General features: G+C 71.5%; 51 protein-coding genes and 1 pseudogene (1 of these 52 running past the window's edge). 32 read left to right on the top strand and 20 right to left on the bottom strand.

The window, feature by feature from the left end; translation table 11 throughout:
* Positions 1 to 289: 289 nt before the first annotated feature.
* Positions 290 to 3,427 (bottom strand): isoleucine--tRNA ligase, encoded by a 3,138-nt coding sequence (gene ileS / locus AC0699_RS04235; protein ID WP_478655359.1) that lies wholly within the window; start codon positions 3,425 to 3,427, stop codon positions 290 to 292.
* A 544-nt stretch (positions 3,428 to 3,971) separates the two neighbouring features.
* Here ileS and AC0699_RS04240 point away from each other — a divergent pair.
* The 6 genes and pseudogenes from AC0699_RS04240 to AC0699_RS04265 all read left to right on the top strand — a co-directional run bounded on the left by AC0699_RS04240 (position 3,972) and on the right by AC0699_RS04265 (position 10,161).
* A complete protein-coding gene (locus AC0699_RS04240) occupies positions 3,972 to 4,958 on the top strand; it encodes a TraR/DksA family transcriptional regulator (RefSeq protein ID WP_478655361.1) in 987 nt (328 codons plus the stop codon).
* A gap of 214 nt (positions 4,959 to 5,172) precedes the next feature.
* Positions 5,173 to 5,736, top strand: coding sequence for a signal peptidase II (lspA, locus tag AC0699_RS04245; RefSeq protein WP_478655363.1), 564 nt, complete (start codon positions 5,173 to 5,175; stop codon positions 5,734 to 5,736).
* A gap of 43 nt (positions 5,737 to 5,779) precedes the next feature.
* Positions 5,780 to 6,721: an RluA family pseudouridine synthase gene (locus AC0699_RS04250; protein WP_453665646.1), complete on the top strand. Its 942-nt coding sequence runs from the start codon at positions 5,780 to 5,782 to the stop codon at positions 6,719 to 6,721.
* Positions 6,718 to 7,188, top strand: a complete 471-nt coding sequence (locus AC0699_RS04255; RefSeq protein ID WP_478655365.1) for a GNAT family N-acetyltransferase — start codon at positions 6,718 to 6,720, stop codon at positions 7,186 to 7,188. Before AC0699_RS04250 ends, AC0699_RS04255 begins: the two co-directional genes overlap by 4 nt.
* Before the next feature lie 513 nt (positions 7,189 to 7,701).
* A pseudogene (locus tag AC0699_RS04260) lies at positions 7,702 to 9,286 on the top strand (Na+/H+ antiporter).
* A 128-nt stretch (positions 9,287 to 9,414) separates the two neighbouring features.
* A complete protein-coding gene (locus AC0699_RS04265) occupies positions 9,415 to 10,161 on the top strand; it encodes an SDR family NAD(P)-dependent oxidoreductase (RefSeq protein ID WP_478655367.1) in 747 nt (248 codons plus the stop codon).
* Here AC0699_RS04265 and AC0699_RS04270 read toward each other — a convergent pair.
* Positions 10,133 to 11,269, bottom strand: coding sequence for a mechanosensitive ion channel family protein (locus AC0699_RS04270; RefSeq protein ID WP_478655370.1), 1,137 nt, complete (start codon positions 11,267 to 11,269; stop codon positions 10,133 to 10,135). The two genes, AC0699_RS04265 and AC0699_RS04270, sit on opposite strands and share 29 nt — an antisense overlap.
* A 23-nt stretch (positions 11,270 to 11,292) precedes the next feature.
* On the opposite strand from AC0699_RS04270, the gene AC0699_RS04275 reads away from it, so the two are divergent.
* A complete protein-coding gene (locus AC0699_RS04275; RefSeq protein WP_478655372.1) occupies positions 11,293 to 11,862 on the top strand; it encodes a dienelactone hydrolase family protein in 570 nt (189 codons plus the stop codon).
* 185 nt (positions 11,863 to 12,047) lie between these two features.
* Here AC0699_RS04275 and AC0699_RS04280 read toward each other — a convergent pair whose 3' ends face one another.
* The 5 genes from AC0699_RS04280 to AC0699_RS04300 all read right to left on the bottom strand — a co-directional run bounded on the left by AC0699_RS04280 (position 12,048) and on the right by AC0699_RS04300 (position 18,272).
* Positions 12,048 to 12,986, bottom strand: coding sequence for a zinc metalloprotease (locus tag AC0699_RS04280; RefSeq protein WP_478655375.1), 939 nt, complete (start codon positions 12,984 to 12,986; stop codon positions 12,048 to 12,050).
* Between the two features lie 344 nt (positions 12,987 to 13,330).
* Complete coding sequence (locus AC0699_RS04285; RefSeq protein WP_478655377.1) at positions 13,331 to 14,974, bottom strand: alkaline phosphatase D family protein; 1,644 nt, start codon at positions 14,972 to 14,974, stop codon at positions 13,331 to 13,333.
* Between the two features lie 87 nt (positions 14,975 to 15,061).
* Positions 15,062 to 15,874: a DsbA family protein gene (locus AC0699_RS04290; protein WP_478655380.1), complete on the bottom strand. Its 813-nt coding sequence runs from the start codon at positions 15,872 to 15,874 to the stop codon at positions 15,062 to 15,064.
* A gap of 94 nt (positions 15,875 to 15,968) precedes the next feature.
* Entirely contained in the window at positions 15,969 to 16,652 is a 684-nt protein-coding gene (locus AC0699_RS04295; RefSeq protein WP_478655514.1) for a hypothetical protein, read from the bottom strand.
* Positions 16,653 to 16,859: 207 nt separating this feature from the next.
* The gene (locus AC0699_RS04300) at positions 16,860 to 18,272 is read right to left on the bottom strand and encodes a DUF2252 domain-containing protein (RefSeq protein WP_478655382.1); all 1,413 of its coding nucleotides are present in this window, start codon (positions 18,270 to 18,272) and stop codon (positions 16,860 to 16,862) included.
* A 209-nt stretch (positions 18,273 to 18,481) separates the two neighbouring features.
* Here AC0699_RS04300 and dnaE point away from each other — a divergent pair, with 209 nt between their 5' ends.
* A complete protein-coding gene (gene dnaE / locus AC0699_RS04305; protein WP_478655384.1) occupies positions 18,482 to 22,021 on the top strand; it encodes a DNA polymerase III subunit alpha in 3,540 nt (1,179 codons plus the stop codon).
* 125 nt (positions 22,022 to 22,146) lie between these two features.
* On the opposite strand, the gene AC0699_RS04310 is transcribed toward dnaE, so the two are convergent.
* Positions 22,147 to 22,317 carry a hypothetical protein gene (locus tag AC0699_RS04310; protein WP_469768444.1) on the bottom strand — a complete coding sequence of 57 codons (171 nt, stop codon included), beginning with the start codon at positions 22,315 to 22,317 and terminating at the stop codon, positions 22,147 to 22,149.
* Positions 22,318 to 22,565: 248 nt separating this feature from the next.
* Here AC0699_RS04310 and AC0699_RS04315 point away from each other — a divergent pair, with 248 nt between their 5' ends.
* From AC0699_RS04315 to AC0699_RS04330, 4 genes are all read left to right on the top strand, one after another.
* Complete coding sequence (locus AC0699_RS04315; protein WP_478655388.1) at positions 22,566 to 23,834, top strand: NYN domain-containing protein; 1,269 nt, start codon at positions 22,566 to 22,568, stop codon at positions 23,832 to 23,834.
* Between the two features lie 37 nt (positions 23,835 to 23,871).
* Positions 23,872 to 24,846, top strand: coding sequence for an ABC transporter ATP-binding protein (locus AC0699_RS04320; RefSeq protein ID WP_469768531.1), 975 nt, complete (start codon positions 23,872 to 23,874; stop codon positions 24,844 to 24,846).
* Positions 24,847 to 25,066: 220 nt separating this feature from the next.
* Positions 25,067 to 25,894 carry an ABC transporter permease gene (locus AC0699_RS04325; protein WP_478655391.1) on the top strand — a complete coding sequence of 276 codons (828 nt, stop codon included), beginning with the start codon at positions 25,067 to 25,069 and terminating at the stop codon, positions 25,892 to 25,894.
* A gap of 31 nt (positions 25,895 to 25,925) precedes the next feature.
* Positions 25,926 to 26,555 carry a hypothetical protein gene (locus AC0699_RS04330; protein ID WP_478655394.1) on the top strand — a complete coding sequence of 210 codons (630 nt, stop codon included), beginning with the start codon at positions 25,926 to 25,928 and terminating at the stop codon, positions 26,553 to 26,555.
* A 347-nt stretch (positions 26,556 to 26,902) separates the two neighbouring features.
* On the opposite strand, the gene ybaK is transcribed toward AC0699_RS04330, so the two are convergent.
* The 4 genes from ybaK to AC0699_RS04350 all read right to left on the bottom strand — a co-directional run bounded on the left by ybaK (position 26,903) and on the right by AC0699_RS04350 (position 31,588).
* Positions 26,903 to 27,400 carry a Cys-tRNA(Pro) deacylase gene (gene ybaK, locus AC0699_RS04335; protein ID WP_478655397.1) on the bottom strand — a complete coding sequence of 166 codons (498 nt, stop codon included), beginning with the start codon at positions 27,398 to 27,400 and terminating at the stop codon, positions 26,903 to 26,905.
* Between the two features lie 131 nt (positions 27,401 to 27,531).
* On the bottom strand, positions 27,532 to 28,272 hold the full coding sequence (locus AC0699_RS04340) for an LON peptidase substrate-binding domain-containing protein (protein WP_478655400.1): 741 nt from the start codon (positions 28,270 to 28,272) through the stop codon (positions 27,532 to 27,534).
* Positions 28,273 to 28,277: 5 nt separating this feature from the next.
* Positions 28,278 to 29,345 carry a hypothetical protein gene (locus tag AC0699_RS04345; RefSeq protein ID WP_478655403.1) on the bottom strand — a complete coding sequence of 356 codons (1,068 nt, stop codon included), beginning with the start codon at positions 29,343 to 29,345 and terminating at the stop codon, positions 28,278 to 28,280.
* A gap of 635 nt (positions 29,346 to 29,980) precedes the next feature.
* The gene (locus AC0699_RS04350) at positions 29,981 to 31,588 is read right to left on the bottom strand and encodes an oxidoreductase (protein WP_478655405.1); all 1,608 of its coding nucleotides are present in this window, start codon (positions 31,586 to 31,588) and stop codon (positions 29,981 to 29,983) included.
* Between the two features lie 228 nt (positions 31,589 to 31,816).
* Here AC0699_RS04350 and hisD point away from each other — a divergent pair, with 228 nt between their 5' ends.
* The 9 genes from hisD (at position 31,817) to AC0699_RS04395 (ending at position 39,069) form a co-directional block, all read left to right on the top strand.
* The gene (hisD, locus tag AC0699_RS04355) at positions 31,817 to 33,181 is read left to right on the top strand and encodes a histidinol dehydrogenase (RefSeq protein WP_478655517.1); all 1,365 of its coding nucleotides are present in this window, start codon (positions 31,817 to 31,819) and stop codon (positions 33,179 to 33,181) included.
* A 56-nt stretch (positions 33,182 to 33,237) separates the two neighbouring features.
* Positions 33,238 to 34,392, top strand: coding sequence for a histidinol-phosphate transaminase (locus AC0699_RS04360; RefSeq protein ID WP_478655520.1), 1,155 nt, complete (start codon positions 33,238 to 33,240; stop codon positions 34,390 to 34,392).
* A gap of 23 nt (positions 34,393 to 34,415) precedes the next feature.
* A complete protein-coding gene (gene hisB / locus AC0699_RS04365; RefSeq protein WP_478655522.1) occupies positions 34,416 to 34,991 on the top strand; it encodes an imidazoleglycerol-phosphate dehydratase HisB in 576 nt (191 codons plus the stop codon).
* Between the two features lie 2 nt (positions 34,992 to 34,993).
* Positions 34,994 to 35,158 carry a hypothetical protein gene (locus tag AC0699_RS04370; RefSeq protein WP_469768451.1) on the top strand — a complete coding sequence of 55 codons (165 nt, stop codon included), beginning with the start codon at positions 34,994 to 34,996 and terminating at the stop codon, positions 35,156 to 35,158.
* A complete protein-coding gene (gene hisH / locus AC0699_RS04375) occupies positions 35,155 to 35,796 on the top strand; it encodes an imidazole glycerol phosphate synthase subunit HisH (protein ID WP_478655408.1) in 642 nt (213 codons plus the stop codon). The genes AC0699_RS04370 and hisH overlap by 4 nt, the downstream gene beginning before the upstream one ends.
* Positions 35,797 to 35,798: 2 nt before the next feature.
* Positions 35,799 to 36,527, top strand: coding sequence for a bifunctional 1-(5-phosphoribosyl)-5-((5-phosphoribosylamino)methylideneamino)imidazole-4-carboxamide isomerase/phosphoribosylanthranilate isomerase PriA (gene priA / locus AC0699_RS04380; RefSeq protein ID WP_478655411.1), 729 nt, complete (start codon positions 35,799 to 35,801; stop codon positions 36,525 to 36,527).
* Positions 36,524 to 36,952, top strand: a complete 429-nt coding sequence (locus AC0699_RS04385) for a Rid family hydrolase (RefSeq protein WP_478655413.1) — start codon at positions 36,524 to 36,526, stop codon at positions 36,950 to 36,952. The genes priA and AC0699_RS04385 overlap by 4 nt, the downstream gene beginning before the upstream one ends.
* Entirely contained in the window at positions 36,949 to 37,719 is a 771-nt protein-coding gene (hisF, locus tag AC0699_RS04390; protein WP_478655415.1) for an imidazole glycerol phosphate synthase subunit HisF, read from the top strand. Before AC0699_RS04385 ends, hisF begins: the two co-directional genes overlap by 4 nt.
* Before the next feature lie 96 nt (positions 37,720 to 37,815).
* On the top strand, positions 37,816 to 39,069 hold the full coding sequence (locus AC0699_RS04395) for a serine hydrolase domain-containing protein (RefSeq protein WP_478655417.1): 1,254 nt from the start codon (positions 37,816 to 37,818) through the stop codon (positions 39,067 to 39,069).
* A gap of 284 nt (positions 39,070 to 39,353) precedes the next feature.
* Here the strand turns inward: AC0699_RS04395 and AC0699_RS04400 are convergent, their stop codons facing one another.
* Positions 39,354 to 39,995, bottom strand: coding sequence for a TIGR03085 family metal-binding protein (locus AC0699_RS04400; protein ID WP_478655419.1), 642 nt, complete (start codon positions 39,993 to 39,995; stop codon positions 39,354 to 39,356).
* 84 nt (positions 39,996 to 40,079) lie between these two features.
* Here AC0699_RS04400 and hisI point away from each other — a divergent pair, with 84 nt between their 5' ends.
* From hisI to lgt, 11 genes are all read left to right on the top strand, one after another.
* Entirely contained in the window at positions 40,080 to 40,448 is a 369-nt protein-coding gene (hisI, locus tag AC0699_RS04405) for a phosphoribosyl-AMP cyclohydrolase (protein WP_478655422.1), read from the top strand.
* 11 nt (positions 40,449 to 40,459) lie between these two features.
* Positions 40,460 to 41,989, top strand: a complete 1,530-nt coding sequence (locus AC0699_RS04410) for an anthranilate synthase component I (RefSeq protein ID WP_478655425.1) — start codon at positions 40,460 to 40,462, stop codon at positions 41,987 to 41,989.
* The gene (locus AC0699_RS04415) at positions 41,989 to 42,645 is read left to right on the top strand and encodes a TIGR02234 family membrane protein (protein ID WP_478655427.1); all 657 of its coding nucleotides are present in this window, start codon (positions 41,989 to 41,991) and stop codon (positions 42,643 to 42,645) included. The genes AC0699_RS04410 and AC0699_RS04415 overlap by 1 nt, the downstream gene beginning before the upstream one ends.
* A gap of 93 nt (positions 42,646 to 42,738) precedes the next feature.
* Positions 42,739 to 43,005 carry an HGxxPAAW family protein gene (locus AC0699_RS04420; protein WP_478655430.1) on the top strand — a complete coding sequence of 89 codons (267 nt, stop codon included), beginning with the start codon at positions 42,739 to 42,741 and terminating at the stop codon, positions 43,003 to 43,005.
* A gap of 110 nt (positions 43,006 to 43,115) precedes the next feature.
* Positions 43,116 to 43,568, top strand: coding sequence for a DUF2752 domain-containing protein (locus tag AC0699_RS04425; RefSeq protein WP_478655524.1), 453 nt, complete (start codon positions 43,116 to 43,118; stop codon positions 43,566 to 43,568).
* A 127-nt stretch (positions 43,569 to 43,695) separates the two neighbouring features.
* Positions 43,696 to 44,505 carry an indole-3-glycerol phosphate synthase TrpC gene (gene trpC, locus AC0699_RS04430; RefSeq protein ID WP_478655432.1) on the top strand — a complete coding sequence of 270 codons (810 nt, stop codon included), beginning with the start codon at positions 43,696 to 43,698 and terminating at the stop codon, positions 44,503 to 44,505.
* A gap of 7 nt (positions 44,506 to 44,512) precedes the next feature.
* The gene (trpM, locus tag AC0699_RS04435) at positions 44,513 to 44,731 is read left to right on the top strand and encodes a tryptophan biosynthesis modulator TrpM (RefSeq protein ID WP_478655435.1); all 219 of its coding nucleotides are present in this window, start codon (positions 44,513 to 44,515) and stop codon (positions 44,729 to 44,731) included.
* A 236-nt stretch (positions 44,732 to 44,967) separates the two neighbouring features.
* Positions 44,968 to 46,272: a tryptophan synthase subunit beta gene (gene trpB, locus AC0699_RS04440; RefSeq protein ID WP_478655438.1), complete on the top strand. Its 1,305-nt coding sequence runs from the start codon at positions 44,968 to 44,970 to the stop codon at positions 46,270 to 46,272.
* Positions 46,269 to 47,093 carry a tryptophan synthase subunit alpha gene (trpA, locus tag AC0699_RS04445; RefSeq protein WP_478655440.1) on the top strand — a complete coding sequence of 275 codons (825 nt, stop codon included), beginning with the start codon at positions 46,269 to 46,271 and terminating at the stop codon, positions 47,091 to 47,093. The genes trpB and trpA overlap by 4 nt, the downstream gene beginning before the upstream one ends.
* Before the next feature lie 174 nt (positions 47,094 to 47,267).
* Entirely contained in the window at positions 47,268 to 48,098 is an 831-nt protein-coding gene (locus tag AC0699_RS04450; RefSeq protein ID WP_478655443.1) for a DsbA family protein, read from the top strand.
* Between the two features lie 220 nt (positions 48,099 to 48,318).
* A complete protein-coding gene (gene lgt / locus AC0699_RS04455; RefSeq protein WP_478655445.1) occupies positions 48,319 to 49,347 on the top strand; it encodes a prolipoprotein diacylglyceryl transferase in 1,029 nt (342 codons plus the stop codon).
* A 196-nt stretch (positions 49,348 to 49,543) separates the two neighbouring features.
* Here lgt and AC0699_RS04460 read toward each other — a convergent pair whose 3' ends face one another.
* The 7 genes from AC0699_RS04460 to AC0699_RS04490 form a co-directional block, all read right to left on the bottom strand.
* Positions 49,544 to 50,383, bottom strand: coding sequence for an HpcH/HpaI aldolase/citrate lyase family protein (locus AC0699_RS04460; protein WP_478655448.1), 840 nt, complete (start codon positions 50,381 to 50,383; stop codon positions 49,544 to 49,546).
* Entirely contained in the window at positions 50,380 to 51,612 is a 1,233-nt protein-coding gene (locus AC0699_RS04465) for a CaiB/BaiF CoA transferase family protein (RefSeq protein WP_478655450.1), read from the bottom strand. Before AC0699_RS04465 ends, AC0699_RS04460 begins: the two co-directional genes overlap by 4 nt.
* A 134-nt stretch (positions 51,613 to 51,746) precedes the next feature.
* Positions 51,747 to 52,655 carry a ribokinase gene (gene rbsK, locus AC0699_RS04470; protein ID WP_478655453.1) on the bottom strand — a complete coding sequence of 303 codons (909 nt, stop codon included), beginning with the start codon at positions 52,653 to 52,655 and terminating at the stop codon, positions 51,747 to 51,749.
* Complete coding sequence (locus tag AC0699_RS04475) at positions 52,652 to 54,052, bottom strand: ADP-ribosylglycohydrolase family protein (RefSeq protein ID WP_478655456.1); 1,401 nt, start codon at positions 54,050 to 54,052, stop codon at positions 52,652 to 52,654. The genes rbsK and AC0699_RS04475 overlap by 4 nt, the downstream gene beginning before the upstream one ends.
* Complete coding sequence (locus tag AC0699_RS04480; protein ID WP_478655458.1) at positions 54,049 to 55,218, bottom strand: ADP-ribosylglycohydrolase family protein; 1,170 nt, start codon at positions 55,216 to 55,218, stop codon at positions 54,049 to 54,051. The genes AC0699_RS04475 and AC0699_RS04480 overlap by 4 nt, the downstream gene beginning before the upstream one ends.
* Before the next feature lie 167 nt (positions 55,219 to 55,385).
* Positions 55,386 to 56,885, bottom strand: coding sequence for an ADP-ribosylglycohydrolase family protein (locus AC0699_RS04485; protein ID WP_478655527.1), 1,500 nt, complete (start codon positions 56,883 to 56,885; stop codon positions 55,386 to 55,388).
* Between the two features lie 200 nt (positions 56,886 to 57,085).
* Positions 57,086 to 57,671 carry the 3' portion of an ADP-ribosylglycohydrolase family protein gene (locus AC0699_RS04490; protein ID WP_478655460.1) on the bottom strand. 410 nt of this gene lie beyond the right edge of the window, so only the last 586 of its 996 coding nucleotides appear in the window; its start codon lies off the right edge, out of view; it ends in the stop codon at positions 57,086 to 57,088.

Consider the following 57,671-nt stretch of genomic DNA (forward strand, 5'->3'; position numbering starts at 1 on the left):
CCACCCCCACCCCCCCCCCCCCCCCCCCCCCCCCCCCCCCCCCCCCCCCCCCCTGCCCCCCCCCCCCCCCCCCCCCCCCCCCCCCCCCCCCCCCCCCGGCCCTGTTTGTGCGTGCGCCTCCGTATGTGTGCGCCTGCGGCCGGGGTGCGTTCCCCGGGGTGCCCGGTGCCGTCGGGCGCGGCCGGTGCGTCCGTCCCCGAGCACCGGACGGGCCGGGGATGCGGGGTTGCCCGGGTACAGCAGGGCCCCGGCCGACGACGTGGCCGGCCGGGGCCCTGGGTGCGAAGCCCTACGCCTTGCGGAGGCGGAAGGTCAGGGACAGACCTTCGTCCGTGAAGGCAGAGCCGTAGGTGGCGTCGGCCTCACCCGCCGCGAAGTCGGTCGCCAGGACCTCGTCCGCGATCAGCGAGGAGTGGTCCGTCAGCGCCGACGTGACCTCCGCGTCCGTGGAGGACCAGCGGAGCGCGATACGGTCCGCCACGTCCAGGCCGCTGTTCTTGCGAGCCTCCTGGATGAGGCGGATCGCGTCACGGGCGAGGCCCGCGCGGCGGAGCTCCGGAGTGATCTCCAGGTCGAGGGCGACCGTCGCGCCCTGGTCGGAGGCGACCGACCAGCCCTCGCGAGGGGTCTCCGTGATGATGACCTCCTCCGGGGAGAGGGTGACCTCCTCACCGTTCACCGAGATCGTGGCCTCCCCGGACCGCAGCGCCAGCGACAGCGCCGCCGCGTCCGCCGCCGCGACCGCCTTGGCCACGTCCTGGACGCCCTTGCCGAAGCGCTTGCCCAGGGCCCGGAAGTTCGCCTTGGCCGTCGTGTCGACCAGCGAGCCGCCGACATCGGACAGCGAGGCGAGCGAGGAGACATTCAGCTCCTCCGTGATCTGGGCGTGCAGCTCGGGGGAGAGCGACTCGAAGCCGGAAGCCGCCACCAGCGCGCGGGACAGCGGCTGGCGGGTCTTCACACCCGACTCCGCACGCGTCGCACGGCCCAGCTCCACCAGCCGCCGGACCAGCGCCATCTGCTGCGACAGTGTCGGGTCGATCGCCGACAGGTCCGCCTCGGGCCAGCTGGACAGGTGGACGGACTCGGGTGCGTCCGGCGTCACCGGCACCACCAGGTCCTGCCAGACCCGCTCCGTGATGAACGGGGTCAGCGGCGCCAGCAGCCGGGTGACCGTCTCCACGACCTCGTGCAGCGTGCGCAGGGCCGCCTTGTCGCCCTGCCAGAAGCGGCGCCGCGAGCGGCGCACGTACCAGTTCGACAGATCGTCCACGAAGGACGACATCAGCTTTCCGGCGCGCTGGGTGTCGTACGTCTCCATGGCCTGCGTGACCTGGTCCACCAGCGCGTGCAGTTCGCTCAGCAGCCAGCGGTCGAGCAGCGGCCGCTCCGCCGGCGCCGGGTCGGCGGCCGAGGGCGCCCAGCCCGACGTACGCGCGTACAGCGCCTGGAACGCCACCGTGTTCCAGTAGGTCAGGAGCGTCTTGCGCACGACCTCCTGGATCGTGCCGTGGCCGACGCGGCGCGCCGCCCACGGTGAGCCGCCGGCCGCCATGAACCAGCGCACCGCGTCCGCGCCGTGCTGATCCATCAGCGGGATCGGCTGCAGGATGTTGCCCAGGTGCTTGGACATCTTGCGGCCGTCCTCGGCGAGGATGTGGCCCAGGCAGACCACGTTCTCGTACGAGGACTTGTCGAAGACCAGCGTGCCGACCGCCATCAGCGTGTAGAACCAGCCGCGGGTCTGGTCGATCGCCTCGGAGATGAACTGCGCCGGGTAGCGGCTCTCGAACAGTTCCTTGTTCTTGTACGGGTAGCCGTACTGCGCGAACGGCATCGAGCCCGAGTCGTACCAGGCGTCGATCACCTCGGGCACGCGCCTCGCCGTACCCGAGCACTCCGGGCAGGCGAAGGTGACGTCGTCGATGAACGGGCGGTGCGGATCCAGGGCGGACTGGTCCGCACCGGTCAGCTCGCTCAGCTCGGCGCGCGAGCCGACGCACGTCAGGTGGTTCTCCTCGCAGCGCCAGATCGGCAGCGGCGTGCCCCAGTACCGGTTGCGCGAAAGCGCCCAGTCGATGTTGTTGTTCAGCCAGTCGCCGTACCGTCCGTGCTTGACCGACTCCGGGAACCAGTTCGTCCCCTCGTTCTCCTCGAGGAGCCGGTCCTTGATCGCGGTCGTACGGATGTACCAGGACGGCTGCGCGTAGTAGAGCAGCGCCGTGTGGCAGCGCCAGCAGTGCGGGTAGCTGTGCTCGTACGGGATGTGCTTGAAGAGCAGCCCGCGGTCGTCCAGGTCCTTGGTGAGGGCCTCGTCGGCCTTCTTGAAGAAGACACCGCCGACCAGCGGCACGTCCTCCTCGAAGGTGCCGTCGGGACGGACCGGGTTCACGACCGGCAGTCCGTACGCGCGGCAGACCTTGAGGTCGTCCTCACCGAAGGCGGGGGACTGGTGGACCAGGCCCGTACCGTCGTCGGTCGTCACGTACTCGGCGTTGACGACGAAGTGGGCGGGCTGGTCGAAGGGGACGAGCTGGAACGGGCGGTCGTACGTCCAGCGCTCCATCTCGGCGCCCGTGAAGGTCTGCCCGGTCGCCTCCCAGCCTTCGCCGAGGGCCTTCTCCAGCAGCGGCTGGGCGACGACGAGCTTCTCCTCGCCGTTCGTCGCCACGACGTACGTGACCTCGGGGTGCGCCGCCACCGCGGTGTTCGAGACCAGCGTCCAGGGGGTCGTCGTCCAGACGAGAAGCGCGGCCTCGCCCGCGAGGGGGCCGGAGGTCAGCGGGAAGCGGACGAAGACGGACGGATCGACGACCGTCTCGTAGCCCTGCGCCAGCTCGTGGTCGGAGAGGCCGGTGCCGCAGCGGGGGCACCAGGGGGCGACCCGGTGGTCCTGGACCAGCAGGCCCTTCTTGAAGATCTCCTTCAGCGACCACCAGACCGATTCGATGTAGTCGGGGTCCATGGTGCGGTACGCGTCGTCGAGGTCGACCCAGTAGCCCATCCGGGTCGTCAGCTCGGCGAAGGCGTCGGTGTGGCGGGTCACGGACTCACGGCACTTGGCGTTGAATTCCGCGATGCCGTACGCCTCGATGTCCTTCTTGCCGTTGAAGCCGAGCTCCTTCTCGACGGCGAGCTCGACCGGCAGGCCGTGGCAGTCCCAGCCGGCCTTGCGGGCCACGTGGTAGCCCCGCATGGTGCGGAAACGAGGGAAGACGTCCTTGAAGACACGGGCCTCGATGTGGTGGGCACCGGGCATGCCGTTCGCGGTGGGCGGACCCTCGTAGAAGACCCACTCGGGGCGGCCCTCGGACTGATCGAGGCTCTTCGCGAAGACCTTGCTCTCGCGCCAGAAATCGAGCACGGCGTGCTCCAGCGCGGGCAGGTCGACCTGGGCGGGTACCTGGCGGTACTGCGGCGGCGTCATGTACGAGTTCCTCCAACGGACTGTGTCTCCTCCGTCGGAGGGACGAGAGCCATGTGCTGCGCTCCCGCGGTACCACCCTCCTTGGCCCCGGACACGCATGTCCCGGGCCCCCTCATTGGGGTCGCGATGCCGGTTCTACTCGCCTCAGGTGGTCCCTGGGATTTCTTCCGGCGGCTCCGGGGTGATCGTTCACATCGCGCTCGCCCCCGGGCTCGCACCGTCCCCGGGTCGCTCATGGCTGCGTACGACGCTACTCGTCCCCATCCACGCCTTTCGCTCAGCCCAGTGTACGGGCCCGGGCGCGGCGGGGCCGACCGCATTTCCGGGGTGACCCGAACGGCCATACGGAGCCCGGCGGGCTCGGGCGCCGCCCGTGTGGCGGATTACGCGGCTAGGAGCTGGGCACAACGGATGCAGGCTCGCGTTGGGTGAGGCGCGGGGCGGGCCGGACAGGCGGCGTGCCCCGTTGCCGCGCGGCTGGTGTCGATTTATCGTCCCAGCACGATTCGCGAGCAAGATCACAATATGTGAAGGGGCCGCGGCCATGGTGGCGAAGAAGACCGCCGTGAAGAAGACGGCGTCAGCGAGGTCCACCGCCGCTGCGGGGGCGGCGGCCAAGGATGCGAACGGCAAGAAGAGCGCCGTCGCGAAGACCACGAGGAGGGTGACCAAGGCCGACGCATCCGCCACGGACGTGCGCGACGGGAGCGAGGTGAAGACCGCCGCGCCCGCCAGGAAGGCCACGGAGAAGACCACGGGCGGGAGCACGGCCACGGCCACGACCGCAGTCGCGAAGAAGACCACGGCCGCCAAGGCCACGGAGGCGAAGAAGAGCACCACGGCCAGGAAGACCGCTGCCGCGAAGAAGACCGCCGCGAGGAGGACCGCAGCCGGGAAGGAGGCGGCGGGGCGCTCGACGGCGTCCTCCACAGCGGCGGCCGCGAAGGCGCCGGGCAGGAAGGCGGCTGCGAAGGCAGGCGCCAGGAAGGCCGCCACGGCGGCCAAGGAGGCGGCCGAGGCCGCGGAGCAGACGGGAGCCAGGACGGTGGCAGCCAAGAAGAGCGCGGGCGGGACCAGTACGGCCACGAAGGACGCCGCGTCGGCGGTGCCCCCGGCCCGTGGCACCGCCGCACCGGGAGAGCTCGCGGTACGGCCGGGCGAGGACCCGTGGACCCCGGAAGAGGTCGCCGAGGCGCGCGCCGAGCTGGAGAGCGAGATGGCCCGTCTGCAGGCCGAGATCAGCCACTCCGAGGAGTCGCTGACCGGGCTGATGCGGGACTCCGGGGACGGCGCGGGCGACGACCAGGCCGACACCGGCACCAAGAACATCACGCGGGAGCACGAGATGGCGCTCGCCGCCAACGCCCGCGAGATGCTCGAACAGACCGAGCGGGCGCTGCACCGCCTGGACACCGGGACGTACGGCCTCTGCGAGATCTGCGGAGATCCGATCGGAAAGGCGCGGATGCAGGCGTTCCCGCGGGCGACCCTGTGCGTGGAGGACAAGCAGAAGCAGGAGCGGCGCGGCTGAATCCGCACACGGGTCCGTTCACGGGGCCGCACCCTGGTCCGTGCCACTGCGTGCCCCGGGCCGGCGCCCCCGGGCCGGAGCCCCGGTCCGTGGTCCGTACGGAGCCGTTCCGTGGTCCGTGCACGGATCGGACTCGGTGCCGTACTCGCAGCGGAGTCCGCACGTGTGTGCCGTACCCTCGTGATCAGTCAGGCACCTAGTTTGAGGGACTCACGTGGCAGAGGCGGAGCGCATCATCGGTACGCCGGATGTTGACGACGACGAGGCTGCGGCTTCTGCCGAGCAGCCCAAGGGCAGGCGCCGCATCTTCGCGCTGTTCGCGGTGGCCGTCGTGGCCTATCTGCTGGACCTCGGCAGCAAGATGATCGTGGTGGCGAAGCTGGAGCACCATGAGCCGATCAAGGTCGTCGGCGATCTGCTGAAGTTCGACGCGATCCGGAATCCCGGCGCCGCCTTCGGTTTCGGCGAGGCCTTCACCATCATCTTCACGATCATCGCGACGGCCGTGATCGTGGTGATCGCGCGGCTCGCCCGCAAGCTCTACAGCCTGCCGTGGGCCATCGCGCTCGGCCTGCTGCTCGGCGGCGCGCTCGGCAATCTCACCGACCGGATCTTCCGTTCGCCCGGCGTCTTCGAGGGCGCGGTGGTCGACTTCATCGCGCCCGCGCACTTCGCCGTCTTCAACCTGGCCGACTCGGCGATCGTGTGCGGCGGCTTCCTCATCGTGATCCTGTCCTTCAGGGGCCTCGACCCCGACGGGACCGTCCACAAGGACTGACCGCCGGGACCGGACTCACGGCCGGACAAGGCATACTCGACGGGTGAGTACCCTTCCCGACATCCGCACCCTGCCCGTACCCGACGGCCTGGAGGGCGAGCGCGTCGACGCCGCCATCTCCCGCATGTTCGGGTTTTCCCGCACGAAGGCGGCCGAGCTCGCTGCCGCGGGCAAGGTCCAGGTCGACGGCTCGGTGGTAGGAAAGTCCGAGCGGGTCAGTGGGGGCTCCTGGCTCGAGGTCGAGATGCCGCAGGCGCCGGCGCCGGTGCAGATCGTGGCCGAGCCGGTCGAAGGCATGGAGATCGTGCACGACGACGACGACATCGTCGTGATCGTGAAGCCCGTCGGCGTGGCCGCCCACCCGAGCCCCGGCTGGACCGGCACGACCGTGATCGGCGGGCTCGCGGCGGCCGGGTACCGGATCTCGACGTCGGGCGCCGCCGAGCGCCAGGGCATCGTGCACCGGCTGGACGTCGGCACCTCCGGGCTGATGGTGGTCGCCAAGTCGGAGCGGGCGTACACGCTGCTGAAGCAGCAGTTCCGGGACCGTACGGTCGACAAGCGCTACCACGCGCTGGTGCAGGGCCACCCGGACCCGCTGAGCGGCACGATCGACGCGCCCATCGGCCGCCACCCCCAGCACGACTACAAGTGGGCCGTGACCGCCGAGGGCAAGGCGTCCGTCACCCACTACGACCTGATGGAGGCGTTCCGGGCGGCCTCGCTGCTGGACATCAAGCTGGAGACGGGCCGTACGCACCAGATCCGGGTGCACATGGCCGCCCACCGCCACCCGTGCGTGGGCGATCTGACCTACGGCGCCGACCCGACGATGGCCCGGCGGCTCGGTCTGACCCGGCAGTGGCTGCACGCGGTGCGGCTCGGTTTCGAGCACCCGTCGGACGGCCGGTGGGTCGAGTTCGAGAGCCAGTACCCCGACGATCTTCAGGCGGCGCTCGACAGGATCGCGGCGGAGAGCGCGTGAGCGGCTTCGTCGTACGGGAAGCAGTGGACCCGGCGGACCTGGAGGCGTGCTTCGCGGTGCGCAAGGAGGTCTTCGTCGTCGAGCAGCGGGTGCCGCAGGAGATCGAGTACGACGCGTACGACGCGGCGGACGCGGACACGATCCACGTCCTCGCGGTCGGGCCCGACGGTCCGCTGGGAACGGGCCGGCTGCTGCACGGCCCGGCCGCCGCGGGCAAGACCGGCGGCGACGCGTCGGTCGGCTCCCTCGGCCGGCTCGCGGTGACCAAGGCCGCCCGCGGCCTCGGCGTCGGAGTGGCCCTGGTCCGCGCGATCGAGGACGCGGCGCGGGGGCGTGGGCTCGCCGCGGTGGATCTCCATGCGCAGACGCACGCGCTGGGCTTCTACGAGCGGCTCGGGTACGAGGCGTACGGCCCGGAATTCCCGGACGCGGGCATTCCGCACCGGGCGATGCGGCGCGCGCTCTAGCCCGCGCTTTCCGGAGCTCCGCCCCGCAGTCTCGGCCTTTCGGGGCTTGAAGGCCCGTCCGGCGCTTGGGGGCCCGTCCGGCGCTTGAGGACACGGCAGAAGGCCGTACAGGGCTGGGGGCTTGCCCCGGTCCGGGGAAGGGGCGGAGTCCCGATCACCACGCCGCCGGCCGCCCCCGCCCCGTCCACGCCCCCCGCGAGGGAACTTCGCGCGGGCCGCTGCCCGCACGGGCCCCCGCGGCCTGATCACCGTCGTGGCTCCGCACCGCAACTGGACGGCGACGCGGCCCGGCGTGCCGGTCTCGCGCCCCGGCAGACGCATCCGGGACGCGGCCCGGCAGACGCATCCGCCTCAGCGGTAGCGGAAGGCGTCTGACACCACAGACATCCGGTGCCTGGTTCAGAATCCTGCGTTCGACCGCTGAAAACAGAGGGGATTGGGCTGGTCAGGGGCGAATGCGTGGCAGGCTTGCAGGGCTGATCGTCGGTGATTCGACCGTCTGAAGGTGCGCCCGTGGACCAATTGGCCCTGCTGTTCGTGCTGTTGCTGGGGGCCGTGGTCACGGTGCCGCTCGGGGAGCGGCTGGGGCTGCCGGCGCCGGTGCTCATGACGATCGCCGGTGTGGTGCTCGCGCTGTTGCCGTTCGTGCCGGATGTCGGCGTACCGCCCGAATACATCCTTCCGCTGCTGCTGCCGCCCCTGCTGTACGCCGCCGTGCAGCGCACCTCCTGGCGGCAGTTCGCCGCGAACATCCGGCCCATCCTGCTGCTCGCGGTCGCCCTGGTGTTCGTCACCACGGTGGCGGTGGCGGCCGTGGCGAACGCCGTCGTGCCCGGACTGCCGCTCGCGGCGGCGGTCGCCCTCGGCGCGCTCGTCGCCCCGCCCGACCCCGTCGCCGCGACGGCCGTCGCCGGATCGCTCGGACTGCCCCGCAGGCTGGTGTCGATCCTGGAGGGCGAAGGACTCTTCAACGACGTCACCGCGATCGTGCTCTACCACGTGGCGATCGCGGCGGTCGTCAGCGGGACGTTCTCCTGGCCCCGGGCGGCGGGGGAGCTGGTGCTCTCCGCGGTGGTCGCCCTGGTGGTGGGCCTGGTGCTCGGCTGGCTCTCCAACCGGCTCATGGGGATGCTCGGCGACCCGACCCTGCAGATCGGGCTCACCCTGCTTGTGCCGTACGTGAGCTATGTGCTCGCGGAGGAGCTGCTGGGGTCCGGTGTGCTCGCCGTCCTGACCACCGCGCTCTATCTCGCCGAGAACGCCGCCGACGCGGACGACGTGATGGGGCGGCTCGCGGGGAACACCTTCTGGCACATCGTGGACACCCTCGTGACCGGCGTCGCCTTCGGTCTCATCGGTCTCGAACTCCAGCACGTCTTCGGCACGGCCGCAGGGCGGTGGGCCGAGATGACGGCATGGGGCGCGGCGGTCGTCGGCGTCGTCGTGGTCGTACGGTTCCTGTACCTGATGCCCGCCACCTGGCTCGCGAAGCGGCTCCACAAACTCAGGGACTACGACGAGGAGATCCCGGTCGGCTGGCGCGAGACCGTGGTCATGTGCTGGTCGGGCATGCGGGGCGTGGCCTCGGTCGCCCTCGCCCTCGCCATTCCGCTCAGAACCGGCGACGGGGCGCCCTTCCCCGCGCGCGACGAGATCATCTTCATCGCCTTCGCGGTGATCATGACCACCCTGGTCGCCCAGGGGCTCACCCTCCCATGGCTGGTCAAGCGGCTCGGCGTACGGGCCGACGCGGACGCCGCGCAGGCGCTGGAGCGGCAGCTCGCCGTGCGCGCGGCCAAGGCGGCGAAGCACCGGCTGAAGGAGATCGAGGCGGTCGAGGAGCTCGGAGGACACCGCCGAGCGGCTCCACCGCGCGGCGTACGACATCGGGGCGCGGATCAGCCCCGACATCGTCGACGAGGAGCGCCGCGAGTGGTTCGCGCAGCGGGTGGACCGGTTGCGCACGATCCAGCGCATCCAGCGCGAGATGATGTCGGCCGCCCGCCACGAGGTCCTCGCCGCCCGCAGCGAGCCGGGCACCGACCCGGAGGTGGTGGACCGGGTTCTGCACCACCTGGATGTGCGCAGCCTCCGCTGACGCCGCGTCCCGTACGACACCGGCAGGCGAGCGTGTGCCGCGCGGCGCCGGCCGGCGTCGTACGAACGCGGCCGACGGTGCGCCGATGGAAGCCCGGCGAAGCTCGGTGGCGGTCGTAGGATCAAGGTATGGCGCGCACCGTGGTGATCAGTGGCGGAGGTACCGGGATCGGGTTCGCGGCGGCGGAGGCGTTCGCCGCGGACGGGGAGCAGGTGGTGCTGCTCGGACGGCGCGAGGAGGTGCTCGCGCGGGCGGCCGCGCGGATCCCCGGCGCCCGCTACTGCGCGGCCGATCTCAGCGAGCCCCAAGGCGCCAGGCGCGCCGCGGAGTTCGCCGAGCGTGAGTACGGCACGGTCGACGTCCTGGTGCACAGCGCGGGCGGCAACGGAGGGCTGGAGGAGCGGCCCGGGTTCGAGGACCCGCTGGAGGCCGTCGCCCACGACTGGACCGTGAACTTCCGGCTCAACGTCCTCACGGCCGCGCTGCTCACCGAGGCCCTCAAGGACCATCTGGCGACGCCCGGCGGCCGTGTCCTGTTCCTCAGCTCGATCGCCGCCTACCGCGGCTCCGGCTCGGGCGCCTACGCCGCTTCCAAGGCCGCGCTGCACCCGTACGCGTACGAACTCGCGCGCCAACTCGGGCCGCGCGGCATCACCGTGAACCTGGTGGCGCCCGGGTTCGTCGAGGAGACCGGGTTCTTCGGCGGCGAACTCCCCGAGGAGCGCCGCAAGCGACTCATCGCGGAGACCTCCACCGGCCGCGCAGGACACCCCGGCGACGTGGCCCAGACCCTGCGCTGGCTGGCCTCACCGGCCGCCGGTCACATCACCGCCCAGGTCATCCAGGTCAACGGCGGCGCGGAGCGCGGTCACTAGCCGTCCCCAGCCGTCCCCGGTCACGGCCGTTCCGGGACCGGCCCGCCTGCCGTTCCGGGCGCTCGCCGGGCGGCTCCGGCGCCTGCGAGGTCGCGATGCGGGGCAGCGCGTGCGGCCGGTGGTCGCAGAGCCAGGCGATCAACTGCTCCCGCACCGCGCACCGCACCGTCCAGAGGTCGTCCGCGTCCTTCGCGGTGACCACAGCCCGCACCACCATCGTGCTCGCCGTGGTGTCCGTGACCGCGAGCGACCAGTCGCGGCCGTCCCACGCCGGGCACTCGCGCAGGACGTCGTGGAGCCGCTCGCGCATCTCGTGCACGGGCGCGGAGTGGTCCACATGGAAGAAGACCGTGCCGGTCATCTGGGCCCCGCCGCGCGACCAGTTCTCGAACGGCTTGCCGGTGAAGTACGAGACCGGCATCGTGATCCGGCGCTCGTCCCAGGTCCGCACCGCGAGGAAGGTGAGCGTGATCTCCTCGACCGTTCCCCACTCGCCGTCCACGACGACCGTGTCGCCGATCCGCACCATGTCGCCGAACGCGATCTGCAGCCCCGCGAAGAGATTGCCGAGTGTCGACTGGGCAGCGATACCGGCGACGATGCCGAGGACACCGGCCGAAGCGAGCATGGACGCGCCGACCGTCCGCATCGCGGGGAAGGTCAGCAGCATCGCCGCGACCGCCACCACCCCCACCACCGCGGTCACGACCCGCTGGATCAGCGTGACCTGCGTACGGACCCGGCGCACCCGGGCCGGATCGCGGGTCGAGGCGGCATAGCGGCTGTAGGAGGACTGGACGACGGCCGTCGCGATCCGCACCACCAGCCAGGCCGAGGCGCCGATGAGCACCAGCGTCAGCATTCGCCCGATGCCCGCCGCGTGCTCCTCGACGACCCCGATCCCCGTCTGTGGGAACGCCCCTCTGAGCAGCGCCGTACCGAGCGCCGCCTGGAGCGGAACGCGACAGCGGCGGAGCAGGCCCCACAGGGGGGTCTCGGTGTGCCGGGCGTCGGCCCGGCGGAGCATCAGATCGACCAGCCATCCCACCACCAGAGTGAGCACGACCGAGCCGCCGGCAACGATCAACGGGCGCAGCACGTTCTCCATGTCTTCGAACGTAACCTGGCCGCATGGACATCATGCTTTTTCACTCGACGTTCGGTCTGCGCCCCGCGGTACGGGACGCTGCCGAGCGGCTGCGGGCCGCCGGGCACGAGGTGTGGACGCCCGACCTCTTCGACGGCCGGACGTTCGAGACGCTCGAAGAGGCGAGGGCCTACAAGAACGGGATCGGCCTGGACGAGGTGCTGAAGCGGGCGATCGTGGCCGCCGCGCCCCACTCCGAGCGTGGACTCGTCTACGCGGGCTTCTCGCTGGGTGCGGCCGTCGCGCAGAACCTGGCGCTCGGCGACGAGAAGGCGCGCGGGCTGCTCCTGCTGCACGGCACGTCGGACATCGCGCCGGACACGAAGGTCGACGAGCTGCCCGTACAGCTGCATGTCGCCGATCCCGACCCGATGGAGCCGCACGACTGGCTGACCGCGTGGTACCTGCAGATGGGCAAGGCGGGGGCGGACGTCGAGGTCCACCGCTACCCGGGCGCCGGGCACCTCTACACGGATACGGACCTGCCCGACTACGACGAGGACGCCGCCGAGCAGACCTGGCGGGTGGCGCTCGCCTTCCTGGAGACGTTGTAGGCACGGCTGCGGACACAGAGGCTCGGATCCGGCCGCTTCGAGCGCCACTTCGCGGTGGAGCACGGTGTGGCGAGCCCGCCACACCGTGCCCATGCCTCCGCTGCCGGGCGGTTCGATCAGCTCGAACCGCCCGGTCGGTCACGTCCCCCCGGCGCATGCATGGCGCCGGCTGGACGAGACTGGTGTCAGCCCGCCCGGTAGGCGGTCCAGCTGTCCTTCATCCGCTGCACCTGGCCCGCGGTGAACTGGTACATGCAGGCGTCGTAGGTGTAGTCCATGAAGTTGTGGATCGGGTCGACGCCGGTCTTGTTGACGCAGGTGTCGCGACCGGTCGGGCAGGCGTAGGCGGCGCTCTTCTCGGCCGGGGTGTCGGCGACGTAGTCGCCGTTGCCGTTACAGCCGCCCTGGAAGGTGTGGTAGAGCCCCATCCAGTGGCCGACCTCATGGGTGGCGGTGTCGCCCTCGTCGTAGTTGGTGGCCGAGCCGCCGGGCAGTGACGTGTCGAGCAGCACCACACCGTCCATGGAAGGGCTGGAGTTGTAGGACGACGGGAAGGTCGCCCAGCCGAGCAGACCGCCGCCGAGGTTGGCGGTGTAGATGTTCAGCGCGCCGGCGCCGCCCTGGCGGAGGGTGGACTTCATGGTCTTCTCGGCGGTGGAACCGGAGCTCAGGTTGTACCAGGACGCGTTGTCCGTGTAGTCGGTTCCGGCCAGCGAGAACTGGAAGGTCGAATCGGTGTTGCCGGTGCCCTGGCCGCCGAAGGCCGCGTTGAGGACCGCCATCTGGTTGCTGATGTCGGTGGCGCTGAGCTTGCCGGTGGCGCCGTCGTGGACGACGTGGAAGTAGACCGGGATGGTGGTCGACGCGGCGACGGACAGGCCACGGGCGTTCGTCCTCGCCGCCTCGAGTCTCTTCTTCAGGTCCGCGTCCATGGCCTTGGCCTTGGCCTCGGTGACCTCGTTGGGCTCATTGGCGTGGCCGGAACCGGACGGCCGGGACTCGCGGGCGGCGGCGCTCGCACCGTCCTCCGCGCAGTCCTCGGCGGCGGACGAGGCGGCGGGAGTCTTGGCGGCGGCGATCCCAGTGGGGGCGGAGAGCGGAGCGATGGCCAGGGTTCCGGCCATGATTGCCGTACCGATTGCGCGGTTACGCAAACGTGGGGATATACGGACAAAGGCACGCATTGTGTCTCCTTGCGGGGGGTTACGAAGGGGCCTTCTTGGCCACCGCGGGGAGATTACGGGTGCATGCCAGATCTAGTTGAGGATTGATCAAGCCCAATCAATCTTTGAGCAATTAAGGGCATCAGGGAGAAAACCTTCAGCCCTGTCCGGGGTTTGAGATCTGCGTGTAACGAATGGGCATAGAGAAACGGGTGGTGTGTCCGCATTGGTGCCGCGGAACACACCACCCGTCGTGGCGATGTGATGAGGTGTTAACAGATCGCGGAGTGGCTGAAATTCGCCCCTCAGCGCACCGGCTGGTTCACGCGCTCGACCTTCTGCGTTCCACTGAGCGTCCGGTACGAGCGCGCCCAGGTGGCCGCCGCGTCCTGCCGCGTCTTGTCCGAGAGGACGTAGTAGTCCATCTGCGAGCGCTCGGCGGTCACGTCGAGCACGCCGTACCCGTGGCTGTCCATGTCGAGCCACTTCACATGGCGGTTGGCGGCCTTGAGGGCGGTGGACGCCACCAGCGAGAGCGTGCCCGGGGCGACATGCAGGGTGTCGTCGAGGTTGTCGGAGGTCACCGACGTCACCACGAACTCGGTCGCGGCCGACCGCGACAGAGGGTACGTCGCCGCCGTCACCGGTACGTCGTTGGCCCAGGCCATGTGGATGTCGCCGGTGAGGAAGACCGTGTTCTTGATACCGCGGTCGGTCAGATGCTTCAGCAGCTCCTTGCGGTCGTCCGTGTACCCGTCCCACTGGTCCACGTTGATCGCGAGCCCCTCCTTGGGCAGACCGAGCAGCTCGGCGATCGGCCCCAGCAGATGGGCCGGCAGGGAGCCGAAGGCGACCGGCGAGATCATGACCGACGTACCGACCAGCTTCCAGGCCGCGTCCGAGGACGCCAGGCCCGACTTCAGCCAGTCGAGCTGGGCGCGGCCGGTGATCGTGCGCTCCGGGTCGTCGACCTTGCCGCTGCCCACCGACGCCTGCTGCGAACGGAACGAGCGCAGGTCCAGCAGGTGCAGATCGGCCAGCTTGCCGAAGCGCAGCCGGCGGTAGACCGTGCCCTCCGTCGAGGCGCGTACGGGCATCCACTCGAAGTACGCCTGCCGAGCCGCCGCGGCGCGCACCGCGAAGTCGCCCTCGGTGCCCGGCGTGTGGTTCTCGGCGCCGCCGGACCAGCTGTCGTTGGCTATCTCGTGGTCGTCCCAGATCGCGATGACCGGGTGCGCGGCGTGCAGCGCCTGAAGGTCGGCGTCCGTCTTGTAGTTGCCGTGCCGGGTCCGGTAGTCGGCGAGGCTGACGATCTCGTGCCTGGGCTCGTGCCGCCGGACGACGTACTTGTCGTCCGGGTAGCCGCCGCTCTCGTACTCGTAGATGTAGTCGCCGAGATGCAGGATCGCGTCCAGGTCGGCGCGGGCCGCCAGGTGCCGGTACGCCGAGAAGTAGCCCGACTCCCAGTTGGCGCAGGAGACCACTCCGAAGCGCACTCCGGGCGCGGCGGCGTCGGCGGCCGGGGTGGTCCGCGTACGGCCGACGGGCGAGACCGCCGAGCCGGCGGTGAACCGGAAGTAGTGAACGGTCGCCTGGCGAAGCCCCCTCACATCCACCTTGACGGTGTGGTCGGAGGCGGCGGTCGCGGTCGTCCGCCCGCGGGCGACGACGTGCGAGAAGCCCTTGTCCTCCGCGACCTCCCAGCTCACCTCCGTGTCAGGGCCCTTGCCCGAGCCGGGCAGGGCGTCCGGTGCCGGGGTGACACGGGTCCACAGCAGTACGCCGTCGGGGAGCGGGTCGCCGGAGGCGATCCCATGAAGAAAGGCCGGGCCCTGCTCGACGGCAGAGGCGGCGGTGGCGCCCGCGAGAACGGGTGCGGCAACAGCCGTGGCGGCAGCGGCCTTGACGACCGTGCGGCGGCTCGGAGATGAAGGGAGTCTTCTGGTCACGGCCGATCAGACTACTGATCAGTAAGCCGAACGGGCAGGCGAATTCAGGAAAATTCGCCTGCCCGTTCGTAAAGCGCCGTGAGTTGGCTACCCCTTGAGCGCCTTGTCGATCGCGGCGTTGAACTGCTCCGCCGTCATGGGCGTGTTCTGGCTGCCCTCGGCGTTGATCTTCTTGCCGTCCATCTTGAGCGTCGGCGTGCCCTCGACACCGCTCTTCTGGAAGGTGTCGGACATCTTCAGCGCCCAGGCGTCGTACGTGCCGTCCTTGACGGCCTTCTGGAAGGCCGCGTTGTTCTTCAGCGCGGCCACCGAGTCGGCGATCTCGAGCAGGTAGTCGTCCTTGGCGAACTTGTCCTCGCTCTCCTGCGGGTGGAACTTCGCGGAGTAGAGAGCCGCCTTGTACTCCATGAAGGCCTCGGGGCTCACGTCGAGCGCCGCGCCCAGCGCGGAGAGCGCGTTCTTCGACCCCTCGCCGTTGGTGGCGTTGTCGATGAAGGTCGCGCCGATGTACTTGATCTTGTACTTGCCGGCGTCGACATCCTTCTTGACCGTCTCGCCGACCGCCTGCTCGAAGGTCGCGCAGATCGGGCAGCGCGAGTCCTCGTACAGCTCCAGGGTCTTCTTCGCGGCGGGCTTGCCGATGACGACCGTCGTGCCGTTCTCGCCCTCGGTGTTCTTGGGCTTGACGACCTTCGCGTCCTTGGCGGCCTCCCAGGCCGTGGGCTTGTTGGCCTGCATGACGGCGTAGCCGACGCCGCCCGCCACCGCCAGTACGGCGACGGTCGAGGCGACGACGACGAGCTGCCGCCTGATCTTGTCCTTCTTGGCCTGGCGCTCGCGCTCCGCGCGCAGTCGCTCGCGGGCGGCTGCCTTGTTGGCCTGGCTGTTGCGTGCACTCATGATCGTGTTCTCCGTGGGGATCCGTGGGAAGTGGTTCGGCCGGGGAGCGCCGGGCTCGGCTCGGAGCGAGACGTGTCCGCTCGGAGTGAGCGCCTCAGCCCGGCGCGGGAGCCGTGAGCGGCGGCCCTCTGCGTCCCACGGAGTGCACGAAGTGCAGGGTGCGGGCGAAGCGCGGTCGGCCGGCGATGCGCTCCGCATGGCGGGCGGTCCCGCCGCCCCCGTACACCACGGCGACGGCGATCAGCAGCGGACGGAAGGCCAACCCCGCCACCGCGCGCAGCAGACCCGCCAGCGCGGATTCACCGCGCCGCAGCCAGGCCGCGGTGAGCAGCCCGACCGACACGTGCGCCGCGAGCAGCAGCCAGGGCACGGCCGGGTCGGGGGAGTTGATCAGCGTGGCCATCCGGCCCTCGGCCGGGGCCACACCGGGCAGCGGGGCGCCGACGCTGCCGCCGCACAGCACATCCACCCCGACCGTGCGCAGCGAACCGGCGACCGGTCCGCCCGCCGCGCCGTAACAGACGTGCTGGCCGGTGGTGAAGACGGTGTCCGCGGCCAGCTCCAGCGGGACCAGCACGGCCGCGATCGGCCCGTACCCCCGCTCGCGTCCCGCCAGCGCGTACGTGAGCAGGAACACCCCGGCGGCGACGGCGACGACCGTCGTCAGCGGCAGCGGCACCTGGGACAGCAGCACGTGGGAGGCCACGGACAGCGTCACGACGAGTGCCGTGAAGATCGCTGCCCGCAGCCCCCTGAGCCGCGTGTCGCTTATGTACAAAGGGGCCTGCCTGCCGGGTGTCTTCTGCTGCTGGGGGCCGGGGCCGTTCCCCGGGAAGTGCTGCATCGCTGAAGGAGTGTGCCATGCGCCGCGATAAGCCGCTGCTAAGGATCCGGTCGCGAGGGCCGGCCCCCCGGACCGGCCCCCGGACACGGGACCCGGACACGGCTCCCGGACACGAGCCCCGGACCTGGCCTTCGACCGGCCCTACCGCAGGCCGGGGATCTTCCCGTTGCGGAACAGGTCCACGAAGATCTGGTGGTCGGCCCGCGCCCGGGCCCCGTAGCGGTGCGCGAAGTCCACCAGCAGTTCGCCGAAGCCGTCCTCGTCCGCCGCGATCGCCGCGTCGATGGCGCGCTCCGTGGAGAACGGCACGAGCGAGTGACCGCTCTCGTCGTCCGCCGCCGAGTGCATCGTGGCCGTCGCCCGGCCGAGGTCGGCGACCACCGCCGCGATCTCCTCCGGGTCGTCGATGTCCGACCAGTCCAGGTCCACCGCGTACGGCGAGACCTCCGCCACCAGCTGACCGACCCGGCGTCCTCCCTCTTCGAGCTCCGTCCAGCCCAGCCACGGGTCGGCGTGGTCCTGGAGCGCACGCTGCGAGATCACCGTGCGGTGGCCCTCGTGCTGGAAGTAGTCCCGGACCCGCTGGTCGGTGACGTGCCGGGACACCGCCGGGGTCTGGGCCTGCTTCATGTAGATCACGACATCGTTCTCGAGGGCGTCGCTGTTGCCCTCCAGCAGGATGTTGTACGACGGCAGACCGGCCGATCCGATACCGATGCCGCGCCTCCCGACCACGTCCTTCACCCGGTACGAGTCGGGGCGCGCGAGGCTCGACTCGGGCAGTGTCTCCAGATAGCCGTCGAACGCCGCCAGCACCTTGTACCGCGTCGCCGCGTCCAGCTCGATCGAGCCGCCGCCCTCCGCGAAGCGCCGCTCGTACTCACGGATCTCCGTCATCGAGTCGAGCAGCCCGAAGCGGGTCAGCGACCGGGCGCTGCGCAGCGCTTCCAGGAGCGGGCCCTGGGCGGTGTCCAGCGTGAAGGGCGGCACGTCGTCGTGCTTGGCGCCGGCCGCCAGGGCGTGGATGCGCTCGCGGTAGGCGGCGGCGTAGATCCGGACCAGCTCGGTGATCTGCTCGTCGCTGAGCGCCTTGGTGTAGCCGATCAGCGCCAGCGAGGCGGAGAGCCGCTTGACGTCCCAGGTGAAGGGGCCTACGTACGCCTCGTCGAAGTCGTTTACGTTGAAGATCAGCCGGCCGTTCGCGTCCATGTACGTGCCGAAGTTCTCGGCGTGGAGGTCGCCGTGGATCCAGACGCGGCTGGTGCGCTCGTCCAGATACGGGCCGCCGTGATCGTTCCCGCCGCCCAACCCTGCCTTGTTCCCGCCACCCCACCCTGCCTTGTTCCCGCCGCCCCACCCTGCGTGCTCCCGTTCCAGGTCGGCGTAGAAGAGGCTCGCCGTGCCCCGGTAGAAGGCGAAGGCGGAGGCCGCCATCTTGCGGAACTTCACCCGGAACGCGGCCGGGTCGGCGGCCAGGAGCTCGCCGAAGGCGGTGTCGACGACGGAGAGGATCTCCTCGCCTCGCTCGCCGGCCGAGGGCTGGTGGACCGACATCGCTGGGTGCCTCCTGGTACATGACAAAAGGGACGGGTGTTTCCGCCCCGCTCAACGCGCGACGGTACTCCGGAGTGCCCCGCCCCTGTCAGCGGGGAGGCATAGACTTCGACGCTGTCCACCCAGACTGTCCACAGCCTGTCGCCAGCCCCCAGAGCGGGGGTCCGGGGGTCGTCCCCCGGAAGATTTCAGCCCGGAGGCCTTCCGTCGTGACCAAGCCGCCCTTTACGCACCTCCACGTCCACACCCAGTACTCGCTGCTGGACGGTGCCGCGCGGCTCAAGGACATGTTCAGCGCCTGCAACGAGATGGGCATGACCCACATCGCCATGAGTGACCATGGCAACCTTCACGGCGCCTATGACTTCTTCCATTCCGCGAAGAAGGCCGGAGTCACCCCGATCATCGGTATCGAGGCCTACGTCGCCCCCGAGTCCCGGCGGAACAAGCGGAAGATCCAGTGGGGCCAGCCCCACCAGAAGCGGGACGACGTCTCGGGTTCCGGTGGTTACACCCACAAGACGATCTGGGCGGCGAACAGGACCGGACTGCACAACCTCTTCCGGCTGTCGTCGGACGCGTACGCGGAGGGCTGGCTGCAGAAGTGGCCGCGGATGGACAAGGAGACCATCGCCCAGTGGTCCGAGGGGCTCATCGCCTCCACCGGCTGCCCCTCGGGCGAGCTCCAGACCCGGCTGCGCCTCGGCCAGTTCGACGAGGCCCTGAAGTCCGCCTCCGAGTACCAGGACATCTTCGGCAAGGACCGGTACTTCCTGGAGCTGATGGACCACGGCATCGAGATCGAGCGCCGCGTCCGCGACGGTCTGCTCGAGATCGGCAAGAAGCTCGGCATCCCGCCGCTGGTCACCAATGACTCGCACTACACGTACGCGCACGAGGCGGGTGCCCACGACGCGCTGCTCTGCATCCAGACCGGCAAGAACCTGTCGGACCCGGACCGCTTCAAGTTCGACGGCACCGGCTACTACCTGAAGTCGACCGACGAGATGTACGCCATCGACTCGTCCGACGCCTGGCAGGAGGGCTGCCGCAACACGCTGCTGGTCGCCGAGCAGATCGACACCTCCGGGATGTTCGAAGCCCGGAACCTCATGCCGAAGTTCGACATCCCCGAGGGCTACACCGAGGTCACCTGGTTCCGCGAGGAGACCATGCGCGGCATGGAGCGCCGCTTCCCGGGCGGCATCCCCGAGGACCGCCTCAAGCAGGTCGAGTACGAGATGGACACCATCATCTCGATGGGCTTCCCCGGGTACTTCCTCGTCGTCGCCGACTTCATCATGTGGGCCAAGAAGCAGGGCATCGCGGTCGGCCCCGGCCGAGGCTCGGCGGCCGGTTCGATCGTCGCGTACGCCATGGGCATCACCGACCTGGACCCCATCCCGCACGGACTGATCTTCGAGCGCTTCCTCAACCCCGAGCGCATCTCGATGCCTGATGTCGACATCGACTTCGACGAGCGCAGGCGCGTCGAGGTGATCCGGTATGTGACCGAGAAGTACGGCGCCGACAAGGTCGCCATGATCGGCACGTACGGCACCATCAAGGCCAAGAACGCGATCAAGGACTCCGCGCGGGTGCTCGGCTACCCGTACGCGATGGGCGACCGGCTCACCAAGGCGATGCCCGCCGACGTCCTCGGCAAGGGCATCCCGCTCTCCGGCATCCTCGATCCCCAGCACCCGCGCTACAGCGAGGCCGGCGAGATCCGGGGGATGTACGAGAACGAGCCGGACGTGAAGAAGGTCATCGACACCGCACGGGGCGTCGAGGGCCTGGTCCGTCAGATGGGTGTGCACGCCGCCGGCGTGATCATGTCCAGCGAGACCATCACCGAACACGTCCCCGTGTGGGTCAGGCACACCGACGGCGTCACCATCACCCAGTGGGACTACCCGAGCTGTGAGTCGCTCGGCCTGCTGAAGATGGACTTCCTGGGCCTGCGCAACCTCACGATCATGGACGACGCCGTCAAGATGGTGAAGGCCAACAAGGGGATCGACATCGATCTCCTGGCCCTGCCGCTGGACGACCCCAAGACCTTCGAACTGCTCCAGCGCGGCGACACCCTCGGCGTCTTCCAGTTCGACGGCGGACCGATGCGCTCGCTGCTGCGGCTGATGAAGCCCGACAACTTCGAGGACATCTCCGCCGTCTCGGCCCTGTACCGGCCGGGCCCGATGGGCATGAACTCCCACACGAACTACGCCCTGCGCAAGAACGGCCAGCAGGAGATCACCCCGATCCACCCGGAGCTGGAGAAGCCGCTCGAAGAGGTGCTCGCGGTCACCTACGGCCTGATCGTCTACCAGGAGCAGGTGCAGAAGGCCGCGCAGATCATCGCCGGCTACTCGCTGGGTGAGGCCGACATCCTCCGCCGTGTGATGGGCAAGAAGAAGCCCGAGGAGCTGGCCAAGAACTTCACGATCTTCCAGGCGGGCGCGCGGAAGAACGACTACAGCGACGAGGCCATCCAGGCCCTGTGGGACGTGCTGGTCCCCTTCGCCGGCTACGCGTTCAACAAGGCGCACTCCGCCGCGTACGGCCTGGTCTCGTACTGGACCGCGTACCTCAAGGCGAACCACCCCGCCGAGTACATGGCGGGCCTGCTGACCTCGGTCAAGGACGACAAGGACAAGTCCGCCGTCTATCTGAACGAGTGCCGCCGCATGGGCATCAAGGTCCTGCCGCCCAATGTGAACGAGTCGGAGTCGAACTTCGCCGCGCAGGGCGACGACGTGATCCTCTTCGGCCTGACCGCCGTCCGGAACGTCGGACAGAACGTCGTCGAGTCGATCATCAAGTGCCGCAAGGCCAAGGGGAAGTACACGTCCTTCCCCGACTTCCTCGACAAGGTCGAGGCGGTCGTCTGCAACAAGCGGACCATCGAGTCGCTCATCAAGGCCGGCGCCTTCGACGAGATGGGACACACCCGCAAGGGGCTGGTCGCCCAGCACGAGCCCATGATCGACAACGTGGTGGCGGTCAAGCGCAAGGAGGCCGAGGGCCAGTTCGACCTCTTCGGCGGGATGGGCGACGAGGAGAGCAGCGAGCCGGGCTTCGGCCTCGACGTCGAGTTCTCCGACGTCGAGTGGGAGAAGTCCTATCTGCTCGCGCAGGAGCGCGAGATGCTCGGCCTCTATGTCTCGGACCACCCGCTCTTCGGCATCGAGCATGTGCTCAGTGACAAGACGGACGCGGCGATTTCCCAGCTCACGGGCGGGGAGCACGCGGACGGGGCGGTCGTCACCATCGGCGGCATCATCTCGGGCCTGCAGCGGAAGATGACCAAGCAGGGCAACGCGTGGGCGATCGCCACCGTGGAGGACCTGGCCGGTTCCATCGAGTGCATGTTCTTCCCGGCGACGTACCAGCTGGTGTCCACCCAGCTCGTCGAGGACACGGTCGTCTTCGTCAAGGGACGGCTCGACAAGCGGGAGGACGTGCCGCGGCTCGTCGCGATGGAGCTGATGGTCCCCGACCTCTCATCGGCCGGCACCAACGCTCCCGTGGTGATCACCATCCCCACGGTGAAGGTCACCCCGCCCATGGTCAGCCGGCTCGGCGAGATCCTCGGTCACCACAAGGGCAATACGGAGGTGCGGATCAAGCTCCAGGGCGCCCGCAAGACCACCGTGCTCCGCCTCGACCGGCACCGGGTGCAGCCCGATCCCGCGCTCTTCGGCGATCTGAAGGTCCTGCTCGGCCCGTCCTGCCTGGCGGGCTGAGGCCGCGGAGGCGAAACATCGGGTGCATCGGGTGCATTGAGTGCATCGCATGCACCGCGTGAGGGGCACGCCCGGCGCCGGGCGTGCCCCTCACGCGTATGTCCTCGGACAGCGCGTCAGTCGGCTCAGTTGTGGCCGAAGCGCTTCTGCCGGCCCTTGTGGGCCACATCGGTCGGAGTGACCTGCGTCGCCCGCTGCTCGGCCTGCGCCTCGATCGACGCGCTCTTCGCCTGCTGCGTGCCGCGCTCGGCACTCGATGCGGCCGCCTGTTTACGGTTCTGCTTGTTCTTGGCCATGGTGCTGCCTCCGTGTGGGATCCAGGGGCCGGGGCCGCCATCAGACGGGGGCCCGGGCCGCCATCAGACTCACATAGCCGTTCAAGCGTCGCATTTCGGATCATTGCGGTGAGTAACGGACCGCTGTTACGGTGCGGCTTCACGATCCGCCACGCCGATGATCGAGTTCCGGCCGTCAACCTTCCGGCGGTCGGGCAGACTCGAAGGAAACCCGAAGCAACTTCCGTTCCCGAGGTTCCCGAAAGAGGGTGGAACACGTGGACCGCTGCGTCGTCCTGGTGGACGCCGGCTATCTGCTGGGCGCCGCCGCGAGTCTCCTCGCCGGAGAGCCGGCCCGTTCCCGCATCACCGTCGACCACACCGCCCTCATCCAGGCCCTCCGCGAGCGTGCCGAGGCCGACACGGAACGTCCGCTGCTACGTATCTACTGGTTCGACGGCGCCCCCGACCGCGTCCCCCAGCCCGAACACCGCAGGCTCCGGGTCATGCCCCGGGTCACCGTCCGGCTCGGCGCCCTGACCCGCAGCGACGGCCGCTGGGCCCAGAAGGGCGTCGACGCCGCGATGCACGCCGAACTCACCGAACTGGCCAGAAATCGAGCCTGCTCCGATGTCGTGCTCGTCACCGGCGACGGCGATCTGCTGCCCGGACTGATGTCCGCCAAGGAACACGGCGTCGCCGTCCACCTCTGGGCCGTGCAGGCCGCCGACGGCGACTACAACCAGTCGGAGGACCTGGTCGCCGAGGCCGACGAGCGGCGCGTCCTCGACCGCGCCTGGATCACCCAGGCCGTACGGGCCAAGGAGTTCACCGGCGTCTGCGCCCCGCCGCCCGCGCCCCGCCCCGAGATCGCGGCCATCCTCTCCGCCCCTCTTCCCGAAGCGGCCCTCGCCGCGTCCGCGGAGCGCGCGGAGGAAGCCCGTGCCCAGGTGGCGCAGGTACGGAACGGAACGTCCGCCCCGGCCGCCGGTGGCGGTACGGAGAACGGAATGGGCACCCCCGGCGGCCCGCACGGCAAGGGCGTTCCCACCCCCAAGGACCTCGCGGGCCTGCGTGGCCCGGCCGTCGCGGCCGACCGGCAGCCGGCCGGGGCGACCCTGCGCTGGTCCTCCGACAAGGGCTGGATCGAGCGCCCGGGCAACGGCGCGCTCGGCGAGCCCCCGGAGACCGCGTCGCTGCCCACCCTCGCGCAGCTCACCAGCGCCGAGCAGCGCTGGGCCGACCGGGAGGAGGACATCACCACGGTCGGCGGCGACCCCTTCGAGGTCGGACAGGTCTTCGCGCGGCGCTGGATGGAGCGGCTGCCCGACCCGGCGCACGTACAGAAACTGTCCACCATGTACCCGCGCATCCCGCACCGCATCGACGGCGAACTGCTGCGGTACGCGGCCCGCTTCGGACTGCTCGCGCACAAGGATGACCAGATCGACGAGCACGACCGCTATGCGATCCGGGCCGGATTCTGGCGCGAGATCGACGTCCGTGCCGCTGCGGAACGCGCCCCCGCGGGGGAGTAGGTCCGCGGACCCCGTAGGCTCGTCCCTCGTGAGTACGGTGTGCGTGGTGCGGGATCTGGTCAAGACGTACCCCGCCGCGCGCGCCCGGCGAGGGACTCCCGCGACCCCCGAGGTGCGTGCCAACGACGGTATCGGCCTCGAAGTGCGGCGTGGCGAGATCTTCGGGCTGCTCGGTCCCAACGGCGCAGGCAAGTCCACGCTCGTCCGCCAGCTGACCGGTCTCATGCGGCCGGATTCCGGCAGCGTCGACGTGCTCGGCCACGATCTCGTACGCCACCCCGAGCGGGCGGCGCGCCTCATCGGCTACCTCGGCCAGGAATCCACCGCCCTCGACGAGCTGACCGTCGCGCTCGCCGCCGAGACCACCGGCCGGCTGCGCGGCCTCGGCGTACGAGAGGCGCGGGCCGAGCGGGACGCCGTGCTGGAGGAGCTCGGCCTGACCGGGCTGGCCGGCCGGCCCCTGAAGAAGCTCTCCGGGGGCCAGCGAAGGCTCGCGTGCTTCGCCGCCACCCTCGTCGGCGAGCGGCCGGTCCTGGTGCTGGACGAGCCCACCACCGGGATGGACCCGGTGGCCCGGCGCGCGGTCTGGGCCGCGGTGGACCGCCGCCGCGCCGAGCACGACGTGACCGTGGTGCTCGTCACCCACAACGTCATCGAGGCCGAGACCGTCCTCGACCGCGTCGCCGTGCTGGAACGCGGCAAGGTCATCGCCTGCGACACGCCCGCCGGGCTCAAGGAGCGCATCGCGGGCGAGGTCCGCGTCGAGCTGGTCTGGCGCGAGCGGGCCCCGCTCGACGTCCCCGAGGTCGCGGCACTGCGCCTCTCCGCCCAGGAGTCCGGACGCCGCTGGGTCCTCCGCCTCGCCCCGGAAGAGGCCCGCGCGGCCGTGGCCGCGGTGACCGGCGGCGCCGCCTTCGCCGCTCTCGACGACTTCACGCTGGCCACGCCGAGCCTGGAGGACGTGTACCTGGCGCTCGGCGGTCATGCGACGAAGGGACTGGTGAAGGCGTGAGCTGTGAGCCCTCGCACGTCCTGAACACGCGCATATCGAACTCGCACGTAGCGATCTCGTACGCACCGATCTTGCACGCACCGAACTTGCACGCACCGATCTTGCACGCACCGATCTTGCACGCACCGAACTTGCACGCACCGAACTTGCACGCACCGAACTTGCACGTACCGGTCTTGTACGTACCGAACTTGCACGTAGGGAACAGGAGCAGCGCCAGGTGAGCATCGTGCCTGCGGAGGCCGTGTCCGCGAGTGTGCGGGAGGCGTCCGGCGCACCGTCCGGGGCGGCGGCCGCGCCGCTCGCGCCCCGGGCCCGGCTCATGCCCGCGCTCGCCGCGGTGTACCGTGCCCAGCTGTCCCGGGCACGGGTCGCGAGGATCCCGCTGCTCTTCGTCGCGACGTTCCAGTCCGTCGGGATCATGGTGCTCATGCGCGGTGTGGTCGACGGCGGGGCCGAGGCGCGCGCCGTCGTCGCCGGGTCGGCGGTCCTTGTCGTCGCGTTCGTCGCGCTCAATCTTCTTGCCCAGTACTTCGGGCAGCTCAGGGCCGGCGGCGGCCTCGACCACTACGCGACGCTGCCCGTGCCGCCCGCCGCGGTCGTTCTCGGCGCGGCCGGGGCGTACGCCTCCTTCACCGTGCCCGGGACGGTGGTGACCGCGGTCATCGGCTCGGTGCTCTTCGGGCTGCCGCTGACGCATCTGTGGGTGCTGGCCGCCGTGATCCCGCTCGCGGGCGCCGCTCTCGCCGGGCTCGGCGCCGCTCTCGGACTGCTCGCCCCGCGCCAGGAACTCGCCACTCTGCTCGGGCAGTTGGGCATGTCCGCGGCGCTGCTCCTGGGCGTACTGCCGGCCGGCCGCCTCCCGGAGCCGATCACGTACGCGCGCGATCTTCTGCCGTCCACGTACGGCGTCGAGGCTCTCGCCCGCAGCTTCGACGCGCAGCCGCAGTGGCCGGCCGTCGCACTGGACCTCGCCGTCTGCGCAGCCGTCGGCGTGGTCTCGCTGGCCGTCGCGACCTGGGCGTACCGGCGGGCCGCGGTCCGGTGAGGCGTCCCACGGGGACGTTTGGCACGATGTCATGGTGACCGCACCCCTGACCCCGCCTCACCAGCCGCCGTCGCACGACGCGACCCGGTACCACCCGTATCCCGTCCCCCACCCGGACGGAGAAGGGCAGGACATGAAGAAGGAGGCCCGGCAAGCCGCTGTCGTGCTGCTGGCCGTGGCGCTCGCGGGGATCGTGCTCGGCCTGCTCTGGCTGTGGCTGGCGCCGCGGGTACAGCTGATCGCGACCGACAAGGCGGTCTTCGTCGCGGACACGGAGGGCGAGGAGGCCGCGGGCGCGGACGGCACGTTCGCCCTGCTGGCGCTCGGTCTCGGCGTGCTCAGCGCCGCCGTCGTCTTCTGGTTCCACCGCCGCGGAGGCATCGCGCTGGTCGCCGCGCTCGCCGTGGGCGGCCTGCTCGGCTCGGCCCTGGGCTGGGGCATCGGCTACTGGTTCGGCCCGGCCCACGACATCGTCGCCCATGCCCGGGCGGTCGGCCCGGGTGTCCCCTTCGACGCCCCGCTCCAGCTCCGGGCGAAGGCCGCGCTGCTGGCGTGGCCGGTCGCCGCGATGGTCGTGCACCTCGGCCTGACGGCGCTCTTCGGCCCCCGCGACCCGGAGCCGGACTGGGCGCCCCCGCTGCCCTACGACAACCGGGGCTGACGCGCGGGCCCGGCCGGTCCGGGTCCGCCCAGACCGGCCCGGCCGTGCGGTCCGGGTCAGCCGCTGCGCCTGGTCCGGGCTCCGCCCCGTCCCGCTGTGTCGAGGTGCGGCTCGGCCGTGTGGGGGCCGGCCCCTAACCCCCGCGCCTCAGTCGCCGGACGGGCTCCACCGGAGGGGGCCGGCCCCTCTCCTCGCTACGCCGGCCGACGGCCGTGGTTCGCGCGGCGCTTCCGGAGCCGCCACTTGCGTTTACGCGTGCGCTTCGACATACGGCGCCCCCTCGGATCGGGATGTCCTTCGGTCGTAGCCGAGGACGGGACCGCCGTCGAGGTCCCGCGCACGCCCTGTTACGCGCGACCGATCGGCGCCAGCACCGCGCCCGTGAGCGCCGCCAGGTCCGCGGGGGACAGCTCGACCTCCAGTCCACGGCGGCCGGCCGAGACGCAGATCGTCGGGTGGGCCGAGGCCGAGGCGTCCAGGACCGTCCGCAGGCGCTTGCGCTGCCCGAGCGGGGAGATCCCCCCGCGCACGTAGCCGGTGGTGCGCTCGGCGGCCGCCGGGTCGGCCATCGCGGCACGCTTGCCGCCGACCGCCGCGGCCAGGGCCTTCAGATCGAGCTGTCCGGCGACCGGGACGACCGCCACCGTCAGTTCGCCGTCCACGTCCGCCACGAGGGTCTTGAAGACCCGATCGGGGGCGACGCCGAGGGCCTCCGCGGCCTCCTCCCCGTACGAGGGAGTCGCCGGGTCGTGCTCGTACGCGTGGACGGTGAACGCCGTTCCCGCGGCCGTCAGCGCCACCGTCGCCGGGGTGCCGCCCTGCTGCTTCCTGGACTTCTTCGCCAAGGTCTCGGTCCTCGAACTGGTCGGTGTGCGCCGGACTCGTCGAAGCGCTTCGGATTCAGCGATGCGCTTCGGACTGGTCGGACGGGTCCCACTGGTTGCGGCTGATTGGAGCTGATCGGAGCTGATCGGGGCTAGTTGGGGCTCGTCGGAGCGCGCGTCAGATCGACTGCGGGCAGCGACGGAAGATGCCGTATCACCGCGGTCTCGGAGCGCAGCAGCTTCAGCTCCTCGCGCAGCCGGGTCGCGGTGTCCGGGGCCTGCAGCAGTCGCTGCTTCGACGGGGTGTCCAGCACCGCCGCGGCGGCCACCAGGTACGACACCACGGACGGCTCGTCCGGCAGCTCCGCGCCCGTGGACAGCGAACGCTCACGCGCGCCCGCCAGCCGCTTCTGGTAGTTGCGGAAAGCCCGCAGCACGCCTTCGGCGAGTGCGCCGGCGCCGTCCCCCGACTCCTCCGGGATCTCTTCGAGTTCGGCCGTGAGGAAGGGACCGCTCGCGTCGACGGAAAGCAGTTTGACCCGGCTCGTGCCGGTGGCCAGCACCTCGTAGCTGCCGTCCGGGCGTTCGCGGATCGTCGCGGCATCCGCGATGCACCCGACCCGGTGGAACGCCTGGATCGGGTCGGTGCCGAAGCCGGCGGCGGGGCCCTTCTCGGGCAGCGCGGTCTGGTCGGGCAGCCCGGGAGCGGTCGGCGCGACCTCGCGGCCATCGCGGATGGCGACCACGGCGAAGCGGCGCGGCTCGGACTCGTCGGTCTTCAGCAGCTCGCGCATCATGGCGCGATACCGCTCCTCGAAGACGTTCAGCGGCAGGACGAGGCCCGGGAACAGCACCGCGTTGAGCGGGAAGAGGGGCAGGCGAGCGGTGGTCACAGCGGTTAAGCGTAATGGCCGCCGGAGGGGCTGCGTCCGGCCGCCTGCCCGTGACCCGTACGGAACTGTCCGATCCGGCTCCCGCGGCGGATCGGTACCGAGGACGCCACCTCGATCCGGACGCCGTCACGGGCCTCCAGGAACTGGCCCAGCGGATCGTCCGTCAGACAGTTCCACGGGAACGACGTCGCACACGGGCCGATCGTCCGGAACTGCTCCAGGGCCTCGGCCCAGCGGCCGCGTGCGATCAGCACGTACACGAGCAGATTGCGGACTTCCGCCGGCCAGGGGTCGGCCTCCGGGTAGCGCTCGGACAGCGCGATCGCCCGGTCCGCGGCGGCGTCGATGCGGTCGGCCTGTACGGAGCTGAAGGCGCCGGCCAGCAGCAGCGTGAACGCGGCCCGCACCGGCAGGGCCTGCACGAGCGAGCCGGGGAGGGAGTCCTCGGCCGCCCGCTCGGCGAAGTCGAAGCACTCGCGGTGCGAGCCGTACCAGTGGGCGGAGAGGTACTGGAGCGCCGCGACATGGCAGCCGTAGTGGTGCGAGGAGCGGCGCACGGCCTGCTCCCACAGCGACTCGAAGGCGGTGTGGGTGGCGTGGGTGCCGCGCGCGTGGTCGAGTGCGACCCGCCAGGGCACGGGGTCGCGCGGATCGCCCTCGGCCGCGGCGTCGATGAGCGGGCCGACCTCGCGCAGCCGCTCGGTGCGCGCGGGCGACTCCCAGGCTCTGCGGACCGCGAGTTCAGCCTTCACGAGCAGGGCGTCGGGATCACGGGGCGAGGCCGCGAGCCACCCGGCCAGCCAGTCGTCCCGGCCGTGGGCGAACGCCGCGAGCCGCATCACATAGCGGTCCCGGTTCTCCCACTCGGCCGCGTCGCGCGAAGTGGCGAGCAGCTTGGCGGCGGGCTCGTGGTCGCCGACCGCGGCCGCGACGAGTGCGGGCCCGAGCCGCTCGTCGGGGGCGTCGAGCAGTACCGCGTCGTCCGGGGACAGCCCGTCGCCGAGCCGCGGGGTGTGCCGGACCATGCGGGCGGTGCTGATCAGAGCACGGAGCAGAGACATGGTGCGGACCATTGAAAGCCGCAGGTCGAGGGCGCGCCAGAGGGCATCTGTGAAGTTTTGGTAGCAGGTGGAATGGTTGTCCTGAGTCAGGTCAAGAAACCGCAAAGGAGCGCGTAATCGGAAGCGCGCGGGGGCGCACACCGAGCCCGCCGGGCGGTTGTCCGCCCGACCGCCGTGCGCCCCGGCCACCGGCGCGAGCGACCGGCGCGGACGATCGTGCAAGGGACGCCGGTGCGACCGCCGTGACCGTGGCGCCGTGGGCCACCGATCCCCGGTGCGGCGGCGGACGCCGGAACGACGGCCGTGACCGCGGCGCCGGGGGTCGCCGATCCCCGTCCGGCGGGCCTCCGGCGCGAACCGGCCCACCTACGGGACGCCCTTGCGCGCGCCCGCCCGAGGGCCTGTCTTCGGATCTTGCCGGGCTGATCCGAAGACAGGCCCCAGGGCGTGTTGCGAAAGTCCCGCCTGGCCCGCGACGCCTGGCGCGCACCCTCGCTGCGTTGTCGGACTCATCCAAGTACGTCCAGTACGAGGACGATCTCCCCCAGCTACCGCTGGGAGGTGCCCCCACCGCCTTGCGGTCGCACGCACCAGACGCCGCGGGCCCCCCGCCCTCCGGGCGGACGGCGCTACTTTCGCAACACGCCCTAGCCGCGGCGCAGCAGCCGTGACGCACCCGCCGCGACCGTCGTCGCGAGGATCCAGCCGAGCAGGATCAGCGCGGCCGCGGCCCACTGCCAGCGGCCCTCCAGGCGCCAGTAGCCGTCCTGGCCGAGATTGATCACTGGGAGGAGCAGGTCCAGGGCGAACAAGGACGGGTTCCACTCCGGGTGTTCGTCGGGCTTGATCGCCGAGGGGTCGTAGCGCGAGAACGCCACCGCGCCCGCCGCCCAGAGCACCGCCATCCACAGTGCGGCCCGGCCCGGCCGGTAGCCGTACGCCACCGTCCAGTCCTGGAGATAGCCCCAGAGCTTCGCCGCGAGCGGCAGGGTCTCGCGGCGCCGGCGCTGCTTGGCGAGCAGCACCTCGCGCGCGTCCGCGTCCTCGCCGCTGTTGCGCAGGACGGTCGCCAGCCGCTCGTACGGCTCCGGGGCGTACTCGGGGGTCGCGGCCGCGATCCACTCCAGCCGCCGGGCCAGCGGGAAGCGGCTGTACGGGACGAGGTTCTCGTACACGAAACCGCCCATCGCCAGCCCGCCGGGACCCGGCCAGCTCGTCGACAGATCGATCAGCGTGACGATCTTCGCGCCGTTCAGCACGACACGTCCCTGCTCCGGCCGCTCTCCGTTGAAGCGCAGCTCGGGTGTGACGATCCTGCGCAGCGACAGCTCCTCGCGCCGGGCGTCGGACAGCACGAAGCGGGCCTTGTGGAAGTCGACCGCGTCGCCGAAGCGCCCGTCGTCCAGCCGTACCCCGCCATGGCATTCGAAGCGCCGCTCCTGCGCGCCGGGCGCCCGCCCGCCGGCGGCGTTGGTGATGCCGAACGGGGGAGTGGTCCCCTGGTCGCCCGCCACATTCACCCACGCCCGCGTCATGTAGAGCGTGCGCTCCACCGTCAGCTGCGGAGCGTTCAGCGCGCGGCGCCCCTCCACCGCGCGCAGCCGGCTGCCGCGCAGGCTCAGCGACACGCCGACCTTCGCGCCGCGCAGGCTGACTTCGCCGTACGTGTCGATCAGCTCGGCCTGGAGGTCCTGGGCCACCGACAGTCCGTCCGCGGCGATCGCCCGGCCCCGCCGGTCCGGCCGCACCTGGATCTGGTTGATCAGCAGATCCGTGCCGATCTGCGCGTCCGTGAGCCGCATCCCGCGTTCGATCCGGCAGCGCGGCAGATGCAGATCACCCTCCGTGTGCAGCCGGGCGGCCTCCAGCCGCGGTATCGCGCAGCCGACCATGCGCAGTGTCGTGAACCGCGCCTCGGGTAACGCCAGCTCGCTCTCGAAGCGGCAGCCGGTCAGCTCGACGTACGGCCCGATCGTTCCGCCGCCGAGGGTGAGCTTCCCGGTGATGTACGCGCCGCGCAGCTTCAGCGCGCAGACCCGCCCGGGGCGCGCGGCCGGACCGCTGAGCAGCAGCATCGCGATCACATCGGCGCGCACGCTGCGGTCCGGGCCCCACTCACGGCCCGAGAAGGGATCGTTCAGCAGCGGATTGCCGTCACGCAGGTCGCAGGTCCTCCCGTGCTCGAACGCGGTCCACATGGTCTGCTCTGCGGTGGTGAGATCGTCGGGCACGTCGATGCCCTGCGGCTCGGTCAATGCCGCCCCCTCGCTTTCCCGGTTGCCCCCGGTTCGTACAGCCGTTCTTCCCGCTGCGTAACGGACTGAACGCTAGTGGTCATGAACGACTTCTGAAACCAGAGGGGCGGCGCGAGAGCGCCTCAGTGAGAAGTGGTGGTCGGGAGACGGGTGGGAGTGATCTGACGCGTATCAGTCAGTGATACGAGAGACCGGCTGTCGGTGACCGTCTGCGAGAATTGACCCGTGCTGCAATCAATTTCTCTGGCTCGTATCGACCTGCGCGGCGCCGCCCTCCCCCAGGGCGGGGCCCTGCGCGATCTGCTGCCCCGTGCCGACTTCGACGTGGAAGCCGCCCTGGAGAAGGTGCGGCCGATCTGCGAGGACGTGCATCATCGCGGCACAGCGGCGCTGATCGAGTACGCGGAGAAGTTCGACGGTGTGACGCTGGAGCGGGTGCGGGTGCCCGCGAAGGCTCTCACGGAGGCGCTCGAGCAGCTGGACCCCCAGGTCAGGGCGGCACTCGAGGAGTCGATCCGGCGCGCCAGGATCGTCCACCGCGAGCAGCGCCGGCAGACGCACACCACCCAGGTCGTACCGGGCGGCACGGTGACCGAGAAGTGGGTTCCGGTCGAGCGCGTTGGGCTGTACGCGCCGGGCGGGCGTTCTGTTTATCCCTCGTCCGTGATCATGAACGCCGTACCGGCGCAGGAGGCCGGCGTCGAATCCATCGCGCTCGCGTCACCGCCGCAGAGGCCCCGTTTCGAAGGAGATGCAGCCGGCGGACTGCCGCACCCGACGATCCTCGCCGCCTGCGCGCTGCTCGGCGTCGACGAGGTGTACGCGGCGGGAGGCGCCCAGGCCGTCGCGATGTTCGCGTACGGGACCTCCGGACCCGACGGGTGTGCTCCGGCGAACATGGTGACCGGCCCCGGCAATGTCTGGGTCGCCGCCGCCAAGCGCTACTTCACCGGCCGGATCGGCATCGACACCGAGGCCGGCCCGACCGAGATCGCGGTCCTCGCCGACGCCACCGCCGACCCGGCCCACGTCGCCGCCGACCTGATCAGCCAGGCCGAGCACGACCCGCTTGCCGCCGCCGTCCTGGTCACCGACTCGCCCGAGCTGGCGGACGCGGTCGAGCGCGAGCTGGAGCCGCAGATCGCCGCGACCAAGCACGTCGAGGACCGGATCGTCCCGGCCCTCTCCGGCAAGCAGTCCGCGATCGTGCTGGTCGACGGCATCGAGGACGGCCTGCGCGTCGTCGACGCGTACGGCGCCGAGCACCTGGAGATCCACACGGCCGACGCGGCGGCCGTCGCGAACCGGGTCCGCAACGCGGGCGCGATCTTCGTCGGCCCGTGGGCACCGGTCTCCCTCGGCGACTACTGCGCCGGCTCCAACCACGTACTGCCCACCGGCGGCTGCGCCTGCCACTCCTCCGGTCTGTCCGTCCAGTCCTTCCTGCGCGGCATCCACATCGTGGACTACACGCGCGAGGCCCTGGCCGAGGTCACCCACCACGTGGTGACGCTGGCGGAGGCGGAGGACCTCCCGGCGCACGGCGCCGCGCTGAAGGCAAGGTTCGGCTGGAAGGTACCCGAGAGCAAGTGAGCACGAAGCAAGTGAGCACGAAGCAAGTGGGCACGGAGCAAGTGGGCACGGAGCACGTGGACGCGGAGCACGTCGGCACCGGCGACGTCGACATCGACGATCTCCCCATCAGGGACGAGCTGCGCGGCAAGTCCCCCTATGGCGCGCCCCAGCTCGACGTCCCCGTACAGCTGAACACCAACGAGAACCCGTACCCGTTGCCCGAGCCGCTGGTGGAGCGGATCGCCGAGCGGGTGCGGGAGGCCGCGCGCGGCCTCAACCGCTACCCCGACCGGGACGCGGTCGAGCTGCGTACCGAGCTCGCGAAGTACCTCACCCGCACCGGCAAGCACCCCCTCGCCGTCGAGAACGTCTGGGCGGCCAACGGCTCCAACGAGGTCATCCAGCAGCTGCTGCAGACCTTCGGCGGGCCCGGCCGTACCGCCATCGGCTTCGAGCCCTCGTACTCGATGCACGGACTGATCTCCCGCGGCACCGGCACCGGCTGGATCTCCGGACCGCGGCGTGACGACTTCACCCTGGACGCCGATGCCGCCGCTCATGCCATCGCCGAGCACCGGCCCGACGTCGTCTTCATCACCTCGCCCAACAACCCCACCGGCACCGCCGTCGACGCCGAGACGGTCCTCGCGCTCTACGAGGCCGCGCAGGAGGCCAAGGCTGCGACTGCCGGGGCGATAGTGGTGGTCGACGAGGCGTACGTCGAATTCAGCCACCGCCCCTCGCTGCTGCCGCTGATCGAGGGCCGGCCGAACCTCGTCGTGTCGCGGACCATGTCCAAGGCCTTCGGCGCCGCCGGCCTGCGCCTCGGCTATCTCGCCGCGCACCGGGCCGTCGTGGACGCCGTCCAGCTCGTGCGGCTGCCCTACCACCTCTCCGCCGTCACCCAGGCCACGGCCCTCGCCGCCCTGGAGCACACCGATACGCTGCTGAAGTACGTCGAGCAGCTCAAGGTGGAGCGGGACCGGCTGGTCACCGAGCTGCGCGCCATCGGTTACGAAGTGACCGAGTCCGACGCCAACTTCGTCCAGTTCGGACGGTTCGACGGCGAGGGCGGCGCCCACGCCATGTGGCAGAAGATCCTCGACCGGGGCGTCCTGGTCCGCGACAACGGCGTACCGGGCCGGCTGCGGGTCACCGCCGGCACCCCCGAAGAGAACGACGCGTTCCTCGATGCGGTTCGCGCACTGAAGAAGGAGCAGAGCTCGTGACTCGCGTTGAGCGTTTTGGAAGAATTGAGCGCACCACCAAGGAGACGTCCGTCGTCGTCGAGATCAACCTCGACGGCACCGGAAAGGTCGATGTGTCGACCGGGGTCGGCTTCTATGACCACATGCTCGACCAGCTCGGCCGCCACGGTCTGTTCGACCTCACGGTCAAGACCGACGGCGATCTGCACATCGACAGCCACCACACCATAGAGGACACCGCCCTCGCGCTCGGCGCCGCCTTCAAGCAGGCCCTGGGCGACAAGGTGGGGATCTATCGATTCGGCAACTGCACCGTCCCGCTGGACGAGTCGCTCGCCCAGGTGACCGTGGACCTCTCCGGCCGCCCGTACCTCGTGCACACCGAGCCGGAGAACATGGCGCCGATGATCGGCGCGTACGACACGACGATGACCCGGCACATCCTGGAGTCCTTCGTCGCCCAGGCGCAGATCGCTCTGCACGTCCACGTCCCGTACGGGCGCAACGCGCACCACATCGTGGAGTGCCAGTTCAAGGCGCTGGCGCGAGCCCTGCGCTATGCCTCGGAGCGCGACCCGCGCGCCGCCGGAATTCTTCCCTCCACGAAGGGCGCCCTGTAGCCGTGACCGGTCTTTCCACGATTCTGATCGTCCTCGGGCTCTTCCTGCTCGGCGGCGTGTACTCCTTCGCCAAGCAGCAGATGCCCAAGGGCCTGATCGTGCTGCTCTCCGTCGGCGCCGGCATGTGCCTCGTCGCGGGCGTCCTGCGACTGGACGTGTGGTCATGAGCGAGCGGAAGAAGGTCGTCGTCTTCGACTACGGCTTCGGCAACGTCCGCTCCGCCGAGCGCGCCCTCGCCCGCGTCGGCGCCGATGTCGAGATCACCCGTGATTTCGACAAGGCCATGAACGCCGACGGACTGCTCGTCCCCGGCGTCGGCGCCTTCTCCGCCTGCATGACCGGACTCCAGGAGGCCCGCGGGCACTGGGTCATCGACCGCAGGCTCTCCGGCGGCCGGCCCGTCATGGGCATCTGCGTCGGCATGCAGATCCTCTTCGAGCGCGGCATCGAGCACGGCGTGGAGACCGAAGGCCTGGACGAGTGGCCCGGCGTCGTCGGGCCGTTGAAGGCCCCGATCGTCCCCCACATGGGCTGGAACACCGTCAAGGCCCCCGAGGACTCCGAGCTGTTCGCCGGCCTCGACGCCGACGCCCGCTTCTACTTCGTGCACTCGTACGCCGTGCACGAATGGGGCCTGGAGATCACCAACCCGGCCATGCGCGCCCCGAAGGTCACCTGGGCGACACACGGCGAGCCCTTCGTCGCGGCCGTCGAGAACGGCGCGCTGTGGGCCACCCAGTTCCACCCCGAGAAGTCCGGCGACGCCGGTGCCCAGCTCCTCACCAACTGGATCGAGACCCTCTGATCATGGCTCAGAAGCTTGAACTCCTCCCCGCCGTCGACGTCCGCGACGGCCAGGCCGTCCGCCTCGTGCACGGCGAGTCCGGTACGGAGACCTCCTACGGGTCCCCGCTGGAGGCCGCCCTCACCTGGCAGCGGGCGGGCGCCGAGTGGCTGCATCTGGTCGACCTGGACGCGGCCTTCGGCACCGGCGACAACCGGAAGCTGATCGCCGAGGTGGCCGGGGCCATGGACCTCAAGGTCGAGCTGTCCGGCGGCATCCGCGACGACGCCTCGCTCGCCGCCGCCCTCGCCACCGGCTGCACCCGGGTCAACCTCGGCACCGCCGCGCTGGAGACCCCCGAGTGGGTCGCCAAGGTCATCGCCGAGCACGGCGACAAGATCGCGGTCGGTCTCGACGTACGTGGCACGACCCTGCGCGGCCGCGGCTGGACCCGCGACGGCGGAGACCTCTACGAGACCCTGGCACGCCTCGACTCCGAAGGCTGCGCGCGGTACGTCGTCACCGACATCGCCAAGGACGGCACCCTCCAGGGCCCCAACCTGGCGCTGCTGCGCAACGTCTGCGCCGCCACCGACAAGCCGGTCGTCGCCTCGGGCGGCGTCTCGTCGCTCGACGACCTGCGCGCGATCGCCGAGCTGGTCCCCCAGGGCGTGGAGGGCGCGATCGTCGGCAAGGCGCTCTACGCCAAGGCGTTCACCCTGGAAGAGGCGCTCGCGGTGGTGTCACGATGAGCGGTGCCGTCCGCCGCGTCGCCGGCAGCAGCCCCTGGGAGGAGGCTTTCGGCTACTCCCGCGCGGTCGAGCTGCCGAACGGCATGGTGCTGGTCTCCGGCTGTACGTCGGTGATCGACGGCGCGATCGTCGACGGCGGCCCGTACGACCAGGCGGTCAACTCCTTCAACGTAGCCCTCGGCGCGCTGAAGGAACTCGGCCTCGGCGCCGCGGACGTGGTCCGCACCCGGATGTACATCACGCACGCCCGGGACGTCGACGAGGTCGGCCGCGCCCACAAGGAGCTGTTCGACGCCGTCCGCCCGGCAGCCTCGATGATCATCGTCTCCGGCTTCGTCGACCCCCGACTGGTCGTGGAGGTCGAGGTCGAGGCGGTCCGGTCCGCCGGAGAATCCGCCGGAGAGAACGGAGCTTCGGAGTCATGACCCTCGCTGTCCGAGTCATCCCCTGCCTGGACGTCGACAACGGCCGGGTCGTCAAGGGAGTCAACTTCCAGAACCTGCGGGACGCCGGCGACCCGGTCGAGATGGCCAAGCTGTACGACGCCGAGGGCGCCGACGAGCTGACCTTCCTCGACATCACGGCGTCGTCCGGCAACCGCGAGACGACGTACGACGTGGTGCGCCGCACCGCCGAGCAGGTCTTCATCCCGCTCACGGTGGGCGGCGGCGTCCGCTCGGCGGACGACGTCGACAAGCTGCTGCGCGCCGGGGCGGACAAGGCCGGCGTCAACACGGCGGCCATCGCCCGGCCCGAGCTGATCCGCGAGATCGCCGAGCGCTTCGGCCGGCAGGTGCTGGTGCTCTCCGTGGACGCCCGCCGCACCCCGGAAGGCACCACCACGCCGTCCGGCTACGAGGTGACCACGCACGGCGGCCGCCGCGGCACCGGCATCGACGCCGTCGAATGGGCCCACCGGGCCGCCGAGCTGGGCGCGGGCGAGATCCTGCTCAACTCGATGGACGCGGACGGCACGAAGGACGGCTACGACACCGAGATGATCGCGGCCGTCCGCAAGCACGTCACGGTCCCGGTGATCGCCTCCGGCGGCGCGGGCAAGCTCGCCGACTTCCCGCCCGCCGTCGCCGCCGGCGCGGACGCGGTGCTCGCCGCCTCCGTCTTCCACTTCGGCGACCTGCGGATCGGCCAGGTCAAGGAGACGCTGCGCGAGGCGGGACATCCCGTCAGGTAGCTTCGCCGCATCCACCCTTCGGGCACACCGCCCGAAGGGTGGACGCGAGCCCGGTCCCGCGAGGCGCTTCACGGCGATCGCGCGCATAGTGCGGGTATGAGACCCACCAGGTCGGCGGCGTTGCTCGCCGTCGCGACACTCATCGCCGCGAGCACCCAGGCCACGGCCGCTGCCACGGCCGTCCGGGCCCCGGGCGGGAGCGACGGCTCCTGCGTCAGCTCCCCGCCGCCCAGGGGCGGACCGGCCCGCCAGGTCCTGCGCATCGCCCAGCAGGCCAAGAGCGAACTGAAGCTCAATTCGGTGGTGCTGCGTGTCTCCAAGGGCGGCAAGGAAGTCTTCACGACCGCTCTGGGCGAGTCGATGACAGGCGTACCGGCCCGACCGGACATGCACTTCCGCGCCGGATCGGTGGCGATCGTCTACATGGGCGCGGTCCTGCTGCAGCTGGTCGACGAGAAGAAGGCCGGCCTCGACGACCCCGTCTCCCGATGGCTGCCCGACGCGCCGCACGCCGACCGGATCACCCTGCGCATGCTCGGCGACTCCACCTCGGGGCTCCATGACTACGTCACCGACCCGAAGTTCATCGCCGCGGTGGAGGCGGCGCCGTTCCGCCACTGGACGCCCGAGGAACTGGTGGGCTACTCGGCCGCCCACCCCCTCTGGTACGAGCCGGGCACGAGCTGGAACTACTCCCACGCCAACTTCGTGCTTCTCGGCGCCGCCCTGGAGAAGATCACCGGAACCCCGCTCGACGTGCTGCTGAAACAGCGCGTCATGGATCCCCTGGGACTGCGCGACACCCGTAACGCCTTCACCCCCGAGATTCCGCAGCCCGTGCTGCACGCCTTCACCTCGGAACGGGGGCGCTACGAGGAATCCACCTTCTGGAACCCCTCGTGGACCACCGCCCCCGGCGCGGTCCTGACCACACACATCTGCGACCTGGCCCGCTCGGCGGAGGCCATCGGCTCGGGCGAGCTGCTCTCCGAGTCCGGGTTCAAGACGCAGCTCGACCCCGGCACGGTCGGACTCGGCGGCGCCACGAAGACCTGCCCCGCGACGGTCTGCCTCGCCATGACCGAGGCCAAGCACTTCGGCGTCGGCGTGATCGTGGTGAACGACTGGATCATGACGAACCCGTCGTTCTCCGGATACGCCGCCGTCCAGGCCTATCTGCCCGCCGAGAAGCTGGCCATCGCGGTCTCCACGACCAAGGGCGCGAAAACCCCGGAGGGCAACGCGGCGGAGACGATCATGAACCGGATCGCCGCGGCTCTCGCCCCCGGCCACCCGGCCCCATCGGCCCAGGCGACCCCAACGGCCACGCCGGCCTCCCCGAGTGCCTGACAACGCTCGTGATCAATGCGCCCAGGAGCGCCGGCCGGTGCCGCGCCGCACGTCCATGTGGCCTACCGCACGGCCGGGAGGGGCTCGACGCTCGCTCCCTCCAGGACACGTGCCCGCTCTCCCTGACCGAGCACGACCAAGCCCCCAAGGACCGGATCGTCGCGCAGTGGGTGGCCAACGCCCTCGGACGCAAGGGTCCCGCCGACCCGGGCTTCCAGCCGGACCGCGTGTGACCGGAGCCGGGCGGCATGGCCGGCTCCCCTGAGCTCCCCTGAGGGCCGCCCTCAGGTCCCACCCATCCCCAGCTGGGCCCTTCCCACCCTGTCGATCGCTTCCTTGTCACCCTCCAGCTCCACCTTGGCCGCGTCCTGCCGGCCGAAGGCGAACATCGTCAGCTCACCCGGCTCCCCGGTCACCGTCACGACCGGGGTGCCGCGGTGCGCGACCGCCGTCTGCCCGTCCGGGCGGCGCAGCACCACACCCACCGGCGACTTGCGGCCCAGCACCCTGGCCGACTTCTCCAGCCTGGACCAGAGCGAGTCGGCGAAGACCGGGTCCAGCTCCCGGGGCGTCCAGTCCGGCTGCGCCCGGCGGACATCCTCGGCGTGCACATAGAACTCGACCGTGTTCGCCCCCTCGTCCACCGGCTTGATCGCATACGGCGACAATGTCGGCGGGCCGGTACGGATCAGCTGGATCAGCTCCTCGTACGGCTTCGCCGCGAACTCGGCCTGTACCCGGTCGAGCCGGCTCTTCAGAAGACTCAGCAGAATTCCCGCGGCCGCGTCCGGGCGGCGCTCACGCACCACCACATGGGCCGCCAGATCCCGGGTGGTCCAGCCCTCGCACAGCGTCGGAGCATCCGGGCCCGCCGCCTCCAGAAGATCGGCGAGCAGAAGTCGTTCACGCTTCGCATGTGTCGACATGCCGGTCAGCCTACGACCGCCGCGCCACGTCCGCCCAGTGGACGCATCGCCGTTCCCGTCCCGCGGGCGCGGCACAATGACCTCATGACAGGCACGCCCTCTACGCCCAGCGCACTCGACCCCGCCATCGCCGCCCGCCTCAAGCGCAGCGCCGACGGCCTGGTCCCGGCCATCGCCCAGCAGTACGACACCGGCGAGGTCCTGATGCTCGGCTGGATGGACGACGAGGCGCTGCACCGCACCCTCACCACCGGCCGCGCCACCTACTGGTCCCGCAGCCGCCAGGAGTACTGGGTCAAGGGCGACACCTCGGGCCATGTCCAGCACGTCAAGTCGGTCGCCCTCGACTGCGACGCCGACACCGTCCTCGTCCAGGTCGACCAGACCGGCGCCGCCTGCCACACCGGCGCCCGCACCTGCTTCGACGCCGACGTGCTCAGCCTGGGCCAGTAGGGTCGGACGCCATGGACCTCGAGACCTTCCGCAAGCTGGCGGCCGACCGCCGCGTCATCCCCGTCAGCCGCCGTCTCCTCGCGGACGGCGACACCCCGGTCGGCCTCTACCGCAAGCTCGCGGCGGAGCGGCCCGGCACCTTCCTCCTCGAATCCGCCGAGAACGGCCGCTCCTGGTCCCGCTACTCCTTCGTCGGCGTACGGTCGGCCGCCACCCTCACCGTCCGCGACGGACAGGCCCACTGGCTCGGCACCCCGCCGGTCGGCGTCCCCACGGACGGCGACCCGCTCAAGGCCCTGAGTGCCACCGTCGAGGCCCTGCACACCCCTCGCGACCTCGCCGCGCTGCTCGGTGACGGCATGCCGCCCTTCACCGGCGGCATGGTCGGCTACCTCGGCTACGACATCGTCCGCCGGCTGGAGAAGATCGGCGAGCACGGCCGGGACGACCTGAAGCTGCCCGAGCTGACCATGCTGCTCACCTCGGACCTCGCCGTCCTCGACCACTGGGACGGCTCCGTCCTGCTGATCGCCAACGCGATCAACCACAACGACCTCGACACGGGCGTCGACGAGGCGTACGCGGACGCGGTGGCCCGTCTCGACGCCATGGAGGCCGATCTGGCCCGGCCCGTCGACTACCAGCCGCACGCCCTGCCGCCGTCCGAGCTGCCCCCGTACACCGGGCCCATGTGGAGCGGCGAGCAGTTCCAGGAGGCCGTCGACGACATCAAGGAGCGCATCCGCGCGGGCGAGGCCTTCCAGGTCGTGCCCTCGCAGCGCTTCCAGACCCCGTGCGCGGCGAGTGCCCTCGACGTCTACCGGGTGCTGCGGGCCACCAACCCGAGCCCGTACATGTACCTGCTGCGCTTCCCCCACGAGGACGGCGGCTTCGACGTCGTCGGCTCCAGCCCCGAGGCGCTGGTCAAGGTCGAGGACGGGCGCGCCATGGTGCACCCGATCGCCGGCACCCGCCCGCGCGGCGCCACCCCGCAGGAGGACAACGACCTCGCCGAGGAGCTGCTGGCGGACCCCAAGGAGCGCGCCGAGCACCTCATGCTCGTCGACCTCGGCCGCAACGACCTGGGACGGGTCTGCGAGCCCGGCTCGGTCGAGGTGGTCGACTTCATGTCGATCGAGCGGTACTCGCACGTCATGCACATCGTCTCCACCGTGACCGGCACGGTCGCCGAGGGCCGTACCGCCTTCGACGTACTGACCGCGTGCTTCCCCGCGGGGACGCTGTCCGGGGCCCCCAAGCCCCGCGCCATGCAGATCATCGAGGAGCTGGAGCCCTCGCGGCGAGGACTGTACGGCGGCTGCGTCGGCTATCTCGACTTCGCCGGCGACTCCGACACCGCGATCGCCATCCGAACCGCCCTGCTGCGTGACGGCACCGCGTACGTGCAGGCCGGCGCGGGCATCGTCGCCGACTCCGACCCGGTCGGCGAGGACACCGAATGCCGCAACAAGGCGGCCGCGGTGCTGCGCGCCGTGCACACGGCCAACCGGCTGAACGGCAACGGAACACGTAAGGGATAGTGGGGTACGTGAGCGCTGCATCCGTACCCCAGCCCCGTACCGAGACCGCACCCTCCGCCGCGGCTGCCGGCAGCGGCCGGCGCAGCCTCGCCGCGGCCCTGTTCCTCGGCGCCGTCGGCGCCGCCGTGGTGCTGCTCGCCTCAGGGCAGACCTGGGCCGAGGGCACGGCCGCGGCCGGCGGCGGCAGCGTGCCCCTCGACGCCGACGGCCGCGATGTCACCGGCGTCCCCGCCGCCCTTGCCGTCGTCGGTCTCGCCGCTCTCGTCGCCGTCTTCGCGGTCCGCCGTGCGGGCCGGATGCTGGTCTCCGCGCTGCTCGCCCTGAGCGGCGCGGGCGCGGCTCTCTCCGCTTTCCTCGGCGCCTCCGACAGTGCGGCCCTCGACGAGCGGGCCCGGCGGACGACGGGCGACTCGGCCGCCACGATCGACACCCTCACGCACACCGCCTGGCCCTATGTGACGGCCGCCGCAGGGCTGCTGATCCTGCTCGCCGGACTGCTCGCCCTGCGGTACGGGACGACCTGGCCCGCGATGTCCGGCCGCTACGAACGGGAGGGCGGAGGCCCTCGCAAGGCCCGCCCGGTGACCGACCCGGACCGGCCCGAGGAGCTGTGGAAGGCCCTCGACCGCGGCGAGGACCCCACTCGCGATCAGTGACGACCCCCACGTCCCGGCACCCCCAGGCGTACGGGACAATGGGACAGGAGCCTCCGGCTCACCCCACAGCGCAACACCAACGAGGAGCAACTCATGGCGGGCAGCAGCCACGGACACACCCCGGCCGCCTGGACCGGCGTCACCATCAGCTTCATCGGCTTCTGCATCGCGGGAGTCTTCATGGTGGCGGCCAACCCGCTCGGCTTCTGGGCCGGAATGGCCGTGACCCTGCTCGGTGGCGTCGTCGGCGCCGCGATGAAGGCCGCCGGTCTCGGCATGCCGGAGCAGAAGTCCGTCCGGGTCCAGGCCCCCGCCCAGGCCGCGCAGCCCGTGCCGGCCGAGGCCACGGCGGCCTCCTGACCCGTAGGGCCTGATCCACCGGACAGGCCCTGGACGCTCCGAACGAGGCGCGGCCCGAGCCCGGGCTGCGCCTCTCGGCATGACCGGGGGACAATCACGACGTGGATGCCATGTCTGCCGCCACCCCTGCCCCGGGGCCGTCCCCGGCACCAGGGCCCGCACCCGCGCCGCTCGTGCGCAGGCTCGCCCCGCCGCTGGCCGTCCTGGCCGGTGTCGCCGCGGCCTTCGCCTACGTCGGCGCTGTCGACCCGAACGAGCCGGGCCACTACCCCGTCTGCCCGCTGCTGCGGTTCACCGGGATCTACTGCCCGGGCTGCGGCGGGCTGCGCAGCGCGCACGCCTTCATCCACGGCGATCTCGGCGCTGCCTTCGGCTCCAACGCCCTCGCGGTCCTCGGGTACGGAGTCTTCGCCGTCCTGTGGACCGTCTGGCTGGTCCGCGCGGCCAGAGCCCTGCCGGTGCGGATCGGCCTCGGGGCCGCCTGGTGGTGGGCGCTCGGCGGGGTTCTGATGGTCTTCACCGTCGTACGGAACCTGCCCTTCGGCTCGGTGCTCGCGCCATGACACCCGGGGCGAAGTTCCAGGTAGTGGGACGGCCGTCAACCGGATGCGGGCCCTTCGCCCTCCTCCGGATACCATCGAGATAGCTGACAGTGATCCACGATCAACCACCCGGAAGGGGGCCGCTCGCGTGAGTGTGCTCGACGAGATCATCGAAGGCGTGCGCGCCGACCTCGCAGAGCGGCAGGCGCGGGTCAGCCTCGACGAGCTCAAGGAGCGTGCCGCCAAGGCGCCCCAGGCCAAGGACGGCGTGGCCGCGTTGCGCGGAGAAGGCGTCAAGGTCATCTGCGAGGTGAAGCGCTCCAGCCCCTCCAAGGGAGCGCTCGCCGCGATCGCCGACCCGGCGGGACTCGCCGCCGACTACGAGGCAGGCGGCGCTGCCGTCATCTCCGTCCTCACCGAGCAGCGCCGCTTCGGCGGCTCGCTCGCGGACCTGGAAGCCGTGCGGGCCCGGGTGGACATCCCGGTGCTCCGCAAGGACTTCATCGTCACGTCCTACCAGCTGTGGGAGGCCCGGGCGTACGGCGCGGACCTCGCCCTGCTGATCGTCGCCGCCCTCGACCAGGAGGCTCTGGTCTCGCTGATCGAGCGCGCCGAGTCGATCGGCCTCACCCCGCTCGTCGAGGTCCATGACGAGGAGGAGGTCGAGCGGGCCGTGGACGCCGGTGCCAAGATCATCGGTGTCAACGCGCGCGACCTCAAGACCCTCAAGGTCGACCGTTCCACCTTCGAACGCGTCGCCCCCGAGATCCCCGCGGGCATCGTCAAGATCGCCGAGTCCGGCGTCCGCGGCCCGCACGACCTGATCGCGTACGCCAACGCCGGCGCCGACGCGGTCCTGGTCGGCGAGTCCCTGGTCACCGGCCGCGACCCGAAGGCCGCAGTCGCCGACCTGGTCGCCGCCGGCGCCCACCCGGCCCTGCGGCACGGGAGGGACTGACCCTCCCATGACCGCCGTCGTCCGCCGCATACCGTCCGCCCACCGGCCCGGGGCCTGTCTTCCGGCCGGTGCGGCTGCGACGGCATGTGTGCCGCATGCGCCGCTGGCGCGCGGCTGCCGCCCGCGCGGCTGCCGCGCCCCGGCCCGGCGGGTGCACGGACGCCGCGTCCGGTACGTCATCGGGGACGAACCCGGCCAGGTCAACGGCATGCGATGGCGTCGCTGAGCGACTAGGTCCTGTCCGGGCGATCTTCGAGGATCAGGCCGCGGCGTCAGATGCGGTGCATCGCAAGGCGGAGGGTCGCCCTCGTACTGGGCACTTGGGCGACTCCGACAACGCAGCGAGGTGCCGTAGCTGTCGTCGCGGGCCCGACAAGATCGCCCGGACAGGTCCTGGCTCAGCGATCCGAACGTCATCACATTCATTTCTCTTCGGCTTTCACGCCCACGAGGAGTTCTGGCATGCCCAGCGATTACTTCATTCCCGACCTCGAAGGCCAGGTGCCGAACGCGGCCGGCTACTTCGGCGACTTCGGCGGCAAGTTCATCCCCGAGGCGCTCGTCGCCGCGGTCGACGAGGTGGCTGTCGAGTACGACAAGGCCAAGTCCGACCCCGCCTTCGCCGCCGAGCTCGACGCGCTGCTCGTCCACTACACCGGCCGGCCCAGCGCCCTCACCGAGGTGCCCCGGTTCGCCGAACACGCCGGCGGCGCGCGGGTCTTCCTCAAGCGCGAGGACCTCAACCACACCGGCTCCCACAAGATCAACAACGTGCTGGGCCAGGCCCTGCTCACCAGGCGCATGGGCAAGACCCGCGTCATCGCCGAGACCGGCGCCGGCCAGCACGGCGTCGCCACCGCGACCGCCTGCGCGCTCTTCGGCCTCGACTGCACCATCTACATGGGCGAGATCGACACTCAGCGCCAGGCGCTGAACGTCGCCCGGATGCGCATGCTCGGCGCCGAGGTCGTCCCGGTGAAGTCCGGCAGCCGCACCCTGAAGGACGCCATCAACGAGGCGTTCCGCGACTGGGTCGCCAACGTCGACCACACGCACTACCTCTTCGGTACGGTCGCGGGCCCGCACCCCTTCCCGGCCATGGTCCGCGACTTCCACCGGGTCATCGGCGTCGAGGCCCGCCGCCAGATCCTGGAGCGCGCGGGCCGCCTCCCGGACGCGGCCGTGGCGTGTGTCGGCGGCGGATCCAACGCCATCGGTCTGTTCCACGCGTTCATCCCCGACTCCGGCGTACGGCTGGTGGGCTGCGAGCCCGCGGGCCACGGCATCGAGACCGGCGAGCACGCGGCCACGCTGACCGCCGGCGAGCCGGGCATCCTGCACGGCTCCCGCTCGTACGTCCTCCAGGACGACGAGGGCCAGATCACCGAGCCGTACTCGATCTCGGCCGGGCTCGACTACCCGGGCATCGGCCCGGAGCACTCGTATCTGAAGGACAGCGGGCGTGGCGAGTACCGGGCCGTGACCGACGACGCCGCGATGCAGGCGCTGCGGCTGCTGTCCCGTACGGAAGGCATCATTCCGGCGATCGAGTCCGCGCACGCGCTGGCCGGTGCGCTGGAGATCGGCAAGGAGCTGGGCAAGGACGGACTGATCCTGGTCAATCTGTCCGGCCGCGGCGACAAGGACATGGACACGGCTGCCCGCTACTTCGGGCTGTACGAGGAGAACGGCACCGCCGCGACGGACGCGGTCGTCGAGGCGGACGCGGCGGGCGAGGTCGCGGAGATCGAGGGGGACGCCAAGTGAGCGGGAACATTCAGCTGCTGAGCGACACCCTGGCGGCCGCCAAGTCCGAGAACCGGTCCGCGCTCATCGCATACCTCCCGGCCGGCTTCCCGACCGTCGACGGCGGGATCGAGGCGGTCAAGGCCGTGTTCGACGGCGGCGCGGACGTCGTGGAGGTGGGCCTGCCGCACTCCGACCCCGTCCTGGACGGACCGGTCATCCAGACCGCCGACGACATCGCACTGCGCGGCGGCGTCAGGATCGCCGACGTGATGCGCACGGTCCGCGAGGCCCACGCGGCCACGGGCAAGCCGGTGCTCGTGATGACGTACTGGAACCCGATCGACCGGTACGGCATCGCGCGCTTCACCGCCGAGCTCGCCGAGGCGGGCGGCGCGGGCTGCATCCTGCCCGATCTGCCGGTCGAGGAGTCCGCCGTATGGCGCGAGCACGCCGAGAAGCACGGGCTCGCCACGGTCTTCGTGGTCGCACCGAGCAGCAAGGACGAGCGGCTCGCCACGATCACGGCGGCGGGTTCCGGCTTCGTCTACGCGGCCTCGCTGATGGGTGTCACGGGCACCCGTGAATCGGTCGGCGAGCAGGCCCAGGATCTGGTCCGGCGCACCCGTGCCACCGCTGCTTCCCGCAGTGGGCTCCCTGTCTGTGTGGGCCTGGGTGTCTCCAACGCCGAGCAGGCCGCGGAGGTCGCCGGCTTCGCCGACGGCGTCATCGTCGGCTCGGCCTTCGTCAAGCGGCTGCTCGACGCGGACGACCACGCGGCCGGGATCGCGGCGGTGCGGGCGCTGGCGAGCGAACTCGCCGAGGGCGTACGCAAGCGCTGACGGATCGGCTGACGGACCCGTTGAGGGATCACGCTCAGGGATCGGGCTGAGGGTTCACCCCCGACCGATCCGGCGACCGGCCGGCTGGCGGACCCGGTCGTATCGGGTCACCCGTCCGGGTGGACCTCGGACCGGGGAGGCGCATGCGCGCCTCCCCGGTTCGTTGCTGTGGGCGTGAGTGAGAAGAACCGAGACGGAAAGCGGGCCGCGCGAGAGCGGCTCCTGCAGGATCGCGAGCTGCAGAGGGCGCGCGAGAAGCGACGGCGCCTGTTGATCGTGTCCGCGGCGGTGGTGGGCGTGCTCGGCCTGGCCGCGGTGGTCGGCGTGATCGCGGCGAACACCGGAGGCAAGGACGAAACCTCCACCTCCACGGCCGGCCCGGTCACCGCTCCCAGCGGCGCCCAGGGCGCGGGGGCGCTCGCGATCCCGGCGGGCGCGAGCGACGCACCGTCCACGCTCACGATCTGGGAGGACTTCCGCTGCCCCGCCTGCGCCGCGTTCGAGAACGTGATGAGGGACACGATCCATGAGCTGACGGACTCCGGCCAGCTGAAGGTCGAGTACCACCTCGCCACGATCATCGACGGCGGGATGGGAGGCACTGGCTCCCAACGTGCGGCGAACGCGGCGGCGTGCGCGCAGAACGCCGGGAAGTTCGTCGAGTACCACGACGTGCTGTACCAGAACCAGCCCCCGGAGACGGACGACGCCTTCGCGCAGAACAGCAGACTGATCGAGCTGGCGGCCAAGGTCCCGGGCCTCGACACGCCCGAGTTCCGCAGCTGCGTGGAGGACGGCAAGCACGACAGCTGGGTCGACAAGTCCAACGAGGCCTTCCGCAACGGCGGATTCAAGGGCACGCCCACGGTGCTGCTGAACGGGCAGTCGGCCTTCCCGCGGAAGGGCAGCGAGGAGATCTCCCCGGCGAACCTGAAGAAGTGGGTCGCCGAGGCGAACGCGGGCAAGAAGCCGGGGACGGCACAGCCGAGCCCCGCGGGTTCCTGACGAACGGACCGGTTCCGGGGCGGCCGGCCGACGGATCCGCGGCGGCGCCCCGGGGCGCCGCCGCGGCGGCGGCGCGTGGCTCCGAGCGGCGCGCCGACGTGTTCCCCGGACGGCGTCCCGTGCCCGCGCGCGGTGTCGGCCGGATGACGCGGCTCGTTACCCAGACGTTGCCCGGTCGGTTGCCGTGGTGCGGGCCCGGCAAGGTAGCGTCGGGTCTGCCATGGACCTTGCCTACATTCCCAGCCCGTCGACCGGTGTGCTCCACCTCGGACCGCTCCCGCTGCGCGGCTACGCCTTCTGCATCATCATCGGTGTCTTCGTGGCCGTCTGGTACGGCAACAAGCGCTGGATCGCCCGCGGCGGCAAAGCCGGCACGGTGGCCGACATCGCCGTCTGGGCGGTGCCGTTCGGCCTCGTCGGCGGCCGTCTGTACCACGTGATCACCGACTATCAGCTGTACTTCAGCGAGGGTGAGAACTGGGTCGACGCGTTCAAGATCTGGGAGGGCGGCCTCGGCATCTGGGGCGCGATCGCGCTCGGCGCGGTCGGCGCCTGGATCGGCTGCCGCCGCCGCGGAATCCCGCTCCCCGCGTACGCCGATGCCATCGCTCCCGCAATCGCCTTCGCGCAGGCGATCGGCCGCTGGGGCAACTGGTTCAACCAGGAGCTGTACGGGAAGCCGACCGACCTGCCGTGGGCCCTCAAGATCACCGAGGGCGCGAACCGCGAGGCGGGCCTGTACCACCCGACGTTCCTGTACGAGTCGCTCTGGTGCATCGGCGTCGCGCTGCTGGTCATCTGGGCCGACCGGCGCTTCAGGCTCGGCCACGGGCGGGCGTTCGCGCTGTACGTCGCCGCTTACTGCGCCGGCCGCGGCTGGATCGAGTACATGCGGGTCGACGAGGCCCACCACGTCCTGGGCCTCCGCCTGAACGTCTGGACCGCGATCGTCGTCTTCGTCCTGGCCGTCGTGTACATCGTGGTCTCCGCCCGGCTCCGCCCGGGCCGCGAGGAGGTCGTCGAGCCCTCGGCCGTGGAGTCGCAGAAGAGCGACGCCTCCGATGCCGATGCCGATGCCGATGCCGGTTCCGGGTCGCCGGACGCGGCGAGCGGCGAGTCCGGCACCGGCGCCGATGCTGACGCTGACGCCGAGCTCACGCCTGCGGACGTCGCGCCTGCGGACGTCACGCCCGCGGACAAGGACCGCGACGGGGACCACGCGGACTCGGAGTCCGCGAACAAGAGCTGATCCCGCAGCACCCGCAGCACCCGCTCCCGCAGGGCCGCTCGACTGTCGCAGTCGGGCGGCCCTGCGGCGTTTCCGGAGCGTGCCGGGACCAGGGCCGTGCGCCCCCTGCGGTGCGCCCCGGTCCGCCGCTGTCCGCGGTGGCGGCCGGGCGCTCCCGGCACCGGCCGCGCCCGGCCGTAGGGGGACACGTCCGGGTTCATGGCACGCCGCGGCCCGCGAGGGACAGGGTGCGGTGGGCGGCCGCCACCACGGCCGCGTCGACGAAGCGGCCGTCCGGGAGGGCCAGCGCACCCGCGTCGGTCGTCGCCGCTTTGATGATCTCCTCGGCCTCCTCCACCTCTTCCGGGCTGGGCAGATACGCCCGCTCGATGACCTGGAGCTGCCGGGGGTGGATGGCTGCCCGGCCCATGAAGCCGAGCGCACGGCCATGGGCGCAGGAGGCCGCGAGGCCGTCCAGGTCACGGATGTCGGGGTAGACCGACTGCGTCGGCGGGGCGAGTCCGGCCGCGCGGGCCGCGACCACGATGCGGCTGCGCGGCCAGTCGAGCCCGGTGTCGTTACGTACCCCCAAGTCCGCGCGGAGATCCGCCTCGCCGAGCGCGATCCCGCGTACGGCGGGATCTGCGGTTGCGATGGCGTAGGCGTGCTCGACGCCCCCCGCCGATTCGAGCAGCGCGTACAGCTCCGTCCCCGGTGCCAGCTTCGCCGGACCCCGGATGTCAGTGGCGTGTGCCACCTTGGGGATACGCAGAGCCGACAGGCCGGGCAGGGGGGCCAGCGCGGTGATGTCCCGCTCTGCGTGGATGCGGACATGGACCGGTACGGGCTGGGGGGAGGTGAGCAGTTCGGCGGTCGCTTCGAGGGCGTACGCCTTGCGGTGCGGTGCGACCGCGTCCTCGAGGTCGACGATCACGATGTCGGCCCCGGAGGACAGCGCCTTCTGGACGACTTCGGGCCGGTCTCCGGGGGCGTACAGCCAGGTGAGCGGAAGGCCTCGGGGGTGGATGACCCGGGGGGTGACAGCCAGCGGGGTCATAGCGCGCCTTCGCTGCGCAGGGCGGCGATGCGGGCAGTCGTGAGCCCGAGTTCGGTGAGGACGGCTTCCGTGTCCGCGCCGTGCGGCCGGCCGGCCCAGCGGATGCCACCAGGAGTCTCGGAGAGGCGGAAGAGGATGTTCTGCATACGGATCGGACCGAGTTCCGCGTCGGGGACCTCGGTGACGCTGCCCAGCGCGCGGTACTGGGGATCGTCCATGACGTCGCGGATGTCGTAGACGGGGGCGACCGCGGCCTCCGCCTTGTCGAACGCGGCGAGCACTTCGTCACGGTTGTGGCGGGCGATCCAGTCGCCCACCGCCTCGTCGAGTACGTCGGCGTGCTCCGCCCGGCCGCTGCCGGACCTGAACCACGGCTCGCGGGCCAGCTCGGGCCGGCCGACCAGCCGCACGACGCGTTCGGCGACGGACTGCGCGGAGGTGGAGACGGCGAGCCAGGTGCCGTCGGCCGCGCGATAGGTGTTGCGCGGGGCGTTGTTGCCGGAGCGGTTGCCGGTGCGCGGCTGGACGTAGCCGAGCTGGTCGTACCAGATGGGCTGCGGGCCGAGGACGGTTAGGATGGGTTCGATGATGGCCATGTCGACGACCTGGCCGCGGTCGGTGGCGGCGCGGGCGGTCAGCGCGGTCATGACGGCGTAGGAGGTGGCGAGTGCGGCGATCGAGTCGGCGAGGCCGAAGGGAGGGAGTGTGGGCGGACCGTCGGGTTCGCCGGTGATGGCGGCGAATCCGCTCATCGCCTCGGCGAGGGTGCCGAAGCCGGGACGGTGGCAGTACGGGCCGAACTGACCGAAGCCGGTGACCCTGGCCAGGACGAGACGGGGGTTGGCCGAGGAGAGCTCCTCCCAGCCGAGCTGCCACTTCTCCAGCGTGCCCGGGCGGAAGTTCTCGATGACGACATCGGCGGTGGCGGCGAGCCGGAGCAGGGTCTCGCGGCCGCCCGGCGTGGACAGATCGAGCGTGATGGTGCGTTTGTTGCGGCCGAGCAGCTTCCACCACAGGCCGACACCGTCCTTGTCGGGACCGTGACCGCGTGACGGGTCCGGCTTACGGGGGTGTTCGACCTTGATGACGTCGGCGCCGAAGTCACCGAGCATCGTCGCGGCGAGCGGACCGGCGAAGAGAGTGGCGAGATCGAGGACGCGTAGTCCGGCGAGCGGACCGTCTCCGGCGTGCTGGCGGGCGGCGACACCGTCGGCGTCGGGGTCGTGCATGGGGGCTCCTTGCGAGGCTCCTGCGGGGCTTTGCGTGGGCTCGGGGCTCGGGGCTCGTTGCTCTTTGCTCGTGATTCGTACGGGGACAGCGGTACGGCGACAGCGGTAAGGGGACAGCGGTACGGCGACAGCGGCTACCGGCCGGTCGTCACGCCCTCCGTTCCCGCGTCGATCTCGGTGCGGTACGGCATGGAGGACGAGGCGCCCGGGCGCTGGACGGAGAGCGCGGCGGCCGCGGAGGCCCAGGCCATCGCGGCGGGCATCGGCCTGCCCTCGACGATGGCCACCGCGAGGGCTCCGACGAAGGTGTCGCCCGCGGCGGTCGTGTCGACGGCTCGGACGCGCGGGGCCGGGACCGTGACGGGTTCAGCGCCGCGGGAGGCGTAGAGGCTGCCCGCGGCACCGAGGGTGATCACCACCTCGGGCACCTGGCGGAGCAGTGCATCGGCGGCGGCGTGCGGGTCGGCGGTGCCGGCGAGAGCGGCGGCCTCGTGCTCGTTCGGCACCAACAGGTCGGTGGCGGCGAGCAGTTCGGGCGGCAAGGGCTGCGCGGGCGCCGGGGTGAGGATGGTCCGCACCCCGTGGCGGCGGGCGGCCTCGGTACCCGCGATCACGCCGCTGAGCGGGAGTTCGAGCTGGAGGAGGAGGGCGTCGGCGCCGGCGATGAGGGTCTCGTCGCCGGGGCCCAGACGGGTGACGGTGCCATTGGCGCCGGGGACGACGACGATCGCGTTGCCGCCCTCGTCGTCCACGACGATGTGCGCGGTTCCGGAAGGGCCTTCGGCGGTGCGCAGCAGATCGGTGTCGACTCCGGAGTGCTGGAGCGTGTCCCGCAGACGGGCGCCGAAGTCGTCCGAGCCGACGGCGCCGATCATCGACACGTCGCCGCCGGCCCGGGCGGCTGCAACGGCCTGGTTGGCGCCCTTGCCGCCGGGGACCGTACGGAACTCGCGCCCCGTGACGGTCTCTCCGCGCTGCGGGGCCTTCGCGACGTACGCGACGAGGTCCATGTTGGTACTGCCGAGCACGACGATGCCGCTCATGGGCGCGAGTCCTCCCGCAAGGTGGTGTGGGCGAGGGTGAGGTGGGCGAGCGAGTCGAAGCCGATGCCGTCGAAGCCGCCGACGGTGCTGGCGAGACGGTTCTTGAGCGGGGCGGTCCAGCGCTCGGGCAGCCGGTCCGGGTGGCCGGCGAGCAGCCCGGCGAGGGAGCCGGCGGTGGCGCCGTTGGAGTCGGTGTCCCAGCCGCCGGACACGGCACGGCAGATGGAGCCGGCGAAGTCGCCGTCGGCATGGGTGAGGGCGGCGCAGAGGAGGGCGGTGTTGGGGACGGTGTGCACCCAGTGGTACGAGCCGTAGGCGGAGTGCAGACGGTCCACGACGGTGTCGAAGCCGGCGTGTGCGGTGGCCGTCTCGATGCCCGAACGGATGGCCGCGGCCAGACGGGAGCGGGGCGGTACGACGCGGAGGCCGCTGCGCAGGCACTCGTGGACGTCCGCGGTGCCCGTCGCCGCCTCGGCGAGCGCCGCCGCGATGAACATGGCCCCGTACACGCCGTTCGCGGTGTGTGTGAGCACCGCGTCCCGATGGGCCTGCTCGGCGGCGGCGGCCGGGTCGCCGGGGTGGGTCCAGCCGTGGACATCGGCCCGGATCGCGGCCCCGATCCATTCACGGAAGGGGTTGTGGCGGCGGGCGGTGAGCGGGGGCTCAAGACCGGCCAGGAGGTTGCGGTAGGCGATGCGCTCGGCGGTGAAGGTGCGGCCGGCGGGGAGTTCGTCCAGCCAGAGCCGTGCGACGTCGGCGGTGCGGAAGCTCCGTCCGTACCGCTTGAGGAGCAGCAGGTTGAGGAGGGGGTAGTTGAGGTCGTCGTCCTCGGGCATGCCGTCGATGTTCTCGGCAAGAGAGGTGTTTGCGGAACGGCGGTTCCAGGGATGCGCCCGCAGGAGTTCGGGCGGGACGCCCTTCGCGGTGAACCAGGTGCTGAGGGGCCAGTTGCCGGCGGCGCGGGCGAGTGCACGGAGGGCGTGGAGGGGGAGCTTCTCGACGGGCTTGCCCAGGAGACACCCGGCGGCCCGGCCGAGCCAGGCGGCGTGGAGCCGGTGGAGGAGAGCTTCGCCGCCCACGTCTCGCGGCGAGGAGCCGCCGGGCCCCGGACGGGGCCAGTCGGTGCACGTCGCCTTGACGGCCCGGAGGTCCGTCGGCTCGCAGTCCGACAAAGGGCTGGGCAGCTCGGCCAGTTCGTCCAGCAGAAGGGTCGCCAGGGTGCGCAGCCGCGGGGACGCGCAGGCGGGGGAGGCGCCCGCCGACGGCGGGGCGGGAGCACCGCCCGCCCTCCGCCAGCGGCGGGCGATCTGCGAGGCCTCGCGTCCGTCCTCCTCGGCCTGGCGGAGTTCATGGCCGACCAGGTCCTCGGGCTGGACCCAGGTGAGGCGGAGGTTCATCGGGCGTCCGTCAGCCGGGCGAAGGCCGACTCGTGTGCCCGGCGGCGTTCCTTGTCCCGGGCGAAGACCTCGTACGTGACGTCCGTGAGTGCCCGTGCCGGGGCGTGCAGATCGAGCCGGCTGGCCTCCGCGACCGTCTTCACCCAGTCGGGCGGGATCGGCTCCTCGCCGTACAGCGCGCCTGCGATCGCTCCGGACATCGTGGCGATCGAGTCGCAGTCACGGCCGTAGTTGACGGAGCCGAGGACCGCACGGCGGTAGTCGCCCTCGCCGATGAGCAGCATGCCGAGGGCGACGGGCAGTTCCTCGATGGCGTGCAGCCGGGAGGGGCGGCGGGCGCCCAGGGAAGGGGCGCGGTAGTCGGGGCCGACGGTGTCGAAGGGGGCGACGGCCTCGCGCAGCGGGCGCAGGGCGGGCTCGAAGTCGGTGTACCGGGAGGCGACTTCGGTGACCGCCTCGATCGCCGAGTGCGTACCGTCCTTCGCAGCGGCGAGGCAGGCGTCGACGACGGTGGCGGGGGTCGCGCCGGGGGTGCAGGCCGTGGCGACCGCCACGGCGAGCACGCCCGCCGCCTCGCGGCCGTACGAGGACTGGTGGGCGCCCGCGACGTCGAGGGCCTCGGCATACGCGGCGGCCGGGTTCGCGGCGTTGACCAGGCCGACGGGCGCCATGTACATCGCGGCGCCGCAGTTGACGATGTTTCCGGTGCCCGCCTCGCGCGGGTCGACATGACCGTAGTGGAGGCGTGCGGCGAGCCACTTCTCGGCGAGGAAGACCCGCTGGAGCGGGAGCGCCTCGGCCTCCAGCTCCGGGATCCAGCGGGGGTTGGCGATCAGGTCCGGGACGAGGTGGTCGGCGACGGCGTACGCGTCGAGGTGGTCGCGCACGGTCTCGTAGACGCGGACGAGGGCGTGGGTCATCAGGGTGTCGTCGGTGACGTGTCCGTCGCCCTTGTGGTACGGGGCGATGGGACGGGCGGTGCGCCAGTCGTCGCCGTGCCACGGGCCGACGATGCCGTGGACGCGGCCGCCGTGCCGTTCCACGATCTGCTCCGGGGTGTACCCCTCGACCGGGCCGCCGAGGGCGTCGCCGACCGCCGCGCCGACGAGGCACCCCGTGATCCGGTCGCCGAGTGTCGTGACCGTCGGGAGCGCTGAGAGTGTCATGTCGGAATTGTCCACCCGGGGTGGGTGCGGGCGGGGAAGGCTCAGTCGGGGATTCGTGTCCGGATTCGCAGGGGCTCCGCGTCGGGATCCGTGTCGTGTGCGTGTCGTGTCGCGTGCCGTGTTTCGTGTCAGGACCTGCGTCTCGATCCGGGTCCGACGGGGGCGAGTTACGGGCGCACGGTGCGGGCGAGGAGACCGGCGAGTTCCACGAGATCGGTGCCGGCGAGGCGGGGGAGGGCGCAGCCGGCGAGGGTGCGGCAGGCGTCGCGCCAGGCGGCGGGTACGGCCGCGCCACCGCCGAGCGCGCCGGTCAGCGCCCCGGCGAGGGCGGGTGCGGAGTCGGCGACGCGGGACAGGCACGCGGCGGCGGGGATCGCGCCGGATACCTCGCCGCGGGCGGCGGTGGCGAGGGCGAGGGCGACGGGAACGGTCTCGGCGGCGGCGATGCCGTAGCTGTAGACGTGGTCGACGATCTGATGCTCCAGGAGGGGAACGAGGGAGAAGGCGTCGGCTCTGCTGTGGACGCAGTCCCTGGCGAGCTTGACGGCGTGCCGGGCGTTGCGGCCGATCTCGGTGGCGTCCGGGAGCTGGGCGAGGGCGGCGTCGACGGCGGTGTCGACCTGCGCGCCGCCGAGGGCGGCGGCGATGGCCGCCGCCATGGCACGGGCGCCGTGCACGCCGTCGCCGTCCTGGGTGTAGCGGGCGTCGAACTCGGCGAGGTCGGCGGCGGCCTGTGGATGCCCGGGGTGGACGACGGCGAGTACGGCGGCGCGGACGCAGGCGGCGTCGTCGAAGTAGTGCGGGTTGTCGTGACCGGTGGCGGGTGGGCGCAGGCCGGTGGCGAGGTTGCCGAGGCCGGCGCGTACGGAGATACGGGCGCGGAGGGGGAGTACGGCGGACTCGACCTCGGGGGCGCGGGCGGCGGCTGCGGCGACCTTGCCGGCGAGGGAGTTCCAGGCGAGGTCGACCGCGGCGCGCATGCGGCGGCCGAGGTCGAGGCCGTCGAAGTGCTCACCGGCGCCGGTGAGCACGGTCTCGGCGGCGAAGGCGGCCCACTCGGCGTCGTCGGAGGGACCGAGGCGGAGGGGTTCGGGGGGCTGGTTGAGGGCGATGGGGACGGGGAGGGTGGTCGTCGCGTTCTGCTCGGCGAACGTGTCGAGCTCGCGTGTGAGCCGCCGCGTCCACTCGGGCATCCGCGCGGCCCGGTGCCGCGCGGCGGGCCACCCCGCGGCGTCTCCGGCGGCGAGCCCGAGAAGCAGCCCCTCGATCCGGGCACCGGCACCGGCGCCGGCGCGGGTGCCGGCGCGGGTGCGGGTGCCGGCGCGGGTGCGGTGGGGGCGCGGCGTCTTGCGGGCGGTGGCCGTGGGTTGTTTCGCCGCCCCTCCCCCTGCGCCCTCGGGCGTGGGGGGACCCCCACTTCCAGCAACCGAGGTCGGGCCGCCGGCTCCCCGGACCCGGCCCGGCGCTTCGCGCGGGCCGGTGGGGGCCGCCGGTGCGGCTTCGCGTCCCGGGGCATCGTGCGGGTGGGCGGTGGGCCGTGCGGTGTCGTTCGGCACTGCGTGGGGGTGGGTGGGGGCCGCGGGCCGGCCCGCCGCTCCCCGGACCTGGCCCGGCGCTTCGCGCGGGCCGGCGAGGGCCCCGGCGACGTCCGGGGCCTCGGGCGCCACCGGGCTCCCGGGGGCCGCGGTGTCGGCACGAGCCTCGTCCGGGTCGCACGGCGTCCCCGGAGTGAGGTCCGGTGGGGAGTCCGGGGGTGTGTCGGTGGTGAGGTCCGGTGGGGAGCTCGGGGGTGTGTCGGTGGTGAGGTCCGGTGGGGAGTCCGGGGGGTCCGGGGTGGGCTGGGGGGTGGGGTCGAGGGGGCGGGGGGTCATGAGGGGGCCTCGGTGTCGTCGTACGGGGTGAGGAGGTCCGCGATGTCGAGGACGTGGTAGCCGCGCATCGAGGGCAGGCAGCTGCCGCGGACGGGGCCGATCGCCGCTGCCCAGTCCGGGGGGATGGCGGAGGCGCCGGACATCGCGCCGGCGAGGGCGCCCGCGACCGCCGCCGTGGTGTCGGCGTCGCGGCCCATGTTGACTGCGGTGAGGACGGACGTACGGAAGTCGCCGCGGGCCGCTGCGAAGGCGCCGAAGGCGAGTCCGACCGCCTCGGGCGCGAGGTCCGTCCAGGGGTAGCCGCCGATGACGACGGCGGAGCGGACCGTGCGTTCGCGGCCGAGGGGGTCGGGCTCCGCCCGTTCCGCGGCGACGACCGCGCGCCGCATGGAACGCGCGGTCCACGAGTCCATCGGGACGACGGACAGCGCCGCGCCGATGACCCCGGCGGGCCCGGCACCCGCCATCGCCGCGGCCACCCCCGCCGCCACGGCCTGGCCACCGTAGATGCCCTCGCCGTCGTGGCTGACGCAGCCGTCGATGGCGACCAGCCGCGCGGCCTCGTCGGGGCGGCCCGCCGCG

Source organism: Streptomyces sp. NPDC043870, assembly GCF_056435785.1.

Coding starts and splice junctions, on each gene's coding strand:
- ileS (WP_478655359.1), bottom strand. CDS start 3,427: ATGACGCCGCCGCAGTACCGCCAGGTACCCGCCCAGGTCGACCTGCCC.
- AC0699_RS04240 (WP_478655361.1), top strand. CDS start 3,972: ATGGTGGCGAAGAAGACCGCCGTGAAGAAGACGGCGTCAGCGAGGTCC.
- AC0699_RS04265 (WP_478655367.1), top strand. CDS start 9,415: ATGGCGCGCACCGTGGTGATCAGTGGCGGAGGTACCGGGATCGGGTTC.
- AC0699_RS04270 (WP_478655370.1), bottom strand. CDS start 11,269: ATGGAGAACGTGCTGCGCCCGTTGATCGTTGCCGGCGGCTCGGTCGTG.
- AC0699_RS04275 (WP_478655372.1), top strand. CDS start 11,293: ATGGACATCATGCTTTTTCACTCGACGTTCGGTCTGCGCCCCGCGGTA.
- AC0699_RS04280 (WP_478655375.1), bottom strand. CDS start 12,986: ATGGCCGGAACCCTGGCCATCGCTCCGCTCTCCGCCCCCACTGGGATC.
- AC0699_RS04290 (WP_478655380.1), bottom strand. CDS start 15,874: ATGAGTGCACGCAACAGCCAGGCCAACAAGGCAGCCGCCCGCGAGCGA.
- AC0699_RS04300 (WP_478655382.1), bottom strand. CDS start 18,272: ATGTCGGTCCACCAGCCCTCGGCCGGCGAGCGAGGCGAGGAGATCCTC.
- AC0699_RS04310 (WP_469768444.1), bottom strand. CDS start 22,317: ATGGCCAAGAACAAGCAGAACCGTAAACAGGCGGCCGCATCGAGTGCC.
- AC0699_RS04330 (WP_478655394.1), top strand. CDS start 25,926: ATGGTGACCGCACCCCTGACCCCGCCTCACCAGCCGCCGTCGCACGAC.
- AC0699_RS04345 (WP_478655403.1), bottom strand. CDS start 29,345: ATGGTCCGCACCATGTCTCTGCTCCGTGCTCTGATCAGCACCGCCCGC.
- hisH (WP_478655408.1), top strand. CDS start 35,155: ATGAGCGAGCGGAAGAAGGTCGTCGTCTTCGACTACGGCTTCGGCAAC.
- priA (WP_478655411.1), top strand. CDS start 35,799: ATGGCTCAGAAGCTTGAACTCCTCCCCGCCGTCGACGTCCGCGACGGC.
- AC0699_RS04385 (WP_478655413.1), top strand. CDS start 36,524: ATGAGCGGTGCCGTCCGCCGCGTCGCCGGCAGCAGCCCCTGGGAGGAG.
- hisF (WP_478655415.1), top strand. CDS start 36,949: ATGACCCTCGCTGTCCGAGTCATCCCCTGCCTGGACGTCGACAACGGC.
- AC0699_RS04395 (WP_478655417.1), top strand. CDS start 37,816: ATGAGACCCACCAGGTCGGCGGCGTTGCTCGCCGTCGCGACACTCATC.
- AC0699_RS04400 (WP_478655419.1), bottom strand. CDS start 39,995: ATGTCGACACATGCGAAGCGTGAACGACTTCTGCTCGCCGATCTTCTG.
- hisI (WP_478655422.1), top strand. CDS start 40,080: ATGACAGGCACGCCCTCTACGCCCAGCGCACTCGACCCCGCCATCGCC.
- AC0699_RS04410 (WP_478655425.1), top strand. CDS start 40,460: ATGGACCTCGAGACCTTCCGCAAGCTGGCGGCCGACCGCCGCGTCATC.
- AC0699_RS04420 (WP_478655430.1), top strand. CDS start 42,739: ATGGCGGGCAGCAGCCACGGACACACCCCGGCCGCCTGGACCGGCGTC.
- AC0699_RS04425 (WP_478655524.1), top strand. CDS start 43,116: ATGTCTGCCGCCACCCCTGCCCCGGGGCCGTCCCCGGCACCAGGGCCC.
- trpM (WP_478655435.1), top strand. CDS start 44,513: ATGACCGCCGTCGTCCGCCGCATACCGTCCGCCCACCGGCCCGGGGCC.
- trpB (WP_478655438.1), top strand. CDS start 44,968: ATGCCCAGCGATTACTTCATTCCCGACCTCGAAGGCCAGGTGCCGAAC.
- lgt (WP_478655445.1), top strand. CDS start 48,319: ATGGACCTTGCCTACATTCCCAGCCCGTCGACCGGTGTGCTCCACCTC.
- AC0699_RS04460 (WP_478655448.1), bottom strand. CDS start 50,383: ATGACCCCGCTGGCTGTCACCCCCCGGGTCATCCACCCCCGAGGCCTT.
- AC0699_RS04465 (WP_478655450.1), bottom strand. CDS start 51,612: ATGCACGACCCCGACGCCGACGGTGTCGCCGCCCGCCAGCACGCCGGA.
- rbsK (WP_478655453.1), bottom strand. CDS start 52,655: ATGAGCGGCATCGTCGTGCTCGGCAGTACCAACATGGACCTCGTCGCG.
- AC0699_RS04475 (WP_478655456.1), bottom strand. CDS start 54,052: ATGAACCTCCGCCTCACCTGGGTCCAGCCCGAGGACCTGGTCGGCCAT.
- AC0699_RS04480 (WP_478655458.1), bottom strand. CDS start 55,218: ATGACACTCTCAGCGCTCCCGACGGTCACGACACTCGGCGACCGGATC.